The organism is Blautia sp. LMAG:89 (assembly GCF_008679485.1).
Taxonomy (GTDB): domain Bacteria; phylum Bacillota; class Clostridia; order Lachnospirales; family Lachnospiraceae; genus Blautia_A; species Blautia_A fusiformis.
Genome location: NZ_NANC01000004.1, coordinates 115,343 through 173,013, shown reverse-complemented (window position 1 = coordinate 173,013; position 57,671 = coordinate 115,343). Strand labels below are relative to the sequence as shown.

At 45.9% G+C, this 57,671-nt stretch carries 51 protein-coding genes and 4 tRNA genes (2 of these 55 running past the window's edge); 49 read left to right on the top strand and 6 right to left on the bottom strand.

The features are described 5' to 3' along the window. The 8 genes from CCC70_RS04810 to CCC70_RS04775 form a co-directional block, all read left to right on the top strand. Positions 1-551, top strand: the 3' portion of a protein-coding gene (locus CCC70_RS04810; protein WP_059085345.1) for a DNA-directed RNA polymerase subunit alpha. Its footprint begins 409 nt before the window's first position; 551 of the gene's 960 nt are visible here — the last part of the coding sequence; its start codon lies beyond the left edge, outside the window; its stop codon occupies positions 549-551. A gap of 91 nt (positions 552-642) precedes the next feature. Then, a complete protein-coding gene (locus CCC70_RS04805) occupies positions 643-1,179 on the top strand; it encodes a bL17 family ribosomal protein (RefSeq protein WP_021976084.1) in 537 nt (178 codons plus the stop codon). Between the two features lie 198 nt (positions 1,180-1,377). Beyond that, positions 1,378-1,641 carry a LytTR family transcriptional regulator DNA-binding domain-containing protein gene (locus CCC70_RS04800; RefSeq protein WP_287084376.1) on the top strand — a complete coding sequence of 88 codons (264 nt, stop codon included), beginning with the start codon at positions 1,378-1,380 and terminating at the stop codon, positions 1,639-1,641. A gap of 379 nt (positions 1,642-2,020) precedes the next feature. After that, a complete protein-coding gene (locus tag CCC70_RS04795) occupies positions 2,021-2,725 on the top strand; it encodes a phosphatidylinositol-specific phospholipase C/glycerophosphodiester phosphodiesterase family protein (RefSeq protein WP_227588377.1) in 705 nt (234 codons plus the stop codon). Positions 2,726-2,755: 30 nt separating this feature from the next. Continuing rightward, positions 2,756-4,090, top strand: a complete 1,335-nt coding sequence (locus CCC70_RS04790; protein WP_287084375.1) for a MurT ligase domain-containing protein — start codon at positions 2,756-2,758, stop codon at positions 4,088-4,090. Next, positions 4,087-4,815 (top strand): type 1 glutamine amidotransferase, encoded by a 729-nt coding sequence (locus CCC70_RS04785; RefSeq protein ID WP_015526951.1) that lies wholly within the window; start codon positions 4,087-4,089, stop codon positions 4,813-4,815. Before CCC70_RS04790 ends, CCC70_RS04785 begins: the two co-directional genes overlap by 4 nt. A gap of 9 nt (positions 4,816-4,824) precedes the next feature. Further along, entirely contained in the window at positions 4,825-5,442 is a 618-nt protein-coding gene (locus CCC70_RS04780) for a WYL domain-containing protein (protein ID WP_015526952.1), read from the top strand. 13 nt (positions 5,443-5,455) lie between these two features. Next, a complete protein-coding gene (locus CCC70_RS04775; protein ID WP_287084374.1) occupies positions 5,456-6,847 on the top strand; it encodes a substrate-binding domain-containing protein in 1,392 nt (463 codons plus the stop codon). Positions 6,848-6,942: 95 nt separating this feature from the next. Here the strand turns inward: CCC70_RS04775 and CCC70_RS04770 are convergent, their stop codons facing one another. After that, entirely contained in the window at positions 6,943-7,515 is a 573-nt protein-coding gene (locus tag CCC70_RS04770; protein ID WP_015526955.1) for a xanthine phosphoribosyltransferase, read from the bottom strand. A 173-nt stretch (positions 7,516-7,688) separates the two neighbouring features. Here CCC70_RS04770 and CCC70_RS04765 point away from each other — a divergent pair, with 173 nt between their 5' ends. The 3 genes from CCC70_RS04765 to CCC70_RS04755 all read left to right on the top strand — a co-directional run bounded on the left by CCC70_RS04765 (position 7,689) and on the right by CCC70_RS04755 (position 9,230). Further along, positions 7,689-7,916, top strand: coding sequence for a hypothetical protein (locus CCC70_RS04765; RefSeq protein ID WP_287084373.1), 228 nt, complete (start codon positions 7,689-7,691; stop codon positions 7,914-7,916). Positions 7,917-7,930: 14 nt separating this feature from the next. Next, complete coding sequence (locus CCC70_RS04760) at positions 7,931-8,299, top strand: metal-sensing transcriptional repressor (protein WP_015526957.1); 369 nt, start codon at positions 7,931-7,933, stop codon at positions 8,297-8,299. 94 nt (positions 8,300-8,393) lie between these two features. Continuing rightward, positions 8,394-9,230, top strand: coding sequence for an Mrp/NBP35 family ATP-binding protein (locus CCC70_RS04755; RefSeq protein WP_015526958.1), 837 nt, complete (start codon positions 8,394-8,396; stop codon positions 9,228-9,230). 168 nt (positions 9,231-9,398) lie between these two features. Here the strand turns inward: CCC70_RS04755 and CCC70_RS04750 are convergent, their stop codons facing one another. Beyond that, positions 9,399-10,277, bottom strand: a complete 879-nt coding sequence (locus CCC70_RS04750; RefSeq protein WP_021650784.1) for a LysR family transcriptional regulator — start codon at positions 10,275-10,277, stop codon at positions 9,399-9,401. Positions 10,278-10,431: 154 nt separating this feature from the next. On the opposite strand from CCC70_RS04750, the gene CCC70_RS04745 reads away from it, so the two are divergent. The 28 genes from CCC70_RS04745 (at position 10,432) to CCC70_RS04610 (ending at position 41,103) form a co-directional block, all read left to right on the top strand. Beyond that, positions 10,432-14,187 carry a phosphoribosylformylglycinamidine synthase gene (locus CCC70_RS04745; protein WP_287084372.1) on the top strand — a complete coding sequence of 1,252 codons (3,756 nt, stop codon included), beginning with the start codon at positions 10,432-10,434 and terminating at the stop codon, positions 14,185-14,187. 193 nt (positions 14,188-14,380) lie between these two features. Next, positions 14,381-14,453: transfer RNA gene (locus tag CCC70_RS04740), tRNA-Val, on the top strand. A 16-nt stretch (positions 14,454-14,469) separates the two neighbouring features. Then, positions 14,470-14,543 (top strand) — tRNA-Met (locus tag CCC70_RS04735). 7 nt (positions 14,544-14,550) lie between these two features. Further along, positions 14,551-14,623: transfer RNA gene (locus CCC70_RS04730), tRNA-Val, on the top strand. Positions 14,624-14,639: 16 nt separating this feature from the next. Next, a tRNA-Met gene (locus CCC70_RS04725) sits at positions 14,640-14,713 on the top strand. Between the two features lie 179 nt (positions 14,714-14,892). After that, positions 14,893-15,858 (top strand): diacylglycerol/lipid kinase family protein, encoded by a 966-nt coding sequence (locus CCC70_RS04720; protein ID WP_287084371.1) that lies wholly within the window; start codon positions 14,893-14,895, stop codon positions 15,856-15,858. 93 nt (positions 15,859-15,951) lie between these two features. Further along, on the top strand, positions 15,952-18,069 hold the full coding sequence (locus tag CCC70_RS04715) for a glutamine synthetase III family protein (RefSeq protein WP_287084370.1): 2,118 nt from the start codon (positions 15,952-15,954) through the stop codon (positions 18,067-18,069). Between the two features lie 203 nt (positions 18,070-18,272). Further along, positions 18,273-19,190 (top strand): AAA family ATPase, encoded by a 918-nt coding sequence (locus tag CCC70_RS04710; RefSeq protein WP_015526964.1) that lies wholly within the window; start codon positions 18,273-18,275, stop codon positions 19,188-19,190. Next, a complete protein-coding gene (locus CCC70_RS04705) occupies positions 19,183-20,982 on the top strand; it encodes a nitric oxide reductase activation protein (protein WP_173740425.1) in 1,800 nt (599 codons plus the stop codon). Before CCC70_RS04710 ends, CCC70_RS04705 begins: the two co-directional genes overlap by 8 nt. A 218-nt stretch (positions 20,983-21,200) precedes the next feature. Then, positions 21,201-23,099, top strand: coding sequence for an OPT family oligopeptide transporter (locus CCC70_RS04700; RefSeq protein WP_059085350.1), 1,899 nt, complete (start codon positions 21,201-21,203; stop codon positions 23,097-23,099). Further along, entirely contained in the window at positions 23,099-23,473 is a 375-nt protein-coding gene (locus CCC70_RS04695; protein ID WP_021650789.1) for a PqqD family protein, read from the top strand. The genes CCC70_RS04700 and CCC70_RS04695 overlap by 1 nt, the downstream gene beginning before the upstream one ends. A gap of 191 nt (positions 23,474-23,664) precedes the next feature. Next, positions 23,665-24,534 (top strand): YitT family protein, encoded by an 870-nt coding sequence (locus tag CCC70_RS04690; protein ID WP_186582076.1) that lies wholly within the window; start codon positions 23,665-23,667, stop codon positions 24,532-24,534. A 136-nt stretch (positions 24,535-24,670) separates the two neighbouring features. Next, a complete protein-coding gene (locus CCC70_RS04685; protein ID WP_015526970.1) occupies positions 24,671-25,762 on the top strand; it encodes a PucR family transcriptional regulator in 1,092 nt (363 codons plus the stop codon). Positions 25,763-26,370: 608 nt separating this feature from the next. Next, positions 26,371-27,054: a cell division ATP-binding protein FtsE gene (gene ftsE, locus CCC70_RS04680; RefSeq protein WP_015526972.1), complete on the top strand. Its 684-nt coding sequence runs from the start codon at positions 26,371-26,373 to the stop codon at positions 27,052-27,054. Further along, positions 27,044-27,949, top strand: a complete 906-nt coding sequence (gene ftsX, locus CCC70_RS04675) for a permease-like cell division protein FtsX (protein ID WP_015526973.1) — start codon at positions 27,044-27,046, stop codon at positions 27,947-27,949. Before ftsE ends, ftsX begins: the two co-directional genes overlap by 11 nt. A gap of 172 nt (positions 27,950-28,121) precedes the next feature. Next, entirely contained in the window at positions 28,122-29,309 is a 1,188-nt protein-coding gene (locus CCC70_RS04670; protein ID WP_287084369.1) for a S41 family peptidase, read from the top strand. A 21-nt stretch (positions 29,310-29,330) separates the two neighbouring features. Continuing rightward, positions 29,331-30,254: an AEC family transporter gene (locus CCC70_RS04665; protein WP_015526976.1), complete on the top strand. Its 924-nt coding sequence runs from the start codon at positions 29,331-29,333 to the stop codon at positions 30,252-30,254. Positions 30,255-30,460: 206 nt separating this feature from the next. Continuing rightward, positions 30,461-31,108: an L-rhamnose mutarotase gene (locus tag CCC70_RS04660; protein WP_287084367.1), complete on the top strand. Its 648-nt coding sequence runs from the start codon at positions 30,461-30,463 to the stop codon at positions 31,106-31,108. 324 nt (positions 31,109-31,432) lie between these two features. Then, complete coding sequence (locus CCC70_RS04655) at positions 31,433-32,131, top strand: phosphatase PAP2 family protein (protein ID WP_186582074.1); 699 nt, start codon at positions 31,433-31,435, stop codon at positions 32,129-32,131. Continuing rightward, positions 32,131-33,153 carry a lysylphosphatidylglycerol synthase transmembrane domain-containing protein gene (locus CCC70_RS04650; RefSeq protein ID WP_287084366.1) on the top strand — a complete coding sequence of 341 codons (1,023 nt, stop codon included), beginning with the start codon at positions 32,131-32,133 and terminating at the stop codon, positions 33,151-33,153. The genes CCC70_RS04655 and CCC70_RS04650 overlap by 1 nt, the downstream gene beginning before the upstream one ends. Positions 33,154-33,263: 110 nt before the next feature. Further along, positions 33,264-33,947 (top strand): CDP-alcohol phosphatidyltransferase family protein, encoded by a 684-nt coding sequence (locus CCC70_RS04645; RefSeq protein WP_021650799.1) that lies wholly within the window; start codon positions 33,264-33,266, stop codon positions 33,945-33,947. Then, positions 33,944-34,810, top strand: a complete 867-nt coding sequence (locus CCC70_RS04640) for a phosphatidylserine decarboxylase (protein WP_287084365.1) — start codon at positions 33,944-33,946, stop codon at positions 34,808-34,810. Before CCC70_RS04645 ends, CCC70_RS04640 begins: the two co-directional genes overlap by 4 nt. A 224-nt stretch (positions 34,811-35,034) precedes the next feature. Then, positions 35,035-35,715: a response regulator transcription factor gene (locus CCC70_RS04635; RefSeq protein WP_015526981.1), complete on the top strand. Its 681-nt coding sequence runs from the start codon at positions 35,035-35,037 to the stop codon at positions 35,713-35,715. Further along, positions 35,712-37,229: a sensor histidine kinase gene (locus tag CCC70_RS04630; RefSeq protein ID WP_021650802.1), complete on the top strand. Its 1,518-nt coding sequence runs from the start codon at positions 35,712-35,714 to the stop codon at positions 37,227-37,229. Before CCC70_RS04635 ends, CCC70_RS04630 begins: the two co-directional genes overlap by 4 nt. Before the next feature lie 146 nt (positions 37,230-37,375). Next, positions 37,376-38,005: an imidazole glycerol phosphate synthase subunit HisH gene (gene hisH / locus CCC70_RS04625; protein WP_021650803.1), complete on the top strand. Its 630-nt coding sequence runs from the start codon at positions 37,376-37,378 to the stop codon at positions 38,003-38,005. A gap of 2 nt (positions 38,006-38,007) precedes the next feature. Beyond that, positions 38,008-38,766 (top strand): imidazole glycerol phosphate synthase subunit HisF, encoded by a 759-nt coding sequence (hisF, locus tag CCC70_RS04620; protein ID WP_186582071.1) that lies wholly within the window; start codon positions 38,008-38,010, stop codon positions 38,764-38,766. 21 nt (positions 38,767-38,787) lie between these two features. After that, positions 38,788-39,462 (top strand): uracil-DNA glycosylase, encoded by a 675-nt coding sequence (ung, locus tag CCC70_RS04615; protein ID WP_021650805.1) that lies wholly within the window; start codon positions 38,788-38,790, stop codon positions 39,460-39,462. A gap of 15 nt (positions 39,463-39,477) precedes the next feature. Continuing rightward, entirely contained in the window at positions 39,478-41,103 is a 1,626-nt protein-coding gene (locus tag CCC70_RS04610) for a putative polysaccharide biosynthesis protein (protein ID WP_173733636.1), read from the top strand. Positions 41,104-41,286: 183 nt separating this feature from the next. On the opposite strand, the gene pepT is transcribed toward CCC70_RS04610, so the two are convergent. Continuing rightward, on the bottom strand, positions 41,287-42,513 hold the full coding sequence (gene pepT / locus CCC70_RS04605; protein WP_287084364.1) for a peptidase T: 1,227 nt from the start codon (positions 42,511-42,513) through the stop codon (positions 41,287-41,289). Positions 42,514-42,701: 188 nt separating this feature from the next. Here pepT and uraA point away from each other — a divergent pair, with 188 nt between their 5' ends. From uraA to xerD, 6 genes are all read left to right on the top strand, one after another. Then, complete coding sequence (uraA, locus tag CCC70_RS04600) at positions 42,702-43,952, top strand: uracil permease (RefSeq protein WP_118752582.1); 1,251 nt, start codon at positions 42,702-42,704, stop codon at positions 43,950-43,952. Positions 43,953-44,216: 264 nt separating this feature from the next. Next, positions 44,217-45,269 (top strand): recombinase RecA, encoded by a 1,053-nt coding sequence (recA, locus tag CCC70_RS04595; protein WP_021650811.1) that lies wholly within the window; start codon positions 44,217-44,219, stop codon positions 45,267-45,269. Between the two features lie 3 nt (positions 45,270-45,272). Then, positions 45,273-45,761 carry a regulatory protein RecX gene (locus tag CCC70_RS04590; RefSeq protein ID WP_195635124.1) on the top strand — a complete coding sequence of 163 codons (489 nt, stop codon included), beginning with the start codon at positions 45,273-45,275 and terminating at the stop codon, positions 45,759-45,761. Positions 45,762-46,054: 293 nt separating this feature from the next. Beyond that, positions 46,055-47,614 (top strand): ribonuclease Y, encoded by a 1,560-nt coding sequence (gene rny, locus CCC70_RS04585; RefSeq protein WP_021650814.1) that lies wholly within the window; start codon positions 46,055-46,057, stop codon positions 47,612-47,614. 131 nt (positions 47,615-47,745) lie between these two features. Continuing rightward, positions 47,746-48,354, top strand: a complete 609-nt coding sequence (locus CCC70_RS04580; RefSeq protein WP_138277160.1) for a stage II sporulation protein M — start codon at positions 47,746-47,748, stop codon at positions 48,352-48,354. A gap of 179 nt (positions 48,355-48,533) precedes the next feature. Beyond that, positions 48,534-49,418: a site-specific tyrosine recombinase XerD gene (gene xerD / locus CCC70_RS04575; protein WP_015526990.1), complete on the top strand. Its 885-nt coding sequence runs from the start codon at positions 48,534-48,536 to the stop codon at positions 49,416-49,418. A gap of 139 nt (positions 49,419-49,557) precedes the next feature. Here xerD and CCC70_RS04570 read toward each other — a convergent pair whose 3' ends face one another. Both CCC70_RS04570 and CCC70_RS04565 read right to left on the bottom strand, forming a co-directional pair. Further along, positions 49,558-50,589, bottom strand: a complete 1,032-nt coding sequence (locus CCC70_RS04570) for a 3-deoxy-7-phosphoheptulonate synthase (protein WP_015526991.1) — start codon at positions 50,587-50,589, stop codon at positions 49,558-49,560. A 42-nt stretch (positions 50,590-50,631) separates the two neighbouring features. Next, a complete protein-coding gene (locus CCC70_RS04565) occupies positions 50,632-51,966 on the bottom strand; it encodes a polysaccharide biosynthesis protein (protein ID WP_287084361.1) in 1,335 nt (444 codons plus the stop codon). A gap of 122 nt (positions 51,967-52,088) precedes the next feature. Here CCC70_RS04565 and CCC70_RS04560 point away from each other — a divergent pair, with 122 nt between their 5' ends. The 4 genes from CCC70_RS04560 to CCC70_RS04545 all read left to right on the top strand — a co-directional run bounded on the left by CCC70_RS04560 (position 52,089) and on the right by CCC70_RS04545 (position 56,853). After that, the gene (locus CCC70_RS04560) at positions 52,089-52,517 is read left to right on the top strand and encodes an RrF2 family transcriptional regulator (RefSeq protein ID WP_015526993.1); all 429 of its coding nucleotides are present in this window, start codon (positions 52,089-52,091) and stop codon (positions 52,515-52,517) included. A gap of 25 nt (positions 52,518-52,542) precedes the next feature. Continuing rightward, positions 52,543-53,730 (top strand): cysteine desulfurase NifS, encoded by a 1,188-nt coding sequence (gene nifS, locus CCC70_RS04555; RefSeq protein ID WP_021650819.1) that lies wholly within the window; start codon positions 52,543-52,545, stop codon positions 53,728-53,730. Between the two features lie 28 nt (positions 53,731-53,758). Continuing rightward, complete coding sequence (gene nifU, locus CCC70_RS04550) at positions 53,759-54,205, top strand: Fe-S cluster assembly scaffold protein NifU (protein WP_015526995.1); 447 nt, start codon at positions 53,759-53,761, stop codon at positions 54,203-54,205. Between the two features lie 89 nt (positions 54,206-54,294). Further along, on the top strand, positions 54,295-56,853 hold the full coding sequence (locus CCC70_RS04545) for an HAD-IC family P-type ATPase (protein ID WP_287084359.1): 2,559 nt from the start codon (positions 54,295-54,297) through the stop codon (positions 56,851-56,853). Between the two features lie 142 nt (positions 56,854-56,995). On the opposite strand, the gene CCC70_RS04540 is transcribed toward CCC70_RS04545, so the two are convergent. Further along, a protein-coding gene (locus CCC70_RS04540; RefSeq protein WP_287084358.1) for an alpha-amylase family glycosyl hydrolase crosses the window boundary here: on the bottom strand, positions 56,996-57,671 show its final stretch. 1,499 nt of this gene lie beyond the right edge of the window; the window shows 676 of its 2,175 coding nt (coding positions 1,500-2,175); the start codon falls outside the window, past its right edge; its stop codon occupies positions 56,996-56,998.

Genomic DNA, 57,671 nt, shown 5'->3' with positions numbered 1-57,671 from the left:
ACTGCAGACTGGCCATGGAGCTTACCATTACCAAGGGACGTGGCTATATCAGTGCAGACAAAGGCAAAACCGATGACATGCCGATCGGTATGATCGCAGTGGATGCAATCTATACACCGGTAGACAGAGTCAACATGATCGTAGAGAATACACGAGTTGGTCAGGTAACTGACTTCGACAAGCTTACACTGGATGTATATACCAATGGAACACTTGATCCGGATGAGGCAGTCAGCCTTGCAGCAAAGGTTCTCAGCGAGCATTTAAACCTGTTCATTGATCTTTCCGAGAATGCTAAGACCGCAGAGGTTATGATCGAGAAAGAAGACAATGAGAAGGAAAAGGTTCTGGAGATGAGCATTGATGAGCTTGAGCTCTCTGTTCGTTCCTACAACTGCCTTAAGAGAGCCGGTATCAATACGGTTGAAGAATTATGCAACAAGACTTCTGACGATATGATGAAGGTTCGTAATCTGGGCCGCAAATCCTTAGAGGAAGTACTTGCAAAACTCAAAGAGCTGGGACTTCAGCTCCAGCCTACAGAGGAATAATCCGGAAACAGAGTAATGAGTGGGGTGTCAGCAGCAGGACAGTAAGACCGAACAAGCATGTCCTGGTGTCCCACAGATGGAGGATAATAAAATGGCAAAATATAGAAAATTAAGCAGAACATCTAACCAGAGAAAAGCACTTCTCAGAAATCAGGTTACAAACCTTCTTCATCACGGAAAGATCGTGACAACAGAAGCTAAGGCTAAAGAGATCCGTAAGATCGCTGAGGGACTTATCGCTATGGCTGTACGTGAGAAAGACAATTTCGAGACAGTTACAGTAACAGCTAAGGTTGCTCGTAAAGATGCTGACGGAAAACGTGTAAAAGAAGTCGTAGACGGCAAAAAGAAAACAGTTTACGATGAAGTTCAGAAAGAGATCAAGAAAGATGCTCCTTCCAGACTTCATGCACGTCGTGAGATGATGAAAGTTTTCTATCCTGTAACAGAGGTTCCTGCTAAGGGCGCTGGCAGAAAGAAAAATACAAAAGAAGTTGACATGGTTGACAAGATGTTCAGCGAGATCGCTCCGAAATACGCAGATCGTAACGGTGGTTACACAAGAATCGTTAAGATCGGACAGCGTAAAGGCGATGCAGCAATGGAAGTTCTTATCGAGCTTGTATAATTTACTTCTGACCGATTTAAAGGACATTTGCAGAAATGCAGATGTCCTTTTTTAATATTCCAAAAAACTCGAAAAAATGCATAAATGGTGGGTTTTCGACCATAAATTACATTAAGATATCATAATTTGAATAACAAATCATGGTATAATATATAGAACAAAAAGTAACAATGATGGAGTAAAAGGGGATACATAAATATGACGATGATGACCATTGCCATTTGTGATGATATGCAGGCGGATGCGAGAAGACTTCACAAACAGCTTGACGACGGTACATTTTTGCGGTGTCATCAGAGCTTTATAGTAAATATGGAACGGGTCACAGGAGCTGAAAATAACAGCTTCCATATCGGAGAGCATGTAATGCCGATCTCCCGATCCTATAATCGGAATGCACACGAGAAATATGATGAATATCTGAGACTTCAGCAGGAATATGACGAGGAAGAAGAGGATTAACTTGATTATTATCCTTTTTTAGCGTACAATCGGTAATGTATGAAATACGACTACACGTATGCGAAAGGATGATAAACATGGTCGGTGGGACTTTTGGTATTACCGGACAGAAACAATATAGGAATGGTTTGGGACAGGTTCCCGGATATGATAAATTTGCAGAAGATAAAAAGGAAAGCAGCGAGGAAATGTTTTCCTTTACGTCTTGTGCATTTTTTTGTTGCCTGAGATGATGCGACGTTTTATACTGACATTGGAAATACTGTTTGTATCGCTTTTTCTTCTGGGAGGTAGTTTCCCGGAAACAGAAACTGCCCGGAATACATCAGGAGGATTTAGCTGGAAGGACTACAGGACCATTGCGCATGCTCTGGGAGGTATGGACGGAAAGGATTACCTGAATTCCAGAGAGGGATTTCTGTTCATGTATGAACAGGGAGTTCGTCTTTTTGAATTGGATCTTTCCAGGACATCCGATGGAGTATGGGTCTGCAGGCATAACTGGAACGATTCCATGGGACAGTGGGATGGCAACGGAAAAAAAGTCCTTACAGAAAAGGAATTCAGACAAAGTAAAATATATGGGAAATACACCCCCATGACACTGGAGGATTTTTTCCTTCTTCTGAAAGATTATCCGGATGCATATGTGCTGATCGATTCCAAACAGTATTCTCTTCGCAATTATCAGAGAACACTGGAGGATTACAGTGATTATGTGGAAATCGCCAGGAATGCAGGTGCCGGTGAGACGCTGGATCGGATCATTCCGGAAATCTACAATGAAGCAATGTTTCCCGGAACGGCCATGCTCTATTCTTTTCCTTCCTATGTATATTCACTGTGGCAGGAGTATTCTGTGGAAGAGCTGGAGTATATTGCATCCTTCTGTAAAGAAAAGGGAATTCCGGCAGCAACAGTATACTGGGAGTATTGGTCAGAAGAAACGGAGAAGATCTTTGAAAAAAACGGGATCAGTCTGTATGTTTATACGGTTAATGACCGTGACCAGGCCAGAAGATACATTTCGCAGGGAGCAGAAGGAATCTGTACCGATTTCCTGACAGCGGAAGATCTGTGGTAAGAGAAATAAAAACAAAGGAATCAGAAGATTATGAAAATAAGAACAACCATTGCTGTGATGGCAGCAAAGATCACAGGACATGTCTGTAAGCTTATGGGCCGGCAGGGTGTGACCTGGGCCGGTAAGGTCGCGATGAAGATCTGTCCGGATATCCTGGAAGAGCTTTCTTCTCAGGTAAGAGAAAAAATATTTGTAGTATGCGGAACCAACGGAAAGACCACAACCAATAACATGCTGTGCGCAGGCCTTGAGGCAGAGGGAAAAAAGGTCATCTGCAATCATACCGGTTCCAACATGCTCAACGGAGTTGTGGCAGCCTTTGTATTGGGGGCAAAATTCAGCGGAAAACTGGATGCGGATTATGCCTGTATCGAGGTGGATGAGGCATCCACAAGACATGTGTTCACAAGGATCAGACCGGATTATATGGTTATGACCAATCTGTTCCGTGATCAGCTGGACCGTTATGGCGAGATCGATATCACTATGAACATCCTGGAAGAAATGATGAAAAAGGTTCCGGATATGAAGGTCATTGTCAATGGTGATGATGCACTGTCTGCATATCTTGCCATGGACTGCGGAAATCCTTTTGTAACCTACGGGATCAGCAAACCGGTGATCGAGAACAAAACAAACGAGATCCGTGAGGGCCGGTTCTGTAAGTGCTGTGGAGAAAGGCTGATCTACAGCTTCTATCATTACAGTCAGCTGGGAGACTACAGATGTCCGAAATGCGGCTTTAAACGTCCGGAGATCGACTTTGATGCCACAGATGTGAAGGTGGATGATCAGATTGCCTTTACAGTGGAGGATAAACGGATCGTGGCCAATTATAAGGGATTCTATAATGTGTATAATATTCTGGCTGCCTATGCGGGAATTCGTACCGCAGGCTTTAAGGCGGAGCATTTTAATGAGATGCTCCGGAAGTTTAATCCGGAAAACGGACGCAATGAACAGTTTCGGATCAAGGGCACCAGTGTTGTTCTGAATCTTGCCAAGAATCCGGCCGGTTTTAACCAGAACATTTCAGCTGTGATGCAGGACGGATCACCAAAGGATATCATCATTGTGATCAATGATAATGCACAGGATGGAAAAGATATCTCCTGGCTCTGGGATGTGGATTTTGATCTTTTCGGAGGGGACAATATCAATTCCATCACAGTCAGTGGTGTCCGCTGTCAGGATATGCGCCTCCGTCTGAAATATGTGGATATCCCGTCCATGCTGGAAAATGATGTGGAGACAGCCATCCGCAAACGAATCGGGGATGGATGCGGCAATCTTTATGTACTTGTAAATTATACGGCGCTGTTTGGCACCAGAAATATCCTGAAGAAACTGGAGGGTGAGAAATGAAGATAACGATAGGGCATTTATATCCGGATCTTCTGAACCTTTACGGTGACAGAGGAAATATCCAGTGTCTGATGAAGCGCTGTCTCTGGAGAGGAATCGAGGCAGAAACCATAGCTTATGAACTGGATGACAGAATTGATTTTTCCAAACTGGATATCGTACTTCTTGGCGGTGGCTCCGACAGAGAACAGATGCTGGTATGTGAAAAGCTGAAGGAAATCCAGAAGGATTTCAAGGCGTATGTGGAAGACAATGGAGTTGTGATCGCAATCTGTGGAGGGTATCAGCTCCTTGGAAATTATTATAAGACGGATCAGGGAATGATCGAGGGTCTGAAGCTTGTAGATATGAGCACTGAGCAGGGAAAAGGCCGCCTTATTGGAAACATTGTGATGCAGAGCGATCTTTTTGATATGCCCATCGTAGGTTTTGAAAATCATGGAGGGCGTACCACCATCGGAAACAACAGATCCCTGGGAAAGGTTTTGTCAGGATACGGAAATGACGGACAATCCGGTGAGGAAGGGGTTGTATACAAAAATGTGATCGGTACGTATCTTCACGGACCGCTTCTTCCCAAGAACCCGCAGCTTGCAGATCTTCTGATCAGCCGTGCACTGGAAAAGAAATACGGTAAAAAGATCGAACTTGAGAAACTGGACGACAGCGAGGAACAGGAGGCAAACTCCTATATTTTCCATCGCTTTGTAAAAAACGAAGGATAAGAGGGCAGTATGGCAAAATCAAACAATCAGAAGGCGAAGATCCTGTACCTTGAAAAAATGCTGCGGGAAACAGGGGAGCATCGGGTAATATCTATGCAGAAGATCCTTGAGAATCTTGAGAAACAGGGAATCCGTGCAGAGCGAAAGAGCATTTATGATGATGTGGAGGTATTACGTTCTTTTGGAATGGATATCCGTTATACAAGAGAACGGCCGGGTGGGTATTATCTTGCCGGTGAGAGTGCCGGAGAGGAACAGCCGTCTGAAGAACCTGGGCTGACTGCGGAAGCTAAGGAGATTCATGAAACTAAAGATATTCATGAGACCTCTGTGACAGGGTACCGGAAGCTTCTTGAGGCTTCAGCCGGAACCATAAAAAAAGAAATAAAACTTCTCTGTACCGGAGCTGTACAGGCGGAGGTGCGTGACTTTTTCGGCACAGATGCAGAATATAAGATGAAAGATAGCGGAGATCTGACGGTAACTGCAGAGCTTCCGGAAAATGGAAAATTCTACGGCTGGCTGACCGGGATGGGCGGCAGTGTACGTATCCTGAAACCCAAGAAATCTGCAGCCGCCTACAGAGACTATCTGAAATCACTGGCAAAGGACTATAAAGGCTTATAGGAGAGATTTGATCATGAAGAAAAAAACAGCAATCCTGCTTGTGGGAGCTTTTGTCTTTACGGCAGCCTTTTCCGGCTGTGGAAAAAACAAAGAGGCGACAGAGGCAGCCAATGAAAGTGTGGAGTCTGAAGACCCGGAAGGAAAAGCCAAAAACAGCAATGATGCAGAGGAAGAAGAAAAAGAAGAAGCAAAAGAAACTGCGGCAGCAGATAAGAAAGTAGGTGTGTTTCTGCCTTCATCAGCAGATGATCCCCGTTGGTCTGCTGATGGAGAAACTCTTCAGAATACACTGGAAGATGATGGATATGATGCAGAGATATTTTGGGCAGATGAAGACAGTGATACGCAGGTATCACAGATCCAGTCCATTCTGGACGATGAAGAGCTTTCTGCACTTGTCATCGCACCTTCAGATGCTTACAGCCTGAACGATGTGCTGGAGCAGGTGTATGAGAAATCTATCCCTGTGATTTCTTACGATCAGCTGATCATGGATACAGATAAGGTCAACTATTATGTTACCTTTAATACAAGAAAAGCCGGAAAAATGGTGGGAGATTCCATCATAAAAAAAATGGATCTGGAGAAAGCCCGGGAAGAAAAGAAAACTCTGACCATTGAGTTCCTTATGGGCTCTCCGGATGATCGTGACGCACTGTTTTTTTATAATGGCGTGATGGAGAAGCTTCAGGAATATTTCGACGACGGAACACTGGTATGTACTTCAGGAAAGCTGACCTTTGATGATACTGCAGTGATGCGTTCCGGAAGAAATACCGCAAAGAATGATATGGCGGAGATCCTTTCTCAGAATTATACAGAGGGTGCGCCGGATATTATCTGCACAGGTGCTGACGACCTTGCACTTGGGGCTGTGGATGCCCTGGAGGATGCAGGACATGTGTCTGGAGAGGATGGCTGGCCTATGATCACAGGAGGTGGCTGTGAGGCAGAAGCAGTGACCGCTGTGATCCAGGGAAAGATTGAGGATGATCTGCTGTTTGATAACCGTGTACTGGCAAATGACTGTGTGACGATGGTGGATGCTCTTCTGAAAGGGGAGAAGCCGGAGATCTCCGATTATGAGCAGTATGACAACGGGACCAAGATCGTGGGAACTGTGACCAGTGATATCCAGCTGATCGATGCAGATAATTATCAGATGCTTGTGGATGACGGATATTATGAAGAGGAAGAGATCATGCCGGAGGCAACTGCCACACCAACGCCGACAGTGACATCGGAAGCTACGGTGACGGAAGAACCGGATATAGATGAAAATACACCGGAAGCTGCATCGGCTTCATCGGAAAAGGAAGAAACGGAAATTTCCGGAACACCGACACCGGAGGAAACAGTAACTCCGACACCTTCAGAGAAAGCGGAAAAGGGTGCAGATGCATAGATCAGAAATGACATCATGATCTGGCTGTGATAAAAATAAAAATACTCCCGGAAACAATGTATATAAGTTTCCAGGAGTATTTTTTATGATAAATCTTATTCACGGAAAGTAAGTTTGCCATCAGCAATGGAATCAATGATAGCAAGGGATTCCAGATGGATACCCATGTCACGGATGGTCTGTCCGCCGGACTGGAAGCCTTTTTCGATAACGATTCCGGCTCCTTCAAGAGTTGCGCCGGATTTCTTAACGATGTCGATCAGACCGAGAAGTGCACAGCCATTGGCAAGAAAATCATCGATCAGGAGTACGTGATCTTCCGGTCCGAGAAATTTCTTGGAAAGGATCACATCGTAAACTTTCTTGTGGGTGAAAGACTCTACCTTGGTGGTGTACATCTCGCCGTCAAGGTTCACACTCTGTGCTTTCTTGGCAAATACAACCGGTACATGGAAATACTGTGCCGCAATACAGGCAATACCGATACCGGAAGCCTCGATGGTAAGGATCTTGGTGATTGGACAGTGGTCAAAACGTTTCTTGAATTCTTTGCCGACCTCGTTGATCAGGTCAATATCCATCTGATGATTCAGGAAGCTGTCCACTTTTAAAATATTTCCTTCTTTTACTACGCCGTCTGTCAGAATTCTGTCTTTTAAAAGCTGCATGAAATTTATCTCCTTTGATTTATCACATTAATATATGTTTACTGCCCACGGACAGAGCAGTAATATTTTTAATATGTATCATACGACAATATTTGCGTGAGTGCAATTATTTTTGACAAAAAAACATAAAATTATTATAATGGATAGGATGACTAAGAAAGGAACAGGCACAGATGAAAGAGTACGAAGTAATCTGGGAAATTTTTAACAAATGTCCGAGAAATCAGATGCGTGATGTATTTGTGGAAGAAGTGAAGATTGCAGATCCGGAAGCGTATGTGAAACAGAAATTTCAGGGGAAGGATGTCTCCTACGAGAAGACAGTACTGGAAGACGGAACCATCATTTTTGACATTCAGACATCTATGATCCGGCAGCGCTGTTCTTTCACGGAGATCTGAAGGAGGAAATACACATGAAAGAAACACATGTGCACGTTCTCGAGGATGGAACCGTTCTTGAACATACCCATGGGGAACAGGAACATGTGCATACTCACGATGGCACACATCCTCATCATCACAGCCACGCACAGACCAAGGCCGTACTCAACAGACTTTCCAGGGCCATCGGGCATATGGAATCCATTAAGCGTATGGTGGAGGAAGGACGTGACTGCAGCGAAGTGCTGATCCAGCTGTCAGCCGTAAAATCTGCGATCAATAATACAGGTAAGATCATCCTGCAGGATCATATAGAACACTGCATCGTGGATGCAGTGGAGCATGGAGACAGGGATGCTATCAAGGAACTGGAAAAAGCAATCGACAGATTTATGAAGTAAGGTAAGGAGTTCATGAGAGATCGTGAATGAGAAAAATACACGGACAGAGAGCCAGTTCTGTCTGTGTAAATACAAAGAATGAGAGGAATCTATTATGGCAAAAGAGTGTAGCAATACATCCTGCAACAAATCAAGCTGTGAAGGCTGCGGACAGAAACAGCCCCAGAGCCTCATGGCAGAACCAAACGTTTTTTCTGACGTAAAACATGTGATCGGAGTTGTCAGCGGAAAGGGAGGCGTGGGTAAATCCTTCGTAACAGGCTCCCTGGCAAACCTGATGGCTTCCAAGGGATATAAAGTGGGCATTATGGATGCTGATATCACCGGTCCGTCCATCCCGAAGATGTATGGCATCAAGGGCAATGCACAGGGCAGTGACAATGGGATCTATCCGATGCCAACTGCAAACGGAATCGAGGTTATGTCTGTAAACCTTCTTCTCCCGGATGAGGAGACACCGGTGATCTGGAGAGGTCCGGTCCTTGCAAATATGGTAAAACAGTTCTGGAGTGATGTGATCTGGGGTGAATTGGATTATCTCTTTGTAGATATGCCGCCAGGAACCGGAGATGTTCCGCTGACAGTATTCCAGTCCCTGCCGATCGAAGGTGTCGTGATCGTTACTTCTCCGCAGGATCTGGTCCGCATGATCGTCAAGAAGGCCTATAACATGGCTGATATGATGAAGGTTCCGGTCCTTGGAATCGTGGAGAACTATAGCTATGTGAAATGTCCGGACTGCGGAAAAGAGATCAAGGTCTTTGGCGAGAGCCATATCGATGAGATCGCTGCAGAACTGAAGGTTCCGGTCCTGGGCAAGATGCCGATTGACGTGAAGCTTGCAGAGCTTGCAGACAGCGGTCTGTTCAGTAAGATCGAGAATGAGTATATCACTGCGGCAGCAGACGTGATGCCGAAGGCTGAAGCGTAAGTAATAAGAATAATATCTGACCGATATCAATAACAGAAAAGGCCACCGGAATTGAGTACATAAGGATCGTAATAACCTTATGGCAGATTCCGGTGGCTTTTTTTACTGAATCAGGGAAGTATCCTGCTTCGATCGCGAAAAGCAATAAGCGGCAGGAACTTGATCGTATCAGATCTGGGAAAAATATTTAAGAAAGCACTGGGCAGCCTGGGAAAGCTGCAGTGCTTCATGATGAGCGATCACGGCACTTCTTGCGGGCAGAGGTGTTTTCAGATGGACAGGTTCCAGACCCGGACGGTTGCGGAGCATATAATCCGGGATACAGGCAATACCAAGTCCGATCTCTGCAAGATCGATCAGCAGATCGTTGCTGTTCAGTTCAACCTCAGGCAGCAGCTTCAGTCCCTGGGCTGCAAACACCTGATGAAGATATTCGCTGGTGGTACTCTTTGGAGCGAGCATCAGGATGGGATAATCCAGAAGATTTTCCATGGAAAGAGGCGATTTGCCCATGGTGAAATAGTCCGGATTTGCCACGAAGATATCCCGGAATTCCAGCACAGTCTGAAGCTTGGTGTGGGCTGAAAGCCGGGAATTCGGGTAGTTGGTGACGATCAGCTCAGCCTGGCCGTTTTCCAGAAGCTCCGCACATCCGATGGAGGTACTGTTGATGATCTTGATTCGTACCTCCGGATGATCCTTGTGGAAACGGCGGAGATAGGGGATGAGAAAATAGCGGCACAGAGTATCGCTGGCACCGATCCGCAGCTGACCGGTAAGATTTCCTTCTCCGGAAAGGACAGCCTCTCCTTCGTTTAGCATGGAAAGGGCCGGCTTTACATGCTGGAGGAGAAGCTCTCCCTCCGGAGTCAGGATGACCCGTTTGGTGCTGCGCACAAACAGAGTATGGCCCAGCTTTTTTTCAAGGTTTTTGACGGCCTGGCTTACTGCAGACTGTGAGATAAAAAGCTGTCTGGAAGCCTCCGAAAAGCTCAGCGTCGTGGCCACGTAATAAAACACTTTGTAAAGTTCAAGATTGATATCCATATGTGAAAAATCCTCCGCTTATAAATGATATAAGATATATTAATTTTACTAATGATATTTCCTATGATACTATATTTTCAGCAGAAAAGAAAGACTGAAATGCTTTCTGCACGTTTACCATCCTTATTATCGGATATAGAGAAAGGAGCCTTCTATGAGCAACGTAAGACGTGTGTATGTAGAAAAGAAACCTGCCTTTGCAGTAAAAGCAAAGGAACTGAAACATGAGATCAAACATTATCTTGGTATCAGCACTGTGACAGCAGTCCGTGAGCTGATCCGTTATGACGTGGAGAATATCTCCGATGAAGTATTTGAGAAAGCCTGCAAGACCGTATTTGCAGAGCCGCCGGTAGATGATCTGTATCTTGAAAAATTTGATGTGGCAGAGGGCGCACGTGTATTTTCCGTAGAATTCCTTCCCGGACAGTTTGACCAGAGAGCCGATTCTGCAGTGCAGTGTGTACAGTTCCTGGATGAGAATGCAGCACCGATCATCCGTTCAGCAACTACTTATGTAATCGAAGGAAACGTTACAGATGCAGAGTTTGAGGCGATCAAACATCACTGCATCAACCCTGTGGATTCCCGTGAGACAGGTCTTGAGAAGCCGGAAACACTGGTAACAGTATTCCCGGATCCTGAGGATGTGAAGATTTTTGACGGATTCAAGGATATGGCTGAGGCTGATCTGAAGGAGCTGTACTCTTCTCTGAACCTCGCCATGACATTTAAGGACTTCCAGCATATCCAGAATTATTTCAGAAATGAAGAGAAACGCGATCCTTCCATGACAGAGATCCGTGTTCTGGATACTTATTGGTCTGATCATTGCCGTCATACTACTTTCTCCACAGAGCTTACCAGCGTGAAGTTTGACGAAGGTGATTATAAGACTCCTATTGAAAAAACATACAAAGAATATCTGGATGCCCATAAGGATATGTACAAGGGCCGTGATGATAAGTTTGTCTGCCTGATGGATCTTGCACTTATGGCAATGAAGAAACTGAAAGCAGAAGGCAAGCTTGCAGACCAGGAAGAGTCTGATGAGATCAATGCCTGCAGTATCGTGGTACCGGTGGACGTGGACGGGAAAGAAGAAGAGTGGCTGATCAACTTTAAGAACGAGACACACAACCATCCGACGGAGATCGAGCCTTTTGGTGGTGCGGCAACCTGCCTTGGCGGAGCTATCCGTGATCCGCTTTCCGGACGTACCTATGTATACCAGGCAATGCGTGTGACAGGTGCAGCAGATCCTACCGTATCCGTAAAGGAAACTCTGAAGGGTAAACTTCCGCAGAAGAAGCTTGTCCGCAGCGCAGCCCACGGCTACAGCTCCTACGGAAACCAGATTGGTCTTGCAACCGGTGCTGTAAAAGAAATCTATCATCCGGACTACGTTGCAAAACGTATGGAGATTGGTGCGGTTATGGGTGCGGCTCCGAGACGTGCGGTCATCCGTGAAAATTCCGATCCTGGAGATATCATCATCCTTCTTGGCGGACGTACCGGTCGTGATGGTATCGGCGGTGCAACCGGTTCCTCCAAGGTCCACACAGAGGCTTCCATTGAGGTCTGCGGTGCTGAAGTGCAGAAAGGTAACGCGCCTACCGAGCGTAAGATCCAGAGGATGTTCCGCAGAGAGGAAGTCAGCCATATCATCAAGAAATGTAACGACTTTGGCGCAGGCGGTGTTTCCGTTGCCATCGGCGAGCTGGCACCGGGACTTCAGATCGACCTCGACAAGGTTCCGAAAAAATACGCAGGTCTTGACGGCACTGAGATCGCCATCTCTGAGTCTCAGGAGCGTATGGCTGTTGTAGTTGACCCGAAAGATGTGGATACTTTCCTGAAATTTGCAAATGAAGAGAATCTCGAGGCAATTCCAGTTGCAGTTGTAACGGAGGAGCCACGCCTTGTCCTTAACTGGAGAGGAAAAGAGATCGTAAATATCTCCCGTGCATTCCTGGATACCAACGGTGCACATCAGGAGACCTCCGTTGAGGTTGAGATCCCGTCAAAGGACGGAAATCTTTTCGAGGAACGTCCGGATGTAACAGATGTAAAGAAAAAATGGATGGATACTCTTGCTGACCTGAATGTATGCTCACAGAAGGGTCTTGTGGAGATGTTTGACGGCTCCATCGGCGCAGGCAGTGTATTTATGCCTCACGGTGGCAAATATCAGCTGACAGAGACACAGTCCATGGTTGCAAAGGTTCCGGTACAGAACGGAAAAACAGAGACTGTTACCATGATGAGCTACGGCTTTGATCCATACCTTTCCTCATGGAGTCCGTATCATGGAGCTGCCTACGCAGTAACCGAGTCTGTTGCCAAGATCGTTGCAACCGGTGGTGACTATAAGAAGATCCGTTTCACCTTCCAGGAATACTTCCGTCGTATGACAGAAGATCCTAAGAGATGGAGCCAGCCGTTCTCCGCACTGCTTGGCGCTTATGCGGCACAGATTGGATTCGGCCTTCCTTCCATCGGCGGTAAGGACAGTATGTCCGGAACCTTCAATGATATTGATGTTCCTCCGACACTGGTGTCCTTCGCAGTGGATGTTGCAAAGGTAAAAGATGTGATCACACCGGAGCTCAAAAAAGCAGGAAGCAAGCTGGTATGGCTCCGTGCACCGAAGGATTCCTATGATCTTCCGGATTACCCGGCTCTTATGGAGCAGTATGATAAATTACACCAGGATATCCAGGCAGGCCGTGTGATCTCCGCATATGCACTTGACCGTCATGGAATCGCTGCTGCAGTCAGCAAGATGGCCTTTGGTAACGGCATGGGTGTAAAGATCGAGCATAACCTTGATCCAAGAGATTTCTTTGCTCCGGCATTCGGCGATATCATCTGTGAGGTTCCGGATGGAAAAGTCGGTGAGCTTGCCATTACCTATACTGTGATCGGTGAGGTTACGGATAATGCGAAGTTCACCTACGGTGATACAGAGATCACTCTGAAAGAGGCGCTTTCCACATGGGAAGGAACTCTGGAGAATGTATTTAAAACAGCAGCAGGAACCGAGGACGTCAAGGCAGATGACGGTTCCTTTTACAAAGCAGACAGCATCTATGTATGCAAACATAAGGTTGCAAAACCGCGTGTATTTATTCCGGTATTCCCTGGAACAAACTGCGAGTATGACAGCACCCGTGCATTTGAGAGAGCAGGCGCTGAGGTAGACGTAAAGGTATTCAAGAACCTTACAGCAGAAGATATCCATGATTCTGTAGAGCTCTTTGAGAAAGCCATCGATCAGGCACAGATGATCATGTTCCCGGGCGGCTTCTCAGCCGGAGATGAGCCGGACGGATCCGCGAAATTCTTTGCTACCGCGTTCCAGAACGAGAAGATCAAGGAGGCAGTTATGAAGCTCCTCAATGAGCGTGACGGTCTTGCTCTTGGTATCTGCAACGGATTCCAGGCACTGATCAAACTGGGATTGGTACCGTACGGTGAGATCTGCGGACAGAAAGAGGATTCTCCGACACTGACCTACAACACCATCGGACGCCACGTATCCAAGATGGTTTACACCAAGGTTGTCAGCAACAAGTCTCCATGGCTTCAGAAAGCACAGCTTGGCGGTGTATACTGCAATCCGGCTTCTCATGGTGAGGGACGTTTTGTCGCAAACGATGAGTGGCTGAAGAAACTCAAGGAAAACGGACAGATCGCAACGGAGTATGTACCGGTAGATGAGACTGGATATGAGGGTGAGTTTAACGTAAACGGCTCTTATATGAACATCGAGGGTATCACAAGCCCGGATGGACGTGTTCTCGGAAAGATGGCACACAGTGAGCGTCGTGACGCAGGCGTGGCTGTCAATATCTACGGAGAGCAGGATATCAAGATTTTCGAATCTGGTGTTGAGTACTTTAGATAATACCAGGGTTACGTGAGCTACATGCAGTGGCAGGGGATTTCAGACCTCCCTGCCACTGTAAAAATACAAAAAAGCATATATTTTTTAAAAAATTAAAAAAAGTGAAAAAAACTGTTGACACAAGTCACAAACCATTATATAATAGCAAAGCGAGTTGCGGAACGGAAGAGTTCCTAAGACGAACAACTGTTATGGGATCTTAGCTCAGCTGGGAGAGCATCTGCCTTACAAGCAGAGGGTCATAGGTTCGAGCCCTATAGGTCCCATGTTACAAAAAGATATGGCGAGATAGCTCAGTTGGCTAGAGCACACGGTTCATACCCGTGGTGTCGAGGGTTCGAATCCCCCTCTCGCTATTTATATGGGATCTTAGCTCAGCTGGGAGAGCATCTGCCTTACAAGCAGAGGGTCATAGGTTCGAGCCCTATAGGTCCCATGTTACAAAAGAATATGGCGAGATAGCTCAGTTGGCTAGAGCACACGGTTCATACCCGTGGTGTCGAGGGTTCGAATCCCCCTCTCGCTACTTAACAAAAGGTCTGAAGATTCAATTTTATTGGGTTTTCGGACTTTTTTTGTTATAAAATTCCGGCTGCCTGTGGTAAGACCATATGTGAAAAGTTAAGATTGACATTTTACATCGTTTTTTTTATCATAGTAAAAGAATAGACATAACGAATCATTTCGGGAAATGAGGATTGTATAATGAAAAAAAGAATGCTTTTTGTTTTCAACCCCAAAGCAGGAAAAGGAAGAATCAAGATGCATCTGCTGGACATTGTGGATATCTTTAATAAAGGTGGGTACGAAGTGATCATCCGTGCCACGCAGGGACCGAAGGATGCTTATGAACAGGTGAAGGAATATGCAGATCAGGTAGATCTGATCGCCTGCAGTGGAGGTGACGGTACACTGGATGAGGTGGTTACCGGAATCGTGGAAGTGGGCAGCCAGACACCGATCGGGTATATCCCTGCAGGAAGCACCAATGATTTTGCCAACAGTCTGTTTATGCCGAAGAGTATGACTGCAGCTGCCTCCATGATCATGGAGGAGCAGATCTATCACTGTGACATCGGTAAATTTAATAACCAGACATTTGCCTATGTGGCTGCGTTTGGACTGTTTACCAATGTTTCCTATGAGACAGACCAGGATCTGAAAAATATCCTGGGACATGTTGCCTATGTGCTGGAAGGGATGAAGCAGCTTTTTGAGGTGAAATCCTATCATCTGAAGGTAACCTCCGATGAGCTGACTGTGGAGAATGATTTTATCTACGGTATGATCAGCAATTCCAGATCTGTAGGCGGATTTAAGAATCTTACCGGAAAAAACGTGGATATGAATGACGGACTGTTTGAGGTGACACTGATCACCAATCCGAAGAATCCGCTGGAGCTTCAGGAGATCATGACTGCGCTTCTTACTGCAGAGGATAATACAGATCTGATCTATTCTTTTAAGTCTGCGCATGTTGTGATAGAGTCAGAGGAGGCTGTTCCGTGGACGCTGGATGGAGAGTTCGGTGGAGATCAGACCCATGTGGAGATCGATAATCTTCATGAGGCCATGAACCTTTATCTTACCAGCAGTAAGAAACAGAAAAAAAGCCGGCTGAACCAGAAAATGCAGGAGATCAAGGAGATTACCCAGAAGGGCGAAGAATGATCCGAGTATCCGAAGACAAGGTGATCATACAGAGGTGAAAATGTCTTTCCTCATAAGAAAGACTGGATATACAGGAACGAAAAGGAGGAAGAAATGGGAGATTATATCAACGTAAAGGAAATCTTTGGCTGCGATGTATTTAACGATTCTGTTATGCAGGACCGTTTGCCGAAGAAGGTATACCGCGAACTGAAAAAGACAATAGAAGAGGGTAAGGAGCTGTCCATGGAGATCGCTGATGTGGTTGCACATGAGATGAAGGAATGGGCTATTGAGAAAGGTGCTACTCATTATTGTCACTGGTTTCAGCCACTGACAGGCGTTACTGCCGAGAAGCATGACGCATTTGTCACAGCGCCAAGAGAGGACGGCAAGGTACTCTTAAGCTTTTCCGGCAAGGAGCTGATCAAGGGTGAGCCGGATGCATCCTCATTCCCATCCGGAGGACTTCGCGCAACATTCGAGGCCAGAGGCTATACAACATGGGATTGTACATCACCTGCCTTTGTACGTCATGACGCAGCCGGCGGGATCTTATGTATCCCTACTGCATTCTGCTCCTACACAGGAGAGGCACTTGACCAGAAAACACCGCTTCTTCGTTCCATGGAAGCAATCAATACACAGGCACTTCGACTTCTCCGCCTTTTCGGAAATACAACATCAAAAAAAGTAACGCCTTCCGTTGGAGCTGAGCAGGAATATTTCCTGGTTGATAAGGAGAAATGGCTCCAGAGAAAAGATCTGATCTATACAGGAAGAACTCTTTTTGGTGCTATGCCGCCGAAGGGACAGGAGATGGATGACCACTATTTCGGAACCATCCGTCAGAGAATCTCCGCATACATGAAGGAAGTCAACGAGGAGTGCTGGAAGCTGGGCGTAACAGCAAAGACACAGCACAATGAGGTTGCACCTGCACAGCATGAGCTGGCACCGATCTACGCACCTGTAAATATTGCAGCAGATCACAACCAGATCATGATGCGTATCCTCAAAAAAGTTGCAAGCCGCCATGGTATGCGCTGCCTGCTTCATGAGAAACCGTTTGCAGGAGTTAACGGTTCCGGTAAGCACAACAACTGGTCCCTGACAACGGATGACGGGATCAACCTTCTTGAGCCGGGAAAAACTCCTCATGAGAATATCCAGTTCCTTCTTGTTCTCACCTGTATCCTGAAAGCCGTTGATGAGCATGCAGATCTTCTGAGAGAGTCCGCAGCAGACGTTGGAAACGATGAACGTCTCGGAGGAAACGAGGCACCGCCGGCAGTTATCTCCGTATTCCTTGGTGAGCAGCTTCAGGATGTTCTGGAGCAGCTGATCAGCACAGGTACCGCCACACACAGTAAGACCGGCGAGATCCTGGATACCGGTGTTAAGACACTTCCGGATTTCATGAAGGATGCTACAGATCGAAACAGAACATCACCGTTTGCGTTCACAGGAAACAAATTTGAGTTCCGTATGGTTGGTTCTCGTGATTCCATTTCCGAGTGCAACGTAGTTCTGAACACGATTGCAGCAGAAGTATTCCGCGATGCATGCGACCGTCTGGAAGCAGCAGACGATTTTGATACTGCAGTACATGACCTGATCAAGGAGTATGCGATCCAGCATCAGCGTATTGTATTCAACGGAAACGGATATGCACCGGAGTGGGAGGCAGAGGCAAAGAGACGTGGACTTCCGATTCTTCCGTCCATGGTAGATGCCATTCCTGCACTGACTACAGACAAGGCTGTGAAGCTTTTTGAATCCTTTAATGTATTTACAAGAGCAGAGCTTGAGTCCAGAGCAGAGATCCAGTATGAAGGCTATGCAAAGGCTATCAATATTGAGGCCAAGACCATGGTGGATATTGCTACCAAGCAGATCATCCCTGCAGTGATCCGTTATACAACAGTTCTTGCAGAGTCCATCAATTCTGTGAAGGCAGTGAGCGCAGCGCTTGATGTCAGTGTACAGACAAGTCTTCTGGAAAAATCCTCCGCACTTCTTGCTGAGACCAAGACAGCTATGGATAAGCTTTCCGGACTGATCGCTGAGTCGGAATCCCATGAAGAGGGACGTGACCGTGCTGTATTCTTCAGAGAGAGCGTGGTACCGGCAATGCAGGCTTTAAGAAAACCTGTAGACGAGCTTGAGATGATCGTAGATAAAGATATGTGGCCGATGCCATCCTACGGTGATCTGATCTTTGAGGTATGATCGGTTAAATAAAATCAGGAAATAAGAGATGTTCCCTGGGTGCAGCGGCATCTTTGAAATCAAATGACGGGACAGATGTAAGATCTGTCCCGTTTTTTACCTGGCGGAGAAAAAATCTGTAAGCGGTTATCCGTCATAGGATCATATAATAACTGCGGATGAGGATATCTGCGGCATTCAATCAGATTCAGGAGTAAGTATATATGATAGAATTAGAATTTTTAAAAGAACAGAACGTTTCCGAAAGCCTGATCCACGGCATCGAGGAGTTTCGAAAAAATTATAACGTTGACGAGGGGGCTGCAGCCAGAGTTACCAGACCGTCCATACCGTTCTACGGAAAAGAAATCCTGGAAATGGCCATTGCAGGACTTCTGGAAGGAGAAAATCTTCTTCTTGCAGGCCCAAAGGCCACGGGAAAAAATATCCTGGCAGAAAATCTGGCATATGCTTTTGGCCGCCCGGTTTATAATGTATCTTTCCATGTCAATACAAACAGCGGAGACCTGATCGGAACGGATACCTTTGTAAACAATGAAGTCTGCCTCCGAAAGGGCAGCATCTATCAGTGTGCCGAGTATGGCGGCTTCGGTATTCTGGATGAGATCAATATGGCAAAGAACGATGCGGTTTCTGTCCTTCATGCAACTCTGGACTATCGCCGCTCCATTGATGTTCCGGGCTATGACCGGATCGACCTTCATCCTGCGGCACGTTTTATCGGAACCATGAACTACGGATATGCAGGAACAAAGGAGCTGAACGAAGCTCTGGTTTCTCGTTTCCTGGTGATCGATATGCCAGCGCAGACAGAAGAAACCCTGGGATTTATTTTCCGCAAAATGTTCCCGGAGGCAAAGGAAAAGGCAGTGGAACAGTTTATCGGTGTATTTATGGATCTTCAGAAGAAATCCGTAAACAGTGAGATCTCCACAAAAGCGCTGGATCTTCGAGGACTTCTGGCTGCCATGAAGATTGTTCGTGCAGGACTTTCTCCCCTGGCAGCAGTGCAGATGGGAGTGGTGAACAAAACCTTCGATATTTTTGAAAAGGAGATCGTGGACGATGTAGTCCGTACAAGGATCCCGGAAGAGTGGACAAAGGACGATGTCTATGCATAAAGATCTGACAGAAGAACTTTCTATAGAAGATTACAAGATGGAGCTGGAAAACCGGATCCGTAATCTCCTCTGGACGGTAAGCGGCGACTATACACTGGATGTGAAGCCGGATGTATCGCTGTTTCTCCGCTCAAAAGAGATCGCTCTTTACGATGGAATCAAACAGGGGGCTTTTGCCAGATATTTTGACAAAAATCTGCTTGGCCTTTATCTTGTAAAAAAAATCTATCTGGATGCCTCTGAGACGGAGCTGACCGGGCTGACACAGCTCTGTATCGAAGCGGCAGTGGGAGAGCGGATCTGTGAAGAGCGCCCCGGGGTTCGCCGCATGAGAAAAAAAGCTCTGGAAGATATCCTGGATCAGGAATATGAAACCCTGCCTTTCTACGATAAGTTGTTAGACAGGCTGAAAATTGCAGTATTCCGTGATGTACTTACAGGAAGCGTACAGCCTCTGGAGAAAAAACTGTCTGCATTCCGGGATCAGATTTATGCCTGCGCAGAAAGCAGAGACACCATGGAACTGATTCGGATCATCGACAGCCTCTATAATGCGGTCATCGATCCGGACTTTGAGAAGAAAAACGGTTCCCTTGAACGGGTAATGGCGGTGACGCTGGAAGAACTGACGGAATTTGGCTGGGAAGACTACCTTAATGAAGAGATGTATGAGGAAGCTCTGGAAAATTACGTGGAAAAGCTCACAGACCGGATGACAGATATAGAAGATTCCTCACTGACACAGGATATGGAAGAAAAACGTAAGGTGAAAAACAAGATCACGGTGATTTCAGAGGAAGCTCTTCAGAAAGCTCATACCTATGTGGAACTGAATTTTGGAAAAACCTATCTCACACCTGCGGAAGAAAAAAGAATGAACCATCTTATGTGCCGGGGAATACACGGAGACTGCAGCCTGTATTTTACAGAAGGAATCCTGAAAAATCCGGTTCGTGATAATTATCAGTACCAGTATGCAAAGCGTCTGCGTAATAAGAACATATGGATCTATCATGACAAGCACAGAATTGCAAAACGAAATATTGCCATATTGACTGAACTCCTGAAAAAAGCACTGGTGATCCGAAGTGAAAACCAGGAAGTCCTATCAGACCGGGGAACTATCGTTCCTTCCAGGCTGTGGCGTATAGGCAGAAGCGGTGAGGCAAATCTTTTTAAGAGGATTCTTCGTGGAGACAATACGGATTTTGTGGTGGATATACTGATCGATGCCAGTGGTTCACAGATGAGCCGACAGGGAGATGTGGCACTGCAGGCTTATATGATCAGCTCTGCCCTGAGCAATGTGGAAATCCCTCATCGGGTTATGAGCTACTGCACATTCTGGGATCATACGATCCTGCACAGGTTCCGGGAATATGATGATCCGGTTTCGGCAGATGAGGATATTTTCAATTATGTGACTTCCTCCAATAATCGGGACGGGCTTGCCATAAAAGCAGCGGGATACAGTCTTTTGCAGAGGGAAGAGGAAAAAAAGATCCTGATCATCTTAAGTGACGGACGCCCCTACGATGTGATCATAAACCGCCCCAATGCAAAAAATCCGGCCCCTTATCAGGGAAAATATGCCATTTCAGATACTGCAACAGAGGTGCGGCGTCTTCGGAGCCAGGGCGTCAGTGTTCTGGGGGTATTTGCAGGCGAAGAGAAGGATCTTCCGGCGGAAAAGAAGATTTTTGGAAAGGATTTTGCCTATATCCGGGATATCGGAAATTTCTCGAAGATCGTAGGGCGATATCTGACAAAACAGCTGGAAACGGACAACTGAAAAAAAAAAGTATTTTATTTTAAATGTATAATATTCAATTGTAAGGAATAAGGTCACTATGTTAGCATAAAAGCTGCATAGTGACCAATTATTTGCTTATAATTATACAGAAAATTGTAAATAATATATAATATCTCAGATATAATTTCTTGCAAAATACTGCGAAATTTGCTATACTATATAACGTTACTAATTTACTAGATAAAGGGAGAGGAAATATGAACAAAAACACAGAGTTCAAACCTTACATTCCTGCGGAGAAAATCACTCCGGAGCTCACAGTTACATCTGTGATCATGGGATGTATTCTTGCTGTCATCTTCGGCGCAGCCAATGCTTACCTTGGTCTTCGTGTTGGTATGACAGTATCTGCCTCCATTCCGGCGGCAGTTATCTCCATGGGTGTTATCCGCGTGATTCTTCGCAGAAACTCCATTCTGGAGAGCAATATGGTCCAGACTATCGGTTCAGCCGGTGAGTCTCTTGCAGCAGGTGCTATCTTCACCATGCCTGCACTGTTCCTCTGGGCAGAGGAAGGACTTACAAGCAAACCAGGCATCGTTGAGATCACTCTGATCGCACTTTGCGGTGGTATCCTTGGTGTACTTTTCATGGTACCCCTTCGTAATGCCCTCATTGTTAAAGAGCATGCAACTCTTCTCTATCCGGAAGGAACTGCCTGCGCAGACGTTCTTCTTGCCGGTGAGGAAGGCGGAGCAAATGCTTCCACAGTATTCTCCGGTATGGGACTTGCTGCCATCTTCAAATTTGTTGTTGATGGACTGAAGCTTCTTCCGGCAGATGTTTCTGCAGCATTTAAATCCTTCAAGGGTGAGATCGGTATGGAGGTTTATCCGGCACTTCTCGGTGTTGGTTATATCGTAGGACCGAAGATCGCATCCTACATGTTTACAGGTTCTCTTATCGGCTGGATGGTCATCATTCCGCTGATCTGCCTGTTCGGACCTGATACATGGATGTATCCGGCAGCAGAGGGAACGACCATTGCCCAGCTTTACGCAAACGGCGGAGCATCAGCGATCTGGTCTACTTATGTTAAATATATCGGCGCAGGTGCTATCGCAACAGGCGGTATCATTTCCCTGATCAAATCCCTGCCGCTGATCGTTACAACCTTCCGTGACTCCATGAAGAGTATGAAGGGAAGCAAGAACACAAGCACAGAGAGAACCGCACAGGATCTTCCGATGCAGTTCATCCTTCTCGGTGTTATAGCAATGGTATTTATCATCTGGATCGTTCCGGCAATCCCGGTAACTCTTCTTGGTGCAGTTATCATCGTAGTTTTTGGATTCTTCTTTGCAACAGTATCTTCCCGTATGGTAGGTCTTGTAGGAAGCTCCAACAACCCGGTTTCCGGTATGGCTATCGCTACTCTTCTGATTGCTACATTTGCGATCAAGAGCTCCGGTAAAACAGGTATCGACGGAATGACAGCAGCGATCGCTGTTGGTTCTGTTATCTGTATCATCGCAGCGATCGCCGGTGATACCTCTCAGGACCTTAAGACAGGATACCTTCTCGGTGCTACACCTAAGAAGCAGCAGATGGGCGAGATGCTCGGTGTTGTTGTTTCCGGTCTTGCTATCGGCGGTGTTCTGTATCTTCTGGATGCAGCATGGGGCTACGGTACAGCAGAGATCCCTGCGCCACAGGCTCAGCTTATGAAGATGATCGTTGAGGGAATCATGGGCGGAAACCTTCCATGGGGACTTGTATTTGTAGGTGTATTCCTTGCGATCTGCCTTGAGATCCTCCGTATCCCGGTAATGCCTTTCGCAATCGGTCTTTACCTTCCAATCTACCTGAACGCAACCATCATGATCGGTGGTATCGTTCGTGGATTACTTGACAGCAGAAAAGGTGTTGACGAAAAAACCAAGACAGCTCAGTCCACAGATGGTACCCTGTACTGTGCTGGTATGATCGCCGGCGAGGGTCTTGTTGGAATTCTTCTTGCGATCTTTGCAGTTGTCGGTATCAGCCTTGATATGTCCGGCGTTGTAAACCTTGGAAATATCGGCGGCGTTGTGCTGATGATCATCATGATCCTGTCACTGCTTAAATTCTCTATCTGGAGAAAGAAGAAAGCCTGATGAGAAAAAACAAAAAGGATAAGAAACAGGATATCAACTATCTTGATCTGATCCCGGAAACAAACCAGTCGATCCGGTGGCACCGGGACCTGAAGCAGCGGATCATTCTTGAGATAGAGAATAAGGGTATGTTCAATACCATCGCGCAGAAGGTTTTTGGCAAGCCAAGGTTTTCCAAGGTTCATCTTGATGAAATGGGAACTTTTATCTGGCCTGAGATCGATGGAGCCAAAACCGTGCAGGAGCTTGCCCTGCTGGTGAAAGAACATTTCGGAGATAAGGCAGAACCGCTTTATCCGAGAATCGTAAAATACTTTCAGATAATGGAAAGCTATGAATTTGTTCATTTTATAAATAAAAAGACAGAGAAATAGCATGGAGAACGGGAACGGACGCAGAATAGTGTACGGTCCCGTTCTTTTTATGACACGTCAGTACGGGAAACTGATGCAGTTGTCGTATGATACTATAGCATTTCCGGGATTTTTACAGTGGAATGGAAATATTGCGGACATTTCATGACAGAAATTTTGAGAATCGCTGTAAAAAATGAAAGGAGCACTTTATGAGTCTTGTGAAAAAAAAGGACTGGTATCTGGATTATCTTCTGATCATAGTAGGAACCGGGCTGATGGCACTTGCCATCAATTCCGTGTTTGATGCAACCGGGCTGGTAACAGGCGGCTTTTCCGGTATTGCGATCCTGGTGAAGCACTGGACCGGTGGGATCGTAGATGGCGGGGTTCCACTGTGGCTTACCAATATCACGCTGAACATCCCGCTGTTTTTTCTGGGATGGCGGATCAAAGGCTTTTCCTTTGTAAAAAAAGCTCTGGTCGGTGAGATCTCCCTCTCAACCTGGCTTGCTATTCAGCCGGTGTGGAATATTGCGGGAGATGATCTCCTTCTGGCTGCTGTATACGGTGGTGTGATCCTGGGAATCGGCATTGGAATGGTTTTCCTTGGACAGGGAACCACAGGCGGAACGGATATGATGGCAGCACTGATCCAGAAGTATATAAGTCATTATTCCATCGCACAGATCATGCAGTTTATTGATGGGCTTATTGTGATCGTGGGAATGTATGTGTTCGGTATCCAGCGGGCCCTGTATGCCATCATTGCGGTTTATCTGGTAACAAAAGTATCCGACAGTCTGATCGAAGGTCTGAAGTTTTCCAAACAGACATTTATCGTCACGGAGAAGCCGGATGAGGTTGCCAGAGTCATTATGGAAGACCTGGATCGCGGAGCGACAGGGATCTGTGGCAAGGGGATGTATTCCGGTCAGGAGAAGACGATCATCTTCTGTGTGGTAAACAAAAAGGAAATTGTGAAGCTGAAAGAGCTGGTAGATGATATTGATCCTAACGCTTTTGTGATCGTTTCCGATGCAAGAGAAGTTCATGGAGAAGGTTTTATAGAGAAAAATTAGGCGGATTTCAACAAAAATTTGTAAATTTTTTCAGTTTTACTCTTTCATTTTTGGTGATTTTGTATTAAAATAGCCATAGATAGAGAGGGAAAGACAGAAGATAAGCATACACATAAGTGAGAAGGGATTGAACGGAATGATATCGAATCAGGTGTTACAGAATACGCTCGAGGGACTTAAAGAAATATCAAGGACGGAATTTTGTGTCATTGACACAGACGGCAAGGTACTTGCGTCTACCTTTTCTGATTTTGAGATCCAGCCGGCAGATATCCAGGCTTTTGTAGAATCCCAGGCGGACAGCCAGCTTGTCAAGGGATTTCAGTACTTTAAGGTCTGTGATGATTATCAGTTGGAATATGTCCTGGTAGCCCACGGAGATGATGAGGATACTTATATGGTAGGCAAGCTTGCAGCCTTCCAGATCCAGAATCTGATCGTTGCGTACAAGGAGCGTTTTGACAAAGACAGCTTTATCAAGAATCTTCTTCTTGATAATCTTCTTTTGGTGGATATTTACAACAGAGCGAAGAAGCTTCATATTGAAGCAGATGTCCGTCGTGTAGTTATGATCCTGGAACTGAACCAGGAGAAAGATCACAGCTCTGTAGAGAGCGTGAAAAGCCTTTTTGGCGGAAAGAGCAGAGATTTTATCACTGCTGTTGATGAGAAGAGCATCATTATAGTCAAGGAACTGGAAGAGGGAGAGGGCTATCCGGAGATGGATAAGCTGGCTCATACGATTATGGATACTCTGGATCTGAATAAAGATGGTGAGGATGTCCACATGGCATACGGTACCATTGTCAATGAGTTGAAAGAAGTTTCACGTTCCTACAAGGAAGCGCGTATGGCCCTTGATGTAGGTAAGATCTTCTTCGGAGACAGGGAAGTTATCGCATACAGCTCACTTGGAATCGGACGCCTGATCTATCAGCTGCCTATTCCTCTGTGTAAGATGTTTATCCGAGAGATCTTTGACAACAAATCTCCGGATGATTTCGATGAGGAGACACTTGTCACCATCGATAAATTCTTTGAGAACAGTCTGAACGTATCTGAAACTTCACGTCAGCTGTATATCCACAGAAATACGCTGGTATATCGTCTGGATAAACTCCAGAAGAGTACAGGCCTTGATCTGAGAGTGTTTGAGGATGCCATTACATTTAAGATCGCGCTGATGGTTGTTCGATATATGAAATATATGGAAACCTTAGAGTATTAATAGCATTCGGAATGCAGGATGATAGTTTGATACATTAAGGCAACATATTAGAACTTTTAAACTGCCGCTTATTCCTTCCTGGAATAGGCGGCAGTTTTTGTATGAGCGTTTTTCATCATGGAATATTGTGTAAATGTCCCTCCTGTTTGGAAGCATTCACGAAGTGTGTTACTGAGAACGGAGTGAGCAGTAACGAATTCACATGAACTTCACAGATAACATCCATGACGCTATTGTAATTTTGGTATTTTTACGTTAAAATAAATAATTTGAAGAGGGCTGTTGCTTACTGTTCACTGGTAATATTCCGTGAAGCGCATTACTGAGAATAGGGTGAACAGGTTACTGTTCACTGGTAATGTCCCGCGAGGTGTTTTTTGTGAGCGAAGGTCACAGAAAACCCGAGACATATCGCGCGAATTTATGCGATCAGCATAAATTCTGTGCATCGCGAAGCGTGTTACTGAGAACGGAGTGAACAGTAACGTGAACAGTAACCGTTGTAGGGACCGGGAAATTTATTCTTGCATTTAAACAGAAAATATATTACAATAATGTTACGAAAAAATTAAGAAAATTATGCTTTTATAATATAGAGGAGGATATATATGATCGATCTTGTAGATGTGAGCAAATCTTACGGCCCGGGTCTTCCGGCTGTGAATCATGCGAACTTACATGTTGATAAAGGGGAATTCGTATTTGTAGTAGGAAGCAGTGGCTCCGGTAAATCCACACTGATCAAGCTTCTGATGAAAGAACTGGATTCTACCAGCGGAACGATCACAGTCAGCGGGGAACGTCTGGAGAAGATGAAACACAGACGCGTTGCCAAGTATCGCAGAAAGCTTGGGGTAGTATTTCAGGATTTCCGTCTTTTAAAAGACCGTAATGTATATGAGAATGTAGCATTTGCGCAGCGTGTCATAGGAAGACCTACCCGTGTGATACGCAAACGTGTGCCGGAGGTTCTCCAGGAGGTAGGACTTGCAGGAAAGTATAAGGCATACCCGGATGAGCTTTCCGGTGGTGAGCAGCAGAGAGTTGCTCTTGCCAGAGCACTGGTAAACCGCCCGGACATCCTTCTGGCAGATGAGCCGACCGGAAACCTGGATCCGAAAACCTCCGAAGAGATCATGGCTCTGATGGAGCAGATCAATGACAGAGGAACCACAGTTCTGGTAGTTACCCACAATAAGGACATCGTCAATGCCATGCGTAAGCGAGTAGTCACCATGCACAACGGCAAGATCATCAGCGATGAGAAAGAGGGAGGATATCATGAGGCCTAGTACGATCTGGTATACCCTGAAGCAGGGCTTTAAGAATATAAAAAGAAACTGGATGTTTTCCCTGGCATGTATCATCACGATGGCAGCCTGCATTTTTCTGGTAGGCATTTTCTATTCCATCGTGAACAACGTCGGTAATATTGCCCATAAGGTGGAAGAAGAAGTACCGATCACAGTATTCTTTGATGAGGGCACTTCAGAGGAAGAAATCCAGGCGATCGGCGATGCTATTCAGTCCAGGCCGGAAGTGGCCAGGATGGATTATCAGTCCGCAGATCAGGCATGGGAAGAATACAAACAGAAATATTTTGGAGATGAAGATGCGGCAGATGGATTTAAAGATGATAACCCTCTTGCCAATTCATCCAATTATCAGGTATATCTTAATGATATTACCAAGCAGACAGAACTGGTGAATTATATCCAGGGACTGGAACATGTCCGGAAGGTAAATCAGTCTGAACAGGCATCCAGGACACTTGGTTCCATTAACAAGCTGGTTTCTTATGTGTCGATTGCCGTGATCGCAATCCTTTTGATCATTTCCATATTCCTGATCAGCAATACAGTATCTATGGGTATTTCTGTCCGCAAGGAAGAAATCGGAATTATGAAGTACATAGGAGCTACAGATGCTTTTGTACGACTGCCATTCCTTCTGGAAGGTATGATCCTCGGTGTGATCGGTGCGGCGATACCGCTGATCTGCCTGTTTTTCCTGTATAATTCCGCTGTAGAGTTTATTCTGACAAAATTCAATGTATTGACAGGAATCGTGGATTTCATTCCAATCTGGCAGATTTATGAGGGTCTGGTTCCCATGGGACTTGGACTTGGTGTGGGAATCGGTCTTTTGGGAAGCTTTTTCACAACAAGAAAACATCTCAGAGTATAACCAAATAGCAGAGAATCTTATGTATCCGCATGATGTGTGATCATAAGATATACAGCGGCTGTCGGAATATCGGCAGCCGTTTTCGGTATATAAAAACCGAACGGCGCACAGAGGAGTACAGAAAATCTGTGATCTTATCGGCTTTGCCGGCTGTGCAGAAGAAAGGAAAAATATGAAAAATAAAGAATTCAAAAAAGGTATAGCCATTGGAGTGGCAGCAACGCTGGTTGTGACAGGCGCTGGTTTTGCCAGCTATCAGAAAGTATTGTTTCCGAAAGGCAATGCGCTTTCCGATGTGAAAACGGTTCAGAAGCTGAATTACCTGGAAGAACTGATCGATGAAGAATATCTGGATGAAAAAGACGAAAGCAGCCTGCGTGAGGGGCTTTATGCTGGCCTGCTTGCCGGCCTGAAGGATCCGTACTCCACCTATTACACAGCAGAACAGTATAAAGAGCTGAATACTTCCAATGAAGGCTCCTACGTAGGGATCGGTGCCGTTCTTCAGAAGGATGACGCCGGAGGGGCAAAGATCATACAGCTTTATGAGGGTGGTCCTGGAGAACAGGCGGGACTGAAAAAGGGAGATGTGATCAAGGCAGTAGATGGAGCTGATGTTACAGACAAAGAAACCTCAGATATTGCTGCCATGGTTCGTGACAGTGAGAAAGCTTCCGTAATGCTGACCATACAGCGGGAAAACGAAGAGAAAACCCGGGATGTCAAAGTGGAGATCCGGGATGTGGAGATCCAGACCGTTTCCCATGAGATGCTTTCCGAAGACACCGGCTATATCCGGATCTCCGAATTTTCTGAGGTGACCAGCGAGCAGTATAAAAAAGCATTTGCAGATCTGAAGGATCAGGGAATGAAGAAGCTGGTTGTGGATCTCCGTGATAATCCGGGCGGTCTTCTTACTGCAGTCTGCGGCGTACTCCGCCAGATACTTCCGGAAGGACTGATCGTCTATACAGAGGACAAAAATGGAAAGAAGGAAGAGGAAACCTGCGACGGAAAAAATGAACTGGACATGCCGCTGGCTGTTCTGGTAAACGGAAACAGTGCCAGTGCATCGGAGATCTTTGCGGGGGCGGTGAAGGACTACGGGATTGGAACGATTGTAGGAACAACTACCTATGGGAAGGGAGTGGTGCAGACCATTCAGCCTCTTACCGATGGCAGTGCGGTAAAGATCACGATCGCAAAATATTTTACGCCAAAGGGCAATGATATCAACAAAAAAGGAATCACTCCGGATGTGGAAGCAGAGCTTTCCGGAGACATCACAGACTGGACAGAACTTACACATAAAGAAGACACGCAGCTTCAGACAGCCCTGAAAGAGATCGGACAGAGCTGACGCGTTCGGAGGGGAGAAAAAATGATAACTTTACAATTATTGCAGCAGATCATCGTATTTTTTCTGATGATGTCCTGTGGATTTACAGTGGTAAAATGCGGACTTATCGATGCAAAAAGCAGCAGGACACTTTCAGTCATCTGTATCTACATCATCATGCCCTGCGTAATGATCAATGCTTTTCAGATCGAATATTCCAGAAGCATCCGGAATGGCTTCCTTCTGGCAGTGGCAGCGGCCATCCTGATCCATATTTTTCTTCTGGTATTTGTACAGATCATCGGCAAGCCACTGAAATTAAGTGTGGTAGAAAAAGAATCCATCATCTATTCCAATTCCGGAAATCTGGTGATCCCTCTTGTAACGGTAGTCCTTGGTGAAAAATGGGTGATCTATGCCAGTGCTTTCCTGAGTGTGCAGATGATCCTGATGTGGACCCACGGACAGTCACTGATGGAGGCGAAGGCCGGCATCAACTGGAAAAAAATCCTCTGCAACATCAATCTGATCGCTATTATCCTTGGAATCGTTCTGTTCTTCACGCAGATCAGATTGCCGGTGATCCTTGGAAACACCATGAGCCAGATTTCAGCCACCCTGGGACCTGTATGTATGATCATGCTTGGAATGACCATGACGGAGGTAAAATGGAAAGATATTTTCAGCCATTCCAGGATCTATCTGATCACGATCTTGAAAATGGTGGTGACTCCGCTGCTCATACTGTTGTTTTTGAAGTATCTGCCCTTGGCTTCAATGGTAAAGGATGGAAAAACCATTCTGCTTATCAGTCTGATGGCAGTGATCACACCGTCGGCAACAACGATTGTACAGCTGGCACAGCTCTACGATCAGGATCCGGTCTATGCCAGCACCATCAATGTAATGACAACGCTGGTAAGTATCATAACCATGCCACTGATGGTCATGTTGTATCTTGCCTGAGCATCTCAGGGAATCGTTACGGATAACTTTGTGTCAGGCAACATGCTTTGCGGATATTACCTGTGAACAGTGATCGGAAATCCTGCCCTCATAATTGTAAAAACAAAATAAAAGTGATAGAATCAAATCATATGAGGGCAGAAGAACTATATCTGCTCATAGTGGAAAACATAGCACAGGATCATCAAAACAGGAGGATAGCATAAATGGAACGACATGCTTTTGCAATGAAAGTAAAAGAAGGAAAAATGAATGATTACCGTAAGACCTTAGGCGAGATCTGGCCGGAGCTTACTGCATATCTTGACCGTAACGGCATCCATAATTTCAGCATCTGGAATGCGGCAGACCTGATCTTCGGATATTACGAAAATGCAGACGGAGAGGTGATCTCTCCGGAAGAGGAGAAAGTAAAGGCAGCATTGACTGAAAAGATCGGAGATACCTTTACCTGGATCTCTACTCCTGGAAAAGACATGCGCCTGATGTATCATAATTTTGGTGTTGTGAGAGAAAACAAAGAGCTGATCCGCCACAGAATGTTCATGACAAAATTAAAAGACGGCTGTGAGGAAGAATATAAAGCCCGTCATGACGGACTTGTGGCGCAGAGAGGCGAAACAATAGATCCGGGCCCGGACAGCAACTTCAGCATCTGGAGTGCAGGCGGATATATTTTTGGATATGATGAGATCGACACAACTATGGAAGTGGAAGAAACACCGGAAGCAAGAGAGGCAACCATCGCATGGGAGACACGCCAGCTCGGAATCATGGACTGGATCACCAACGATGTGGACTGGATGACAAAAGAAGTACATCTGTCCAGTGTACGTCTTGCATGGCATAATTAAAAAATGGGAAAATAAAAAGGAAGGAGGCCGGGGCTTTGTTTGGAGGCAGCCCCGGCAGTATGAAAAAGAAAAAAGTGTTATCAAAGGTAGTACCCTTTGCACATCTAATAATATACTCATATTTTGTGGTCATTCTGTGACGTCATTCTGAAAAAAGTATGAACAAAAAAGAAAAAATAACTGAACTCAAATCTTAACAATTCTTAAACTTTCCATATTTAGTTGAAACCATACGCCCCGACTGTTATACTGTGACTATTAGATGTTAGCAGGAGAAGAATATGTTTTATTCCTGATATCAATAAAATAATGAGGCGTGAATTTATGAAACATTTTTGGAAATATGTAACAGGGATCGTACCTGCGTACGGGCTTTTCCCCCTTGTTTTTTCATTTGTATTTAACTGTCTTGTATATTCCGGTTCAAGGGCGATCGCAGGCAGTTGGTATCATCACAATATAGAAAGTAATCTTGATCTGCGGCTCCCATTTGTGCCGCAGTTTTTGATTATCTATTTTGGCTGTTATGTATTCTGGGCAGTGAATTATATCCTTGCGGCAAGGCAGGAGCGGGAACAGGTTTACCGTTTTTTTACTGCGGATATTATATCCCGTTGTGTGTGTCTGATCATATTTCTGGCATATCCCACTACCAATACAAGACCGTTGATCGAAGGAAACGGGATCTGGGATCTGCTGGCCGGCTGGCTGTATTCCATTGATGCGGCAGATAACCTGTTTCCATCTATCCATTGTCTGGTAAGCTGGTTCTGTTTTCTGGGGATCAAGGATCAGAAAAGAATTCCGACATGGTATAAGGGGGTATCGTTTACACTGGCTGTGCTGGTTTTTCTGTCTACCATTTTTACCAAGCAGCATGTACTTGTGGATGTGGCAGGTGGCGTGATCCTGGCTCAGGTATGCTTTATTCTGGGACAGAAAACAAAACTCTGGCATATTTATGAACGGTTTGGAACTAAAATTGAAAAGAAGATCAACAGCTATACAGAAGGTGTCAAGTGATGAAGAGCAGAAAAAAGATCATATTTAACGGAGTGTTCCTGGCAGTAGTTTTTGCCCTGACTATTTACGGCGTTTTTCACGGAGAAGACCTGTCTTCCATGATGGATGCCATACATAGGGCAGATAAACGGTGGCTGCTTCCGGGAATTGCACTGGTAGCATTTTTTATCTGGGGGGAATCCATCATTATCTGGTATATGATGCGTTCCAGCGGGATCCATCTGAAAAAAAGAACCTGCTTTCTGTTTTCGTCTGTAGGATTCTTTTTCAGCTGTATCACACCATCCGCCAGCGGCGGACAGCCCATGCAGATCTACTATATGAAAAAAGAGAAGATTTCCATTCCGGTGTCAACGGTGATCCTGATGATCGTGACGATTACCTATAAGCTGGTGCTTGTGGTGATCGGTATTGGGATCGCGATTTTCGGAAGAGGATTTCTTCACAAATATCTGGAAGGAATCCTGCCGGTGTTTTATCTGGGGCTGATGCTGAATATCTTCTGTGTCACTTTTATGACCATTCTGGTATTTCATCCGCTTTTTGCAAAAGCGATCCTGGTGAAGGGCATGAAGCTTCTGGAACGGTTTCATCTGATGAGGAAAAAAGAGGGACGGCTGAAAAAACTGGAAGCTTCCATGGATACTTACCGAAATACTGCGGCATATCTGAAGAATAATCCGCTGGTGATCGTTAAAGTAATAGAGATCACTTTTATCCAGCGTATGGCACTGTTTGCAGTAACCTGGTTCGTATATCAGGCTTTTGGACTCCATGGAACCGGTTTCTGGGATATCCTTTTTCTCCAGGCAGTGATATCGGTATCTGTGGATATGCTGCCGCTTCCGGGAGGAATGGGGATCAGTGAGACTTTGTTTCTTACCATTTTCAGTCCGGTATTCGGTGGCCTGCTGCTTCCGGGAATGGTGCTTAGCAGAGGGCTGGGATATTACGGAGAGCTGCTGATCAGTGCGGTGTTTACTGCGGTGGCTCAGCTCACTATCGGAAAAAAGGAATCCTGAAAAGATTTGATCGAATGCAGATCGCGGAGATCTGCTTGACCCAGATCAGGTAAGTCTCCTGTGGGACTGTGAATATAGCCTGACATGAAAAAGAAAAAAGAGGTGTGCAAATGATAGGATTTTATGATTATACGGTAATAATGACTTACATAAGCGTAGTTTCTTCCATGATCGGAATCTTCTGCGCTGTGACGGACCATATTTCAGCAGCGGTGTGCTGTCTTGCATTTTCCGGACTGTGCGATATGTTTGACGGAAAGATCGCAAGAACTAAGAAGAACAGAACGGAGGAAGAGAAATGCTTCGGGATCCAGATCGATTCCCTTGCAGATATCGTCTGTTTCGGGATCCTTCCCATTGTGCTGGGATTTAAGCTTGGAATGTGTCATATTTACGGAATAGCTATTCTTTTATTTTACGGTCTGGCAGGCCTGATCCGTCTGGCATACTTCAATGTTATGGAGGAAAAACGTCAGAATGAAACCTCCGAAAACCGAAAATATTATCAGGGACTTCCCATTACATCCATGTCTGTGGTCCTGCCGCTTCTGTTTGTGGTATCCCTGCTTTTTCCGGAGTATAAATGGTTTGTGGTGCTCCTTCATATCGCAATGCTGACGGTAGGACTTCTGTTTATCCTGGATTTTAAATTCCGTAAGCCCACCAACAGGGAGCTGGTGATCATTGTTGCGGTAGTTGCTGTGGCAGTTCTTCTTGTACTTTTCTACAACGAAGGATGGTGGAAGTTCAATTATCTCTATAAGCTTTCCATGGAGAGAGGGGGTAATCTATGATCCAGACAGCGGACAGAATGGGGAATATTACAGAGGAGGATTCCTTTCAGAACAACCTTCTGGAAAAAATCTACGGTTCTGTAGCCGGACGCATGCTGATCCGGCCGCTGGTCACTCCTGTTGTTTCCATTGCCATGGGAAAGCTTCTGGATTCCAGGCTTTCGGCAGCAGCGGTGAAACCCTTTATACGGTTCAATCATCTGGATATGAGTGATTATGAAAAGCGTAAATATACTTCCTACAATGATTTTTTCAAGCGGAAGATCCGGGAGGGTGCCCGCCATATTGATATGGAACCGGGACATTTTATCAGTCCCTGTGACTGCAGGGTGAGTGTGTATCCGGTAGATGAAAAAGCCCGTCTTCATATCAAACAGACCGAATATACCATAGATGAGCTTCTCAGGAATCCTTCTCTTGGAAAAAGATATCAGGGTGGCTATGTGTGGGTGCTTCGTCTCTGTGTTCAGGATTATCACAGATATATTTATCCGGACAATGCGGCGGAGTCCGGACGCATCAGGATCCCGGGGATCCTGCATACAGTCAACCCCGTGGCCAACGATGCCTATCCGATCTACAAGGAAAACAGCAGAGAGTATTCTCTTTTGAAAACAGAGAATTTCCGTACCGTGCTGATGATGGAGGTAGGGGCTCTTCTTGTCGGAAGGATCGAAAACCGGCCAGGGAAAGCATTTGTGAAACGGGGAGACGAAAAAGGAAATTTTGCTTTCGGCGGCTCCACCATTGTGCTGATCACCGAAAAAAATGCGGTAAAGCCGGATGAAGATATTTTAAACAATTCCCGTGAAGGAATTGAAACAAGAGTATTCATGGGAGAAAAGATCGGAGAATCCTTTTAGAGGGTTCTCTTTTTTTGCGGATAAAATTAAAAAAATGAAATTACGTTCACACACACAACACAAACCTGTGATATATTATGAGCAGTAGCAAAGCGGAATGGAAATATCCGCTTTAGAATGAACCGGAAGTAAAAGCTCAGCTTTTTGTAAAGAGGGATGATACAGAGCATTTCGGGCTGTCAGCAGCTGTCCGGAACAGCGACTGAGAAACGGAGGAAGATAGAATGGATGCATTAAAAATTCTTGTAGTAGATGACGAGAGCAGAATGAGAAAACTGGTAAAGGATTTTCTCACCAAAAAGAATTTCCAGGTACTGGAAGCTGGTGACGGTGAGGAGGCCATGGACATTTTTTATAAAGAAAAGGACATTGCGCTTCTGATCCTGGATGTGATGATGCCGAAGATGGATGGCTGGGAAGTATGTCGTGAGATCCGCAAAAATTCCAAGGTTCCCATCATTATGCTGACAGCAAGAGGAGATGAGCGTGATGAGCTTCTGGGATTTGAACTCGGGGTGGACGAATATATCTCCAAACCCTTCAGCCCCAAGATCCTTGTAGCACGTGTAGAAGCCATTCTTCGAAGAACGGGACAGAGCAACCCAGATGAGATACTTTCAGCAGGTGGGATTGTCATTGACAAGGCAGCGCATCAGGCAACGGTAGATGATAAACCGATGGATCTGAGCTTCAAGGAATTTGAACTTCTGACTTATTTCCTGGAGAATGAGGGAATCGCTCTTTCCAGAGAAAAGATTCTGAATTCTGTGTGGAATTATGATTATTTCGGAGATGCCAGAACCATTGATACTCATGTCAAAAAACTGAGAAGTAAAATGGGCGATAAGGGCGAGTATATCAAGACAGTCTGGGGGATGGGCTATAAGTTTGAGGTAGGAGAATGAAAAAAACGAAGGAAAAAATAAAAAAGATCCACAGTCTCCGCCATCAGATCACAGCATACTTTATCGGTCTGCTGTTTTTATCCATTCTGACTATTACCGTGATCAACGGAGCCTTTCTTGAAAAATATTATGTGACAAAAAAGATCGATGTACTTCTGAATCTCCGAACAACTTTGGAAAATACAGATATTGACAAGATGATGAACAGCAACAGTTCGAAAGGTATGGAGAGTATTCCCGATGAGATCCAGAGAGCCTGCTCCAGAAACAATCTTTCCTGGGTTATCATTGACAGCAGCAATACCAGCTGGCTTTCCTGGGGCGAAAATGAAAAAATGCTTCAGAGCAAGCTGTTCGGATATGTTTATGATCTGGATGAGGACGGAGATAAGAGCCGGACCTTGAAGCAGGGTGACAATTATACCATCCAGCAGTCGCATGACCGGTTTGCGGGAATGGATTATGTGGAATGCTGGGGACAGCTGGATGAGGAACATTATTTTATCATAAGGACACCCCTTGAGAGCATCCGGGAGAGCGCTGATATTTCCAATAAGTTTTACTTTGCGGTAGGTCTGATGATCATAATCTTAAGTGGTCTGGTCATTATGGTCGTGACCAGGAGGATCACCCGTCCCATCAGTGAGCTTACGGAACTTTCAAGAAAAATGTCAGATCTGGATTTTGAGGCAAAATACGAGAGCAAGGTCGGCAATGAGATCGATGTTCTGGGAGATAATTTCAACCGGATGTCCTCACAGCTGGAGACTACCATCAGTGAACTGAAATCTGCAAATAATGAACTGCAGCGTGACATTGAGGACAAGATCAAGATCGACAAGATGCGAAAGGAATTTCTGGATAACGTGTCCCATGAACTGAAAACTCCCATAGCCCTGATCCAGGGCTATGCAGAAGGCTTAAAAGAAAATATTTCTGATGATCCTGAGAGCAGAGAGTTCTATTGCGATGTCATTATGGATGAAGCCTCCAAGATGAATAAACTGGTAAAAAATCTTCTCACACTGAATCAGCTGGAATCCGGCAAAGATGCAGTTGTAATGGAGCGGTTTGATATCGTATCCCTGATCCGCGGCGTGCTTCAGACCATGAATATCATGATCGGGCAGAAGAATGCAAAAGTGATCTTTGAGGCGGAGAAGCCGGTTTATGTATGGGCCGATGAGTTTAAGATCGAAGAGGTTGTGACAAACTATGTAAGCAATGCCCTGAACCATCTGGAGGGAGAGAAAGAAATCGAGATCAAGCTGCAGGATGAGGGTAACCGTGTGAAGATCAGTGTGTTTAACACAGGGACTCCGATCCCTGAGGCAGATGTACCGAATCTCTGGAATAAATTTTATAAAGTTGATAAAGCGAGAACTAGGGAATACGGCGGAAGCGGTATCGGTTTATCCATTGTAAAGGCCATCATGGAAAGCATGAACCAGGAATATGGCGTGCAGAACTTTGATAATGGCGTGGAATTCTGGTTTACACTGGACCGGAAATAATAAAACTTTACCGTGATAATGTGAAAAAATGGGCGGCAGCAGAGAAAAGTCTTTGCAACCGCCTGTTTTTGCGTTATACTAAAGCAATGTAAATCGAAGGTGAGAGAGGAATATCGAGATACAAAAGAGCAGGAGGAAGCATTATTATGATAGGAATCATTGACTATGATGCAGGAAACATCAAAAGTGTGGAAAAAGCACTTCAGTATCTGGGACAGGAGACTGTCGTCTCAAGGGATCCCCAGGTGCTTCTGAAAGCAGATAAAGTAATCCTTCCGGGGGTTGGAAGCTTTGGTGATGCTATGGAAAATCTCAAAAAATACGGACTTGTTCCGGTAATACATGAGATCGTGGAAAAGGGAACGCCCTTTCTTGGGATATGCCTGGGACTGCAGCTGCTTTTTGAGAGCAGTGATGAGACACCGGGAGTGGAAGGTCTTGGAATCCTGAAGGGGAAAATCCTGCGCATCCCGCCAAGTCCGGGACTGAAGATCCCGCATATGGGCTGGAATTCCCTGCATATTCAGAACAGCGGAAGATTATTTAAAGGTATTCCGGAAAACACATACGTTTACTTTGTACATTCCTATTATCTTCAGGCAGAGGAGGAAGAGATCGTGAAAGCGACCACTCAGTACAGCACATGCATCCATGCGTCTGTGGAGAAGGGAAATGTATTTGCGTGTCAGTTCCATCCGGAAAAAAGCAGCCGGTGGGGCTTGAAGATCCTTGAGAATTTTGCGGCACTTGAGTCAGGCACCGGAAAGGAGGCATAATCATGTTTACAAAAAGAATCATTCCATGTCTGGATGTAAATAAAGGACGTGTAGTAAAAGGCGTGAATTTTGTTGATCTTAAGGATGCCGGAGATCCGGTGGAAATTGCCAAAGCTTACGATGCAGCCGGTGCGGACGAGCTTGTTTTTCTTGATATCACTGCCTCCTGCGAGGAGCGTGATACCGTGGTGGATATGGTAAGAGCTGTTGCAGCCAACGTATTTATCCCGTTTACCGTAGGCGGAGGAATCCGTACTGTAGATGATTTCCGGAAGCTTCTCCGTGAAGGTGCAGATAAGATTTCTGTAAATTCCGCAGCTATCGACCGTCCGGAGCTGATCCATGAGGCCGCACAGAAATTCGGAAGCCAGTGTGTAGTAGTTGCCATTGATGCCAAGAGAAGACAGGATGGCGGCTGGAATATCTACAAACATGGCGGAAGACTGGATACCAGTATTGATGCTCTTGAATGGGCAAAGAAGGTGGAAGAACTTGGCGCAGGTGAGATCCTTCTTACCAGCATGGACTGTGACGGAACCAAGGCCGGGTATGATATTGAACTTACAAGAGCCGTTGCGGATGCGGTTTCCATCCCGGTGATCGCCTCCGGTGGTGCCGGAACCCTGGAGCATTTTTATGATGCACTGACAGAAGGCGGAGCAGATGCGGCATTGGCAGCATCTCTGTTCCACTACAAAGAGCTGGAGATCCGGGAAGTGAAGGATTACCTTGCGGAAAAAGGAATTTCCGTGAGAAGATAAGTTGGATGAGAGGTGATAGATATGGCTCCTATAGCAGGAGACTGGCAGGAGGCACTGAAAGGTGAGTTTCATCAGCCCTACTATGCCAAACTTTATAAAACCGTGATGACAGAATACAGAACAAGAAAGATTTTTCCGCCGCCGGAAGATATGTTCAATGCGTTTCATTTTACGCCTCTGCATCAGGTAAAGGTTGTGATCCTGGGACAGGATCCCTATCACAATGACGGACAGGCTCATGGGCTTTGCTTTTCCGTAAAAAAAGGTGTGGAAACACCGCCATCTCTGGTGAATATTTATAAGGAACTTGAGGATGATATGGGATGTTATATCCCAAACAACGGTAATCTGGAAAAATGGGCAAAGCAGGGCGTGCTTCTTTTGAACACAGTGCTGACTGTACGTGCACATCAGGCCAATTCCCACAGAGGAATCGGCTGGGAACAGTTTACCGATGCGGCCATCCGGATCCTGGACCAGGAGGATCGCCCGATCGTGTTTCTTCTCTGGGGGCGGCCTGCTCAGATGAAGGCATCCATGCTTCATAATCCGAAGCATCTGATCCTGGAAGCACCACATCCAAGTCCCCTTTCTGCCTACCGGGGATTTTTCGGATGCAAGCATTTCAGCAAGGCTAATGAATTTTTGAAAGCCAATGGGGTAGAACCTGTTGACTGGCAGATTGAGAATATTTAAGTTAAGGAAAGTAAAATGGGTAAAAAAAATGATAACACACTTGTGAAAAACGCATCTTTTCTTATGGTTGCGGCGCTGATCTCCAAGATCATCGGAATGCTGTACAAGAGTCCGCTTTCAACTACACTGGGAAGTCAGAGCTTTGCACTTTTCCAGTTTGCACAGAATGTATATTTTATCCTGCTGATGATCGCGTCCTTCAGTATTCCTCAGGCTGTATCCAAGATCATGGCGGAGAAGATCGCTTTTCACAGATATAAGGATGCACAGAAGGTATTTTACGGTGCACTGATCTATGCGGCAGTTGCCGGCGGTATCGTGGCGCTGATCTGTGTATTTGGTGCAGGAATCCTGGTTCCGGACAGTATGGCTAACGCCCGTCTGGCACTGCAGATGCTTGCGCCCACAATTTTCATGTCCGGTCTCTGCGGTGTATTCCGTGGATATTTCCAGGCATACCGCAATATGATGCCTACATCGATCTCGCAGATCATTGAGCAGATCTTTGTGGCAACCTTTGCGCTTCTGATGTCACATGTATTTATCCAGCATTTTTCCGCAACAGGAGATATGGATCTGGTCCATCGCTGGGGTGCGGCAGGTGCTACCATGGGTACCGGAGCAGGTGTGGCTTCCGCGCTGATCTTTATGCTGATCGTTTATGGGGTAAACCGTAAGATCATCCGGAAAAGGATCGTCAATGACCGCCATTCTGTAAATGAGAGTATGGGTCATGTAATGAGTAATATCGTGCTCATCATCATGCCGATCATTCTTAGTGCTTTTATTTATAATGTAAACGGATATATCAACAGCTATATGTATTCCGGTATCATGGATATCAAGGGTGCTGCCAAGGACGTGATCCAGACCTTGTATTCCGAGTACGGATATTATATGACGCTGATCAATATCCCGCTTACCCTGGCAAGTACAGCACCGACATCTATGATCCCTGAGGTTTCCGCGCATTATGCAATGCACGATATTGAAGGTGCAAATATGAAGACAGACCGTGCCACATGGATCAGTATGCTGATATCCATTCCGGCGGCAGTAGGTCTTGCAGTTCTTTCCGGACCGATCACGAGACTGATCTTCCCGGGAACCAATGGCGTAGGCGGACAGCTTCTGATCCTGGGAGGGATCACCATTATCCTGAATGGCAACTCCAATATCACCAACGGTGTACTTCAGGGAATCGGCAAGCCGAAGCTCCCGATGATCCATGCAGCCATTGCACTGGTGGCAGATGTGATAGCCATGGCACTGCTTCTGGTATTGACCAATCTTGGTGTTTATACCATTGTCATCGCCCAGATCGTTTATGCAGTTGTGATGTGTCTTCTCAATGACCGTTCCATCAAGAAATATATGGGCTATAAGAATCCATGGAGAAGTGCTTATTTAAGCCCGTTCCTGGCATCTATCCCGATGGGGGTTGTTGCGGGAGTGGTGTATTACGGATTGTATGCACTGATCCATTCCAATGTGATCTGCCTAGGTATTTCCGTGATCCTGGCAGCAGTTGTATACTTTATTGTATATCTGTTTGTAAGCAAGCCCGGTGAAGAAGAACTGGGTATGATGCCTGGTGGAAGATATATGAAGAAGCTGGCGAGAATGATGAAGATCATCTGATCTGTAAGTCTGATCAGTAAACGGCAATACAGTTATTCGGTGCAGAACTCAAAGTGAACACAGCTAGCACAGAAAAAAATACTCACAGATTTGTTCCGGTAGATTTCCAGCCGGAGGATCTGTGAGTATTTTTTTATTATATCAGGTCTCTGGAAATGCAGGCTTTTGAAGAATGGATTCCCTTTAGACTTTTTTCTGTGAAAACAGTCTTATGATCTCCAGAGTAACGTTCACAGCGGCATCCATTCCTTCTGCTGTAATGTGCTCATAAGGCCCGTGATAGGCATGTCCGCCGGTTCCGAGATTCGGGCAGGGCAGTCCCATAAAGCTTAACTGTGCACCGTCTGTGCCGCCGCGGATAGGCAGGATCAGCGGTGTGACACCGCAGCTGTGGCAGGCTTCCTCTGCCAAAGATATCAGCCATGGGCAGGTATCGATGATCTCTTTCATATTGCGGTACTGCTGGGTGATGGTAAGAGTTACGGTACCTTCCCCCCATTTTTCATTAAGGATCTCCGTGATATGTGTGAGCGTTTTCTGACGGATCTCAAAAGAAGCGGCATCGTGATCCCGGACAATATACTGAAGCTCAGCCTGGGAAACATCTCCTTTCATGGAACACAGATGAAAAAATCCTTCGTAGTCTTCTGTATTCCTGGGAGTGTCCGCTGCCGGAAGCATGGAGTTAAATTCCATGGCAACGAGGGCTGCGTTGATCATAGTATTTTTGGAAGAACCGGGATGTACATTAACACCCTGGAAGGTTACTTTTGCACTGCAGGCGTTAAAGTTTTCGTACTGGATCTCGCCTTCCGTATCACCGTCCAGGGTATATGCATAATCCGCACCGAATTTTTTTACATCAAAGTGGGCCGGTCCCATGCCGATCTCTTCATCCGGAGTAAAAGCAACGCAGAGAGGTCCGTGAGGTATTTTTTCCGTAAGGATATGCTCCAGCGCAGTGAGGATCTCTGCAATGCCGGCCTTGTCGTCTGCGCCCAGGATCGTGGTTCCGTCTGAGGTGATCAGGGTACGCCCGGCAAGTGAAGCAAGATGGGGGAACATTTCCGGGGAAAGAGTTCTGCCGCTTGTGCCGAGAGGGAGCTCTTTTCCATCGTAATCTTCTGTGATCATCGGTGTGACTGCATGGTCGCAGAAATCGGAAACCGTATCCATATGAGCGATAAAACCCAGTGCTTTGCAGTGCTCCAGACCTTCTGTAGCAGGAAGATGTGCATAAACGTAACAGTGTTCATCCAGAGACACATCAGAGATCCCAAGGCCTTTCAGTTCCTCCACAAGAAGCCGGGCCAGGTCAAACTGGCACTGGGAAGAGGGGGAAGAAGAGCTTTCTTCATTGCTGGGTGTGGATATTTTTACATAGGATAAAAGTCGTTGGTATGCTTTCATAGAAGAATATTCCTTTCTGAAAAAATCTATCCGGAACAGGTTATGGCCGCATTTATGAAGCCGTTCTGTTTTTCCGGAGATAATAACAGTATACCACACAGTATCCGTATATTTTCAGAAAAAATCTCCCACGATGTGAAAACCTGTGCTATAATCTGTGAGATAATAAAAAACAGGAGGATTTGAGAGTGGAAAAAAGAATCATACAGGTCGAAGAAAAAGTACCTGCAAAGATGCTGATACCGTTAAGTATCCAGCACATGTTCGCCATGTTCGGAGCATCCGTACTGGTGCCATTCCTTTTTGGTATCAGTCCGGCTATTGTGCTTCTGATGAATGGTGTGGGAACACTCCTTTTTATTTTCATCACAAAAGGAAAGGCACCGGCTTATTTGGGCTCCAGTTTTGCCTTCCTTTCACCGGCTCTTCTGGTGATCAGCAAGTATGGATATGAGTATGCCCTTGGTGGTTTCGTTGTTCTGGGTATTGCTGGTATGTGCGTGGCATTGATCGTCCGCCAGTGCGGAACAGACTGGATCGATATCGTGCTTCCTACAGCGGCAATGGGACCGGTAGTGGCACTGATCGGTCTGGAACTTGCGGGAAATGCAGCAAGTACGGCAGGACTTCTGGACGAGAAGGTAGATCCGAAGAATGTGATCGTATTTCTGGTCACACTTGGAGTTGCGGTATTCGGGCAGATCCTGTTCCGGGGCTTCCTTTCTGTTATTCCGATCCTGATCGCGATCATTGCGGGATATGTGGCAGCAGGTGCATGCGGGCTTTTGGATTTTACACAGGTAAGGGAAGCAGCATTTTTGGCTCTTCCCAACTTTACATCTCCGAAATTTGATTTTGAGGCCATTATGACGATCTTTCCGGCATTGCTTCTGGTAACCTCCGAGCATATCGGCCATCAGATCGTAACCGGAAAGATCGTTGGAAGAAATCTTCTGAAAGATCCGGGTCTCCACAGATCCCTGTTTGCAGATTTCTTCTCTACCACAGTTTCCGGATGCCTTGGTTCTGTGCCGACAACTACTTACGGTGAGAACATCGGTGTCATGGCAGTGACAAAGGTTTACAGTGTACAGGTGATCGGTGGTGCGGCAGTGCTTTCTATCTGCTGTTCCTTCCTTGGTAAACTGGCAGCCCTGATCAGTACCATTCCAGGTCCGGTGATCGGTGGGATTTCCTTCCTTCTTTACGGAATGATCGGAACCTCCGGCCTTCGTATGCTGGTTGACAATCACGTGGATTACAGCAAGTCCAGAAATCTGACGCTGACAAGCGTTGTCTTTGTTGTAGGTCTTTCCGGAATTGCCCTGAAGCTTGGAAATGTTGAGCTTACCGGTATGGTGCTGGCATGTGTGGTTGCCATGGCATTAAGCCTTGTATTCTATATTCTGGACAAACTGAAGCTGACAAACGATCAGTGACAGGAAATATATTGCATAAAAAGCAGATGAAGAGGGAAATCTTTTTATCTGCTTTTTTGCATTCAGAGAGGAAAAAGAAATCATGTATGGGAAGTTTTTTGTCGGATTTTTAGAGATCCTGTCAACAAAAAAACAGAAGGATTTTCAAGTATCTTATTGACAATCATTCCGTTTTATAATACTATGTAATACAGAAAACACGAACAAAGGTTCGGATTAAAGGAAACCTGATTAGAAAGAGAATAAAGAATAGGAGATTACATAATGATCAGTGAAGAGAAGCAGAAGGCGCTGGAAGCGGCTCTTGGAAATATTGAGAAACAGTTCGGTAAAGGCTCTGTCATGAAGCTTGGAGATTCCAGTTCCCATATGCAGGTGGAGGCAGTTCCCACAGGATGCTTAAGCCTGGATATCGCCCTTGGCGTAGGTGGTGTTCCCAAGGGACGTATCGTGGAGATCTATGGACCGGAGTCCAGTGGTAAGACAACGGTAGCCTTACATATGGTCGCTGAAGTGCAGAAGAGAGGCGGAATCGCAGGATTTATCGATGCGGAGCATGCTCTTGATCCTGTTTATGCCAAGAGTATAGGTGTTGATATCGACAACCTTTATATTTCACAGCCGGATAACGGAGAGCAGGCGCTGGAGATCACAGAGACTATGGTACGTTCCGGTGCTGTGGATATCGTGATCGTGGACTCTGTTGCAGCCCTGGTCCCCAAGGCTGAGATCGAAGGAGATATGGGAGACAGCCATGTAGGTCTGCAGGCCCGTCTGATGTCACAGGCACTCCGTAAACTGACAGCTGTTATCAGCAAGTCCAACTGCGTGGTGATCTTTATCAACCAGCTTCGTGAAAAGGTTGGAGTGATGTTTGGCAATCCGGAAACTACAACCGGTGGACGTGCGCTGAAATTCTATGCATCTGTCCGTATGGATGTACGCCGTGTGGAAACATTGAAGCAGGGTGGTGAGATGGTTGGAAACCACACCCGTGTGAAAGTAGTTAAGAACAAGGTGGCTCCGCCATTTAAGCAGGCAGAGTTTGATATCATGTTCGGAACCGGTATTTCCAGAGAGGGAGATATCCTGGATCTGGCTGCAGAATGCTCCATCGTAAACAAGAGCGGAGCCTGGTATGCATATGAAGGGGATAAGATCGGACAGGGACGTGAGAATGCCAAATTATTCCTGAGAGAGCATCCGGAGATCCGCGATGAGATCGAGAAGAAGGTTCGTGTACATTATCATCTGGATCCGGCAGATGAGACAGCAGAAGCAGTAGTACAGGCAGAAGATACAGAGAAGGAAGAGTAATCCATGCTGGATCTGGAAGAACGAAACCGTGCAAGAAAGAAAGCCATGCGGCTTCTGGAACATATGGACCGCACAGAGAAAGGCCTGACGGATAAACTCCGTCAGGCTGAATTTTCACCGGAGGCAGTAGAAGATGCCATTGCTTATGTGAAGTCCTATGGGTATATCAACGATGCCCGTTATGCCAGAACCTATATCTCCTTCCGCATGGAATCCAGAAGTCGTCAGAAGATCCTCTCGGAACTTCAGTTAAAGGGTGTGGACCGTCAGACTGCCCTGGATGCCTGGAATGAGATGGAAGAGCTTATGGAACCGGACGAGCGGGAGGTATTACGCAGGACGATCGAAAAGAAATATGCGCCGGACACAGAGCTTGATGAAGGACAGATGCGAAGGTTGTATGGATATCTGGCCAGACGAGCGTTCCGGTATGAGGATATTTCCCATACCCTGGAAGAAATGAACATCCGGGTGAACCGTGATATGGAATAACTCGTTACTGTTCACTGGTAATGTCCCGCGAGGTGTTTTTTGTGAGCGAAGGTCACAGAAAACCCGAGACATACCGCGCGAATTTATGCGATCAGCATAAATTCTGTGCATCGCGAAGCGTGTTACTGAGAACGGAGTGAACAGTAACAATAACTCTGCGGAGAAAAAGAGCCAGTTTATATGTGCTAACCAAAATCTGCTTTTTCATGAGAAAAACTTGACATAAATGTGAAAAACAGCTAAACTTGTATTGTTGTATTTGTACAATGAAAACTAAATAAGGAGGTGCTCCTGTGGCAGGCACAATTATCGGTGTTATTGTCGCTGTGGTAGTCACGCTACTTATTGCAGTTCCTGTTACTTGCAAGGTTGCTGTTGACAAGAAAGTACGCAAGGATGCGGAAATCATAGGTACAGCAGAGGATAAGGCAAGGAATATTCTTGATGAAGCATTGAAAGCAGCAGAGACCAAGAAACGCGAAACTTTACTTGAAGTAAAGGAAGAATCTCTGCGAACTAAAAATGAACTGGAAAGGGAAACCAAGGAACGGAGAAACGAGCTGCAGAGATACGAGAAGCGAGTTTTGTCAAAAGAGGAATCTGTTGACAAAAAAGCCAATGCAGTGGAGAAGCGTGAGCTGGAATGTACAGCGAAATTTAACGAGTTACAAGAAAAAGAAAAACGAGTAAATGAACTTGAGGAAAAAGGAGTACAGGAACTGGAACGAGTTTCAGGTCTTACCTCCGAACAGGCAAAAGAAGAATTGCTGAAATCTGTAGAAGATGACGTAAAGGTGGATGTTGCAAGACTCTATAAAGAGCTTGAGAACAGAGCCAAGGAAGATGCCAATAAGAAAGCCAGGGAATATGTAGTCAATGCCATTCAGAAATGTGCAGTGGATCATGTTTCCGAGACAACGATTTCTGTGGTACAGCTTCCAAGTGATGAAATGAAGGGAAGGATCATCGGTCGTGAAGGCCGTAACATCCGTACACTTGAGACACTTACCGGTGTGGATCTGATCATTGATGATACACCGGAGGCAGTGGTACTCTCCGCATTTGATCCGATCAGGAGAGAGATCGCCAGAGTGGCTCTTGAGAAACTGATCGTGGATGGACGTATCCATCCGGCAAGAATTGAAGAGATGGTAGAGAAAGCCCAGAAAGAAGTGGAAGCACAGATCCGGGAAGACGGTGAGAATGCTGCCATGGATGTAGGGGTACATGGAATCCATCCGGAACTTCTGAAGCTTCTTGGACGTATGAAATTCCGTTCAAGCTATGGACAGAATGCTCTGAGACATTCAATTGAGGTTGCACAGCTTTCCGGACTTCTTGCAGGAGAAGTTGGTGTGGATGTGCGTATGGCCAAGCGTGCCGGACTTCTTCATGACATTGGTAAATCCATTGACCATGAGGTAGAAGGTTCTCATATTCAGATCGGTGTGGATCTCTGCAAGAAATACAAGGAGTCCCCGATCGTTATCAACACGGTTGCGTCTCATCATGGTGATGTGGAGCCGGAATCTCTGATCGCGTGTATTGTACAGGCTGCTGATGCAATTTCCGCAGCAAGACCTGGAGCAAGACGTGAGACCCTGGAAACCTATACCAATCGTCTGAAACAGCTTGAGGATATCACCAATGAATTCAAGGGTGTAGAGAAATCTTTTGCTATTCAGGCAGGAAGAGAAATTCGTGTTATGGTCGTGCCGGATCATGTAAGTGATGCAGATATGGTTCTCCTTGCAAGAGATATTGCAAAGCAGATCGAGGCAGAGCTTGAGTATCCTGGACAGATCAAAGTTAATGTGATCCGTGAAAGCAGAGCGGTTGACTACGCAAAATAAGCTTTCAATGGAAGAAAGTTCTGGAAATACCAAAGGCCGGACAGCTTTTTAGCTGGCCGGCCTTTTTTTGTCATGCGGAAAAACGGTCATATTACTGGAAAAACAGGCGTAAACTGGTACAGGGTGAGTAAATGGAGAGTAAGACAGAGAACCGGAAGTGGAAAAATGCCGGACGTTTTCCGGCGGAGCTTCTTTTTATGACCGGAGTTTTTGCGGGAAATGTGTTGCCGAATCTGATCTGGAAAATGGAGTGGAAACAGAAAACCCTGGCTTCTTTTTATCTGATCCGCAGCTTTGCAGGAAAAGATATTTCCGGCGGAGCTTATTTCCTGGAAGTGCTGCGACGAAGAGGAGTTTTTTTTCTTCTGTTGTTTTTATGCGGATTTACAATATTCGGAGTGCCTTTGACGGTCGCATATATGCTGTTTTTGGGAATGGAGACAGGAATGATCCTGGCATTATCGGTTCTGGAATTTGGTATTTATGGCGGTGTGGCCGGCGCCGGACTTCTGATGCCGCAGTATCTGGTCTATATTCCGGCGTATTTTTATCTTGCAGGTATCGTATACAGACAATCGTATGGGATCTGGAAAAATTATGGACTTGTGCCGCAGAAAACAGGGGCTTATTTTCGGCAGGGGATCACAGTTTTTCTGCTGTATACAGGAGGAATCCTTGCAGAAAGTTTTCTGAATCCCTGGATCGTAGAAAAAGTTATAAAGGGCCTGAAATTTTTTTGAGGAAAATTTCCACAATATCTAGTGATGGTTTCCATAAAATCTGCGATATTTGGTGGTTTGTGCCGGAAAGTGTTGAAATTGTGCGGTTTTACGATGAAAAACTGTTTGATTTTATGTAAAATTCACAGTATAATTCAGTCATAAACGAGTATGATTTTAGAGAAACGGGATGCAGAGAAATGGATATAGAGATACGGGAATTTATTACATATTTACATAATAGAAAAAGGACGTCACATAATACAGAAGTATCTTACCAGAGAGACCTGAAGAAGATGGCAGTATATTTTGCAGATCGTGGGATCTATGATATCCGAGATGTAGGAGAACTGGAGCTGGAAGGCTATCTCAGCTATATGGAGAGAGGACAGTTCGCTTCCTCAACGATCTCCAGAAATGTAGCATCTATCCGTGCCTTGTTTCAGTATCTTTATCAGGAGAACAGGATCGAGAGGGATCCGTCTCTGGAACTGAAGCCGCCCAAGGTTGAGAAGCGGATGCCGGAGATCCTTACTGTGGATGAGGTAGACCGCCTTTTGAAACAGCCGGATCTGAATACACCGAAGGGAATCCGGGACAGTGCCATGCTGGAGCTTTTGTATGCTACAGGAATGCGTGTCAGTGAACTTTTGCGGCTGAATCTGGAGGATCTCAATCTGCGGCTTGGTTATGTAGTCTGTCACGATGAGGATAAGGAACGGGTGATCCCGATAGGAAATGTATGCAAAACAGCCATGGAGAAATATCTGAAGGAAGCCCGTGGAAAATTTGTGAAAGAAAATGAGACGGAGAGTCTTTTTACCAACTGTTCAGGAAAATCCATGAGCAGACAGGGATTCTGGAAGGTTCTGAAGGGATATGCAGAGGAAGCCGGGATCCAGCATGATATCACGCCGCATACACTGAGACATTCTTTTGCCGCACATATGCTGCAGAATGGAGCGGACGTGAAGAGTGTGCAGGAAATGCTTGGACATTCGGATATTTCCACCACACAGGTCTATCTGAATTTTGGCGTTGCGAAAATGCGAGACGTATATATGAAAGCACATCCGAGGCATTGATCTGTAAGAAATAATATAAAAAACGCGTTCAAAAAAGAACCGGCAGCTTCCAAAATGGGAGAATGTCGGTTCTTTTTTTGAACATAAATTGTAGAATGATCACAAATGTCTGTTCCCTGAAGTGCAGATCAGACAGAACTTAGCAATTTTCAGCGATCGTGTAAAGCAGCTTCTCAGACTCATCCCAACCAAGGCAGGCATCTGTGATGGATTTTCCGTAGATGTGATCTCCACCGATCTTCTGGTTGCCTGGCTCGATATAGCTCTCGATCATGAGACCCTTTACCATGGAGTGAAGCTCAGGATCTACCTGACGGCTGTGAAGAACCTCACTTGCGATACGAACCTGCTGCTCGTAATGCTTGTTGGAGTTGGAGTGGTTGGTATCCACGATCACTGCCGGGTTGGCAAGGTTCTTTGCATGGTATTTGTCATAGAGAAGACGAAGATCCTCGTAATGGTAGTTCGGGATCGCTTCCCCATGCTTGTTTACTGCACCGCGAAGGATTGCGTGAGAGAGTGGGTTGCCGGTGGTCTCAACCTCCCAGCTTCTGTAAATAAAACGATGAGCGCCCTGTGCTGCAACAATGGAGTTCAGCATAACGCTGTAGTCACCACTGGTAGGGTTCTTCATACCAGCCGGAACATCCATGCCGCTGACAGTGAGTCTGTGCTGCTGATCTTCAACAGAACGTGCGCCTACAGCAACGTAGGAAAGCAAATCCGAGAGATAACGGTAGTTCTCCGGGTAAAGCATCTCATCTGCACAGGTGAAGCCACTTTCGCGGATAGCACGCATGTGCATCTTGCGGATTGCGATCAGCCCGGCAAGAAGGTTCGGTTTTTTCTCAGGATCCGGCTGATGGACCATTCCCTTGTATCCTTCACCGGTTGTACGTGGCTTGTTTGTGTAAACACGCGGGATGATAAGGACTTTATCCTCGATCTTTTCCTGAACTTTGCGAAGTCTTAAAAGATAATCGCATACGGCATCTTCGTTATCTGCAGAACATGGTCCGATGATAGCGAGGAATTTATCGGATTTTCCGGTGAAAACGTCGCGAATCTCAGCATCGCGTTTCTCCTTGAGCGCCTGAAGTTCAGCATCGAGCGGATACTGATTGCGGATTTCCTCAGGAGTTGGCAGTTTTTTTATGAATTCAAAACTCATAGTACTTCATTCCTCCATAACTATAGACATTTCAATTATTTATTATAAACGATTATTGGCCGATTGTCGATAGGGAAATTTTAGCGCTTTCACGTGTAGAAGAGTAAGCAGCAGCTCACCCAGAAAAATTCCGTAAAAATAGCCTCGGATCCCCGTTGCCGGAATTATAAAAACAACGGAGAAAATACGGATGAGAATGCCGGCAATACTGTGGATCAGACAGAGCCCCGGTTTTCCAAGTCCCTGCAGGATGCTGGTGAGCATGGTGTTTGTATAAAGAAAAGGACAGATAAAAGACAGATACCGTATGTAGGTTCCGGCAGTCTGGCTGTGAAAAAGCAATGTTCCGAGGAATGGGCCAAAAAGAAAGAATCCGCTTCCGCATAGAAATCCCAGGAACATGCACAGAAAAAAGGTCTGATCTGTGACACGGCGGATCTGCTTCTGCTTTCCCAGTGCATCAAGCTGTGCGATGGAAGGCATCAGCATTACAGAGGCGGAAGACGTAAGTGTGGAAGGAAACAGGAGCAGGGGCAGTGCCATTCCTGTAAAGATCCCATAGATCTTCAGTGAGTCTGAGGCTGTCATGCCGGAACGCAGAAGCATCTGTGGGATCAGGACCGCTTCTATGCTGCCGAGAAGTGTCAGAAGGATCCTGTTCAGGGAAATGGGAAAAGACAGTGTGAAAAGGTCCTTTATCAGCGGAAAGATCCTGACGGGAGTCTTTTCGTGTACAGGGTGATTTCCAAAATGAAAGGAAACTACCAGCAACGACACCAGCGAAGCGGCAGTCTCTCCGGCAAGGGAACCTCCCGCTGCGATCAATGCAGTGATCGGACGTCCTTCGGAAAGAAAGATCAGATACAGGATATAGGTAGTGCCGATCCGTGCAGACTGCTCCGAAAGCTGCACGACTGCCGGAACAGAGGCTTTTTTTCGGGCATAATAATAGCTGTCAATGCAGGAATGAATGGCACAGAGAGGAATACTGACAGCTGTTAGGCGAAGAAGACCGGCAGTCTGCGGTGTTTTCAGAATTGCGGAAGCAAAAAAATATGCGTGCTGAAAAAGCAGAAAACCGGCTGCAGCAGAAAAAAAGACAGCCATAAGTGTTCCTGTGACAAGCGAAAAACGTGCCTCCTTTTTCTCCTGAAGGGCAAGTCTGGACGCGATCAGGCGTGAAAGGGCAGACTGGATCCCTGTATAGGATAAGGCGGCCATAAGTCCCTGGAGAGGAAGAACCAGCTGATACAGTCCAAGACCTTCTGCACCAATGGCATGGGAGAGGAATATTCTATAAAAGAAACCTGCGATACGGCTGATAAGGCCTGTGCAGGCAAGAATCAGGGTTCCTTTGAGAAATATTTTTTTTGACATGGATAACCTTGAGTCTTTTTTGTCAGTATATGAAGAAGTTAGTCTTGACAGAACCATATGTTTCTGATAGAGTAAACATGAAATCCGAGGAAAACACTGGGAATTGAAAAAGAGGTGAGCGGATGAAACTGTCAACAAGAGCAAAATACGGACTTAAGGCTTTGATAGACCTTGGTCTTTACAGTGAAAAAGAAGCGGTCTCGCTTCAGAGTATTGCGGGCCGTCAGAATATATCAGTCAGCTATCTGGAGCAGCTGATGGCACTTTTAAAGAAAGCGGGCCTTGTGAAGAGTGTCCGCGGCGCAGCCGGAGGATACTTCCTTGGAAGACCGGCAGAAGAGATTTCAGTGGGAGATATCCTTCGTGTCCTGGAGGGTGGCCTGGAGGCTGCAACATGTCCGGGAACAGAAGGTGACGGTGGCTGCCAGGGTTCCGATCTCTGTGTAGCTAAACTAGTGTGGAAGAGGATCAACGACAGCATCACAGATGCAGTGGATACCCTGATGCTCAGTGAGCTGATCGAAGAAAGCCGGAGAATACACGAAAAATAATTATCCTGAACAGGAGGAAAAGAAAATGGGAAAAATGATATATCTGGACAATGCGGCTACCACAAAGACCGCACCGGAAGTTGTGGAGGCTATGCTGCCGTATTTTACAGAGTTTTATGGAAATGCTTCAACCGTTTATGATTTTGCGGCAAACAGCAAGGCTGCCATCGCAAAGGCAAGACAGCAGATCGCAGATGTGATCGGAGCCAAAAAAGAGGAGATCTATTTTACTGCAGGTGGTTCCGAGTCTGATAACTGGGCTCTGAAAGCGACCTTTGAGGCATATAAAAATAAAGGAAACCATATCATCACAACAAAGATCGAGCATCATGCCATCCTTCATACCTGCGAGTACCTTGAAAAAGAGCGTGGTGCCAAGGTCACATACCTGGATGTAGATGAGAATGGTTTCATTGACCTGGATGAGCTTCAGAAAGCCATCACACCGGAGACCATCCTGATCTCTGTTATGGCTGCAAACAATGAGATCGGTACTCTTGAGCCGCTGAAAGAGATCGGACAGATCGCACATGAGCATGGAATCCTGTTCCATACAGACGCTGTTCAGGCATTCGGCCAGATCCCGATCAATGTAGATGAGTTCAATATTGATATGCTCAGCTCCAGCGGACATAAGATCAACGGACCGAAGGGAATCGGCTTCCTCTATATCCGTAAGGGTGTTAAGATCCGCTCCTTCGTACATGGCGGAGCACAGGAGAGAAAACGTCGTGCAGGTACAGAGAACGTTCCTGGTATCGTAGGATACGGTCTTGCAGCAGAGCGTGCAAACAAGTCCATGAAAGAGCGTACTGCAAAAGAAATCGAGATCAGAGATCATATGATCAGCAGGATCCTCACAGAGATCCCGTACGTACGTCTCAATGGAGATAAAGTAAAACGTCTTCCGAACAACGTAAATGTAAGCATCCAGTTCATCGAGGGAGAGTCACTTCTTCTGATGCTTGATAATTTCGGAATCTGTGCATCCAGCGGTTCCGCATGTACATCCGGTTCTCTGGATCCGTCACACGTTCTGTTAGCTATCGGTCTTCCTCATGAGATCGCACACGGATCTCTCCGTATGACCTTAAGCGAGGAGACGACAATGGAGGATGTTGATTTTGTAGTAGATAAGCTGAAAGATATTACTGCAAACTTAAGAAGCATGTCTCCATTATATGAAGATTTTATTAAAAAGCAGAAAAAATAATAAAAATACTTGCCAGGAGGAAAAAATAATGTATAGTGAAAAAGTAATGGATCATTTTCAGCATCCACGTAATGTCGGTGAGATCGAGAACGCAAGTGGCGTGGGTACTGTAGGAAATGCAAAATGCGGTGATATTATGAGAATATTCCTTGATATCGATGACGAAACTCATATTATCAAAGACTGCAAATTTAAAACATTTGGATGCGGTGCAGCAGTTGCAACAAGCAGCATGGCAACAGAACTTGTAATGGGCAAGACCATTGAGGAAGCTATGGAAGTAACCAACAAGGCCGTTATGGAGGCTCTGGACGGACTTCCGCCGGTAAAGATCCACTGTTCCCTGCTTGCTGAGGAAGCAATTCATGCAGCTCTCTGGGATTATGCAGAGAAACATCACATTAAGATCGAGGGTCTTTCCAAACCGAAGTCTGATATCCACGAGGGTGAAGAGGATACAGAAGAGGAGTATTGATCCCTTTTATTTACGATCATAACCGGGGCATGAGCAAGCTTCAGTTGAACAGAACCGTAAGCCATTGAAAGGACAGGTAAGTAAGAAGCATGACAGGACTTACGAACGAAGAAGTTCAGGAAAGAATTGCGCAGGGCCAGGTAAATAATAACGAAAACCCCAACACCAGGACATATAAGCAGATCATTCTGGAGAATACGTTGACATTCTTCAATTTTCTGAACCTGGTGCTGCTGGTTCTCGTACTGCTGGTTGGTTCCTACAAAAACTCCATGTTTGTAGGAATCATTTTTATTAATACCGTGATCGGGATCATTCAGGAGGTCCGTGCTAAGAAGACGATTGACAAGCTGGCCATCCTGACAGAATCCAAGACGGTTGTTCTGCGTGAAGGAAAAAAATGGAAAATTTCTACAGAGAAGCTGGTTGTCGATGATCTGATATTCCTGAAGGCCGGAGAACAGGTTCCGGCAGATGCGAAGATCCTGGAGGGAAGCCTTGAGGTCAATGAATCTCTGCTTACCGGTGAGGCAGACAATCTTCCGAAGAATCCGGGAGATGAGCTTTTTTCCGGAAGCTTTGTGACGGCGGGACAGGCCTGTTGCCAGATCATCCATGTGGGAAGTGACAACTATGCGTCAAGGATCACCAGCGAGGCCAAGGAATTCAAACGCCATAATTCAGAGCTTAGAAATTCCCTGAATGCCATTCTGAAGGTGATCAGTATCATTATCGTACCAATGGGTGCGCTGCTTTTTTATAAACAGTATTATTTTGTGGGAGACAATATCCGGGATTCTGTTGTCAATATGGTTGCAGCGGTCCTGGGAATGATCCCGGAGGGACTGGTCCTTCTTACCAGTGTGGCACTGACTCTGGGTGCGCTGAAGCTGGCCCAGAAGAAGACGCTGGTGCAGGAGCTGTACTGTATAGAAACTCTTGCACGCGTGGATACGCTCTGCCTGGATAAGACAGGAACTATCACAGAGGGTACCATGTGTGTGGAGGCGGTGGAGAGCTATCCGCCGGTGTATGATGAGATTTCAGAGACAATATCCGGGAAAGAGCCTGAATCTGGCGAAGGTGACAGCAATGGAACTGAGAGTTCTGCGACTTCTGCAGTTTCAGCAACAGATGCGATCGCAAAGGAGGATGGAAGCGCGAATCTCGTATTACAGGAAAAGTCAGAAGCTGACCCGGAGAAACATAGTCAGGAAGATCCGGAGAAGATCCGGGAAATCGAGCATATCATGGGAAATCTGCTTTCTGTGCTAAAGGATCAGAATGCCACTGCCGATGCACTCAGGGCAAGATTTAAAGTATCTCAGGATATGGAGCTGGATCATGTGATCCCGTTTTCTTCTGACAGGAAGTACAGCGGAGCTGCATTTACAGATACAGGTACTTATCTGATGGGGGCAGCGCAGTTTCTTTTTCCGGAAGGGAACCCGGAGTTGATGGAGTATTGTGGCAGATTTGCAGAGGAAGGTCTTCGTGTGCTGGTTCTTGCCCATAGTGTAAATGTGAGTGAGGGAGCGGAGCTTCCGGAGGGACTGGAACCTGTCGGACTTTTGCTTATTACCGATGTGATCCGTGCAGAGGCACCGGATACACTGGCATATTTCGAAAGTCAGGGTGTTGATCTGAAAGTGATCTCCGGTGATGATCCGGTGACGGTTTCTGCAATTGCCAGACGTGCAGGCCTTAAAAATGCAGAGCATTATATAGATGCGACAACGATCACAACCCAGGAACAGATGGACGAGGCAGTTGCAGAATATAGTGTGTTCGGACGTGTAACACCTCAGCAGAAGCAGGCAATGGTGAAGTCTTTACAGGCTCAGAAGCATACGGTTGCCATGACCGGTGATGGTGTCAATGATGTTCTGGCGCTTAAAGAGGCGGACTGCAGTATTGCCATGGCTGAGGGCAGTGATGCTGCCAAGAATATTGCCAATGTGGTATTGCTGGATTCTAATTTTGCAGCAATGCCGGAAATTGTGAATCAGGGACGCCGGGTTGTAAATAATATCCGTACTGCGGCATCTATGTTTCTGATCAAAACGATTTTTTCCGTGCTGCTGTCACTGATCACGATCTTCTTCGGGGATTCCTATCCCTTTGAGCCGATCCAGATGTCTCTGATCAGTGCCTGCGCTGTTGGTATTCCTACATTCCTTCTGGCACAGGAGAATAATTATGAGAAGATCGACCATACATTTTTGCGTCATGTATTTATGAATGCATTTCCGGCTGCTGTGACCATCACGGGCTGTGTGTTCAGTGTGATGCTGGTATGCCAGAATGTATACCATTCCAATGCTATGCTGAATACAGCCTGTGTGCTTGTAACAGGATGGAATTATATGGCGGCACTTAAGACAGTTTACGCACCTCTGAATAAGTATCGAAAGGTGATCATTTACAGTATGCAGGTGATCTTTTTCGGTGCGGCGGTGGTTCTGCAGAATCTTCTGACACTGGGATCGCTGGAATTCGGAATGATCATTCTGGTGTTCCTTCTGATGACATTTTCTCCGATCCTGATCGATGTGATCACGGCCTGGCTCAGAAATATTTACAGCCGTTCGCTGGATAGTGGGGAACAGGGGAAATTTGCTGCATTTATTGATAAGCTGAGAAAATAATAATATGAGAAATAAAAAAGGACACTGCCCGTTGAAAATGGCAGTGTCCTTTTTTGCAAATAAACTGTGAAGCAGTTATCCAGTTATCCGGTGCAGAGCTGTGTAGAGAATGCAGATTGTGGATATCCGCCTGACAAAGCTATTATTTCGTGTGCATAAGCCAGATAAATCCGAAGGCCGGGATCTCTACAGCCTGTGCGTCTCTCTGAACTCCTGTGAGAAGATCTGTGTAGGTACCGTCCTGTTCGTTGATCCAGGCTACCTTATCCTGGTCGCTGAAGTTGTAGATGCAGATCAGCTTTTCTTCAGAAGTTTCTCTTACCAGGGCAAGGAGAGCTTTTTCCCAGGTTTCTAGTGTATGTGCAGAAACTTCAGGTGCAAATACCGGATGGCTGGCACGGATGGATTCCAGCTGCTCAAGGCTGTTGAAAATGCGTCCCTGGATCGTTTCGGCATCGGCTCTGTTCCGGGCAAGTGCCCAGTTGAAACGTCCGTTGTGGAGCCAGCGGGGATCAGCTGCTTTGGAAATGTCGGCTTTATAGGTGTAGTCATTCAGCTGTCCGACCTCGTCACCGCTTCGAAGTACCGGAATTCCGGGGAGGGAAAGAAGCAATGCATGAAGTGCTACGTCATAGCGGATTCCCCGGCTGACACCCTCCATATTTCCTTCATAATCAAAACGCTCGATTCCTGCAAGAGATGCGGTTGTTCCGCAGAGCTCCGATTTCTCAGTTTCCGGATTTACATAAATTTCACCCCGGGCAAAGGAATCAGGGAAAATACCTGCCAGGAATTCATTCAGATAATCTCTGTGAGGC

Bases quoted from the DNA above. Each gene is read 5' to 3' on its own strand.
- CCC70_RS04610 (WP_173733636.1), top strand. From the start codon at position 39,478: ATGGGTAAAAAAAATGATAACACACTTGTGAAAAACGCATCTTTTCTT.
- CCC70_RS04650 (WP_287084366.1), top strand. From the start codon at position 32,131: ATGAAGAGCAGAAAAAAGATCATATTTAACGGAGTGTTCCTGGCAGTA.
- CCC70_RS04580 (WP_138277160.1), top strand. From the start codon at position 47,746: ATGGAGAGTAAGACAGAGAACCGGAAGTGGAAAAATGCCGGACGTTTT.
- CCC70_RS04670 (WP_287084369.1), top strand. From the start codon at position 28,122: ATGAAAAATAAAGAATTCAAAAAAGGTATAGCCATTGGAGTGGCAGCA.
- CCC70_RS04655 (WP_186582074.1), top strand. From the start codon at position 31,433: ATGAAACATTTTTGGAAATATGTAACAGGGATCGTACCTGCGTACGGG.
- ftsX (WP_015526973.1), top strand. From the start codon at position 27,044: ATGAGGCCTAGTACGATCTGGTATACCCTGAAGCAGGGCTTTAAGAAT.
- CCC70_RS04685 (WP_015526970.1), top strand. From the start codon at position 24,671: ATGATATCGAATCAGGTGTTACAGAATACGCTCGAGGGACTTAAAGAA.
- CCC70_RS04720 (WP_287084371.1), top strand. From the start codon at position 14,893: ATGAAAAAAAGAATGCTTTTTGTTTTCAACCCCAAAGCAGGAAAAGGA.
- CCC70_RS04760 (WP_015526957.1), top strand. From the start codon at position 7,931: ATGAAAGAAACACATGTGCACGTTCTCGAGGATGGAACCGTTCTTGAA.
- CCC70_RS04695 (WP_021650789.1), top strand. From the start codon at position 23,099: ATGAGAAAAAACAAAAAGGATAAGAAACAGGATATCAACTATCTTGAT.
- CCC70_RS04785 (WP_015526951.1), top strand. From the start codon at position 4,087: ATGAAGATAACGATAGGGCATTTATATCCGGATCTTCTGAACCTTTAC.
- pepT (WP_287084364.1), bottom strand. From the start codon at position 42,513: ATGAAAGCATACCAACGACTTTTATCCTATGTAAAAATATCCACACCC.
- CCC70_RS04755 (WP_015526958.1), top strand. From the start codon at position 8,394: ATGGCAAAAGAGTGTAGCAATACATCCTGCAACAAATCAAGCTGTGAA.
- nifU (WP_015526995.1), top strand. From the start codon at position 53,759: ATGTATAGTGAAAAAGTAATGGATCATTTTCAGCATCCACGTAATGTC.
- CCC70_RS04705 (WP_173740425.1), top strand. From the start codon at position 19,183: ATGCATAAAGATCTGACAGAAGAACTTTCTATAGAAGATTACAAGATG.
- CCC70_RS04560 (WP_015526993.1), top strand. From the start codon at position 52,089: ATGAAACTGTCAACAAGAGCAAAATACGGACTTAAGGCTTTGATAGAC.
- CCC70_RS04775 (WP_287084374.1), top strand. From the start codon at position 5,456: ATGAAGAAAAAAACAGCAATCCTGCTTGTGGGAGCTTTTGTCTTTACG.
- CCC70_RS04545 (WP_287084359.1), top strand. From the start codon at position 54,295: ATGACAGGACTTACGAACGAAGAAGTTCAGGAAAGAATTGCGCAGGGC.
- CCC70_RS04640 (WP_287084365.1), top strand. From the start codon at position 33,944: ATGATCCAGACAGCGGACAGAATGGGGAATATTACAGAGGAGGATTCC.
- CCC70_RS04570 (WP_015526991.1), bottom strand. From the start codon at position 50,589: ATGAGTTTTGAATTCATAAAAAAACTGCCAACTCCTGAGGAAATCCGC.
- ung (WP_021650805.1), top strand. From the start codon at position 38,788: ATGGCTCCTATAGCAGGAGACTGGCAGGAGGCACTGAAAGGTGAGTTT.
- CCC70_RS04635 (WP_015526981.1), top strand. From the start codon at position 35,035: ATGGATGCATTAAAAATTCTTGTAGTAGATGACGAGAGCAGAATGAGA.
- CCC70_RS04630 (WP_021650802.1), top strand. From the start codon at position 35,712: ATGAAAAAAACGAAGGAAAAAATAAAAAAGATCCACAGTCTCCGCCAT.
- CCC70_RS04665 (WP_015526976.1), top strand. From the start codon at position 29,331: ATGATAACTTTACAATTATTGCAGCAGATCATCGTATTTTTTCTGATG.
- nifS (WP_021650819.1), top strand. From the start codon at position 52,543: ATGGGAAAAATGATATATCTGGACAATGCGGCTACCACAAAGACCGCA.
- CCC70_RS04780 (WP_015526952.1), top strand. From the start codon at position 4,825: ATGGCAAAATCAAACAATCAGAAGGCGAAGATCCTGTACCTTGAAAAA.
- CCC70_RS04700 (WP_059085350.1), top strand. From the start codon at position 21,201: ATGAACAAAAACACAGAGTTCAAACCTTACATTCCTGCGGAGAAAATC.
- CCC70_RS04750 (WP_021650784.1), bottom strand. From the start codon at position 10,277: ATGGATATCAATCTTGAACTTTACAAAGTGTTTTATTACGTGGCCACG.
- xerD (WP_015526990.1), top strand. From the start codon at position 48,534: ATGGATATAGAGATACGGGAATTTATTACATATTTACATAATAGAAAA.
- CCC70_RS04715 (WP_287084370.1), top strand. From the start codon at position 15,952: ATGGGAGATTATATCAACGTAAAGGAAATCTTTGGCTGCGATGTATTT.
- CCC70_RS04800 (WP_287084376.1), top strand. From the start codon at position 1,378: ATGACGATGATGACCATTGCCATTTGTGATGATATGCAGGCGGATGCG.
- CCC70_RS04805 (WP_021976084.1), top strand. From the start codon at position 643: ATGGCAAAATATAGAAAATTAAGCAGAACATCTAACCAGAGAAAAGCA.
- CCC70_RS04770 (WP_015526955.1), bottom strand. From the start codon at position 7,515: ATGCAGCTTTTAAAAGACAGAATTCTGACAGACGGCGTAGTAAAAGAA.
- CCC70_RS04790 (WP_287084375.1), top strand. From the start codon at position 2,756: ATGAAAATAAGAACAACCATTGCTGTGATGGCAGCAAAGATCACAGGA.
- CCC70_RS04565 (WP_287084361.1), bottom strand. From the start codon at position 51,966: ATGTCAAAAAAAATATTTCTCAAAGGAACCCTGATTCTTGCCTGCACA.
- CCC70_RS04690 (WP_186582076.1), top strand. From the start codon at position 23,665: ATGAGTCTTGTGAAAAAAAAGGACTGGTATCTGGATTATCTTCTGATC.
- CCC70_RS04590 (WP_195635124.1), top strand. From the start codon at position 45,273: ATGCTGGATCTGGAAGAACGAAACCGTGCAAGAAAGAAAGCCATGCGG.
- CCC70_RS04765 (WP_287084373.1), top strand. From the start codon at position 7,689: ATGAAAGAGTACGAAGTAATCTGGGAAATTTTTAACAAATGTCCGAGA.
- CCC70_RS04660 (WP_287084367.1), top strand. From the start codon at position 30,461: ATGGAACGACATGCTTTTGCAATGAAAGTAAAAGAAGGAAAAATGAAT.
- CCC70_RS04645 (WP_021650799.1), top strand. From the start codon at position 33,264: ATGATAGGATTTTATGATTATACGGTAATAATGACTTACATAAGCGTA.
- recA (WP_021650811.1), top strand. From the start codon at position 44,217: ATGATCAGTGAAGAGAAGCAGAAGGCGCTGGAAGCGGCTCTTGGAAAT.
- CCC70_RS04745 (WP_287084372.1), top strand. From the start codon at position 10,432: ATGAGCAACGTAAGACGTGTGTATGTAGAAAAGAAACCTGCCTTTGCA.
- ftsE (WP_015526972.1), top strand. From the start codon at position 26,371: ATGATCGATCTTGTAGATGTGAGCAAATCTTACGGCCCGGGTCTTCCG.
- hisF (WP_186582071.1), top strand. From the start codon at position 38,008: ATGTTTACAAAAAGAATCATTCCATGTCTGGATGTAAATAAAGGACGT.
- CCC70_RS04710 (WP_015526964.1), top strand. From the start codon at position 18,273: ATGATAGAATTAGAATTTTTAAAAGAACAGAACGTTTCCGAAAGCCTG.
- hisH (WP_021650803.1), top strand. From the start codon at position 37,376: ATGATAGGAATCATTGACTATGATGCAGGAAACATCAAAAGTGTGGAA.
- CCC70_RS04795 (WP_227588377.1), top strand. From the start codon at position 2,021: ATGGACGGAAAGGATTACCTGAATTCCAGAGAGGGATTTCTGTTCATG.